This window comes from Streptomyces sp. NPDC046261 (assembly GCF_040646235.1).
GTDB lineage: Bacteria > Actinomycetota > Actinomycetes > Streptomycetales > Streptomycetaceae > Streptomyces.
In genome coordinates this window covers 112,819-169,688 of sequence record NZ_JBEYZU010000003.1, presented here as the reverse complement: position 1 = coordinate 169,688, position 56,870 = coordinate 112,819, and the positions used below count along the sequence as shown (strand labels likewise).

The window sequence follows — 56,870 nt, the reverse complement described above, 5'->3', positions numbered from 1 at the left end:
TCGTAGTACCAGCCCCGGGTCAGCTCGGCGGGATCGGTGGGGCGGCGGCCGCCGCACAGGGCGGTCGCGCCCCGGCGCACGGCGTCGTCGACGAGCTCCTCCAGGTCGGCGCGGCCCCGTTCCGTGGCGAGGGGGCCGACGTCCGTGGACTCCGCCATGGGGTCGCCGACCGTCAGCCCCGCCATCAGGGCCGTGAAGCGCTCGGCGAAGGTGTCGTAGACGTCGGCGTGCACGATGAAGCGCTTGGCCGCGATGCAGGACTGGCCGTTGTTCTGGACCCGGGCCGTCACGGCGGTGCGCACCGCGCGGGCGACGTCGGCCGAGGGCATCACCACATAGGGGTCGCTGCCGCCCAGCTCCAGGACCGTCTTCTTCACCTCGTCGCCGGCGACGGCCGCGACCGAGCGGCCCGCCGGTTCGCTGCCGGTGAGGGTGGCCGCGGCGACCCGGGGGTCGCGCAGGATGGATTCGACGGCCCCGGAGCCCACGAGCAGGGTCTGGAAACAGCCTTCGGCGAACCCCGCCCTGCGGAAGAGGTCCTCGAGGTACAGCGCGGTCTGCGGCACGTTCGAGGCGTGTTTGAGCAGGCCGACGTTGCCGGCCATGAGGGCGGGCGCCGCGAAGCGGACGACCTGCCACAGGGGGAAGTTCCACGGCATGACGGCGAGGATCACCCCCATCGGGCGGTAGTGCACGCGGGCGTGCGCCGCCCCGGAGTCCTTCACCTCCGCCTCCGGCGGCACCTCGTCGGCCAGCAGCCGCTCGGCGTTTCCGGCGTACCAGCGCATCGCCTTCGCGCACTTCGCCGCCTCCGCGCGGGCCGCGGCCAGGGGCTTGCCCATCTCGGTCGTCATGGTGCGGGCGATGTCGTCCCGGTCGTCGTCCAGGAGGTCGGCGGCGCGGCCGAGCAGCCGCGCCCGTTCGGCGAAGTCCGTGGTGCGGTGGCGCCGGAAGGCCGCCGCGGCCGTGGCCAGGCGTCGCTCGATCTCCTCCGGGCCGAGTGCGTCGAAGGTCTTGAGCGTCTCGCCGTTCGCTGGGTTCACCGTTGCGATGGGCATGCCTCGACTCTGCGGCGCCGGGCCCCGCCGCGCAAGACGTATGGCCGGCCGCGGCCCGGCCCCGGCCTTCGAGGAGACAGTCGGGGTAGCGCCGGGCGCCACGCTGGGTATGCTGGTTCTCACCTTGGGTGATCCAATTCCCTCGCCCACGGGGAGCACCGAATGGCCTAGCCGGCCGAGCCGAACTCCCCGGTGCCCCTGACAGCACCCGTTCGTCCCGTGTCCCCGATGCTTCTGGAGTGGCGGCGATGTCCTCCTCCCCCGCGTCCGGCACCGCGCACGATCCGTACCCCACCCGCTGTGTCACCGAGTCGGTCCCGGTCGAGCGGAGCCACCCGGTCGTCTGGGGGGACGGTACGGACGGTCCGCTGGACGCGGGGCGGCTGGCGGCGTACGAGCGTGACGGCTTTCTGTCCTTCGACGCGGACGTGCTGCTGACCGGGGAGCAGGCCGCGCGGTGCCGCGCGGAAGCCGGGCGGATGGCCGCGGACGACTCTCTGCGCGGCACCGAGCGCTTGGTGAGGGAGCCCGACTCCGACGGCATCCGTTCGCTCTTCGAGGTGCACGAGCTGTCCGAGGTGTTCGCCGCCGTCCTCCGCTCCGAGCCGCTCGTCGGCCTGGCGCGCCAGGTCCTCGGTTCCGAGGTGTACATCCACCAGAGCAGAGTGAACTACAAAGCGGCCTTCGGGGGTTCGGCGTTCGGCTGGCACTCCGACTTCGAGACCTGGCATGCCGAGGACGGCATGCCCGCGCCCCGGGCGCTGAGCCTGTCCATCGCGCTCACCGGGAACATGCCGTTCAACGGCCCCCTGATGATCATCCCGGGGTCGCACCGGACGTTCGTCCCGTCGGTCGGTGAGACGCCCGCCGATTTCCACAAGCTGTCACTGCTGGGGAAGAACCTGCCGGCCGGCCCTGCCGACCGGGCGGGCGTGACGGCCCTCGCCGGGCGGCACGGCATCCGGCAGTTCACCGGGGCGCCCGGGTCGGCCGTCATGTTCGACTGCAACTGCCTGCACGCCTCGAGCGGAAACGTCTCGCCCTTCCCGCGCACCAACCTCTTCGTGGTCTACAACAGCGTGCGCAATCCCCTCGGCGCCCCGTACGCGGCCCCCCAGCCGCGCCCCCGCTACCTGGCCAACCGCGAGGTCATCCCGATCCCCCGGACGGGCCCGGGAGCCGGCGGCCGATGAGGCGGGCCACCTCCCGCGTCGTATAGCCGCGCTCGAAGTGGCGCGGCTCGCCGAGCATGCGCCCCACGAGGCCGAGCAGCAGCCGCGCGTACTCCCGCTGCGAGCCGGGCCACGCCGAGGCGTCCAGCATCCAGGGCTCGGTCCCCTCCGACAGGTCGGCCGTGCCCTGCCGGATGAGCGTCTTGGACAGCTTGGCGCCGGAGTCGGAGAGCACCACCGGCGTGAAGACGCGCGGCGGCGGCAGGGCCCCCTGGTAGGACAGGAACGCCTCGTCCAGGAGGCGGCAGCCCGGTGCCCAGTCCGCCCCTTTGACGATCACGGGCAGCGCGTCGTCGCGGGCGGCCACGCGCTCCTTGAGGAGGTTGCGGTGCAGGGTCGTCAGCCCTATGAAGGCGTCCGTCCCCGGCGCGACGTCCACCAGGTACTTGCCGTGCTCGAGGCAGACCGCCGCGAAGAGCGCCTCCCGGGCGCCGGCCGAGAGCAGCTCGGTCTGTTCGCCGTGCTTCTGCGCCCAGCCGCACCGCGGGCAGGGGAAGTTCACCGGCACCGTGCCGGTGGAGGGGGCGAGCGTCCGGCGCAGGGTGTCCATCAGGCCCAGTGACGTCAGGAACTCTTCCCGGAAGGCGCGCCCCGCCTGCTGTTCGGTGTACGTCAGGACCTCGTAGGGGACGCCGGTGGCGGCGGACAGCTCGTCGAAGAGCCCGCCGTAGTGGCGGCCGACCAGTTCCCCGACGCGGGCCTCGCCGAGGACGTACCCGAAGGAGCGCTCGTAGAGGCTGCCGGTCTCCGGGCAGGTGCGTACCTCGTACGGGGAGTTGTCCAGGGCCCCGAACCGCAGGAGGACCCGTACCCCGAACCGTTCCCGCGCGGCCTGGGCGAGCAGGAAGGCGGCGGTCTGCGTGACGTTGGTGCCCAGGTGGGGTGTGCCGTTGATCTGGACGCCCGCGTACAGCACGACGCGGTCGCGGCCGGAGGCCAGCAGCCGGGGGAGGATGAAGTCGGCGCTGTGCAGCACGGCGCCGGCTGTGACGCTGACCGGCGAGACGAGCGCCGGGAGCGCCGGTAGCGCCGGGTTCGCTGCGTCACTCACGTCGCCCACATCGTCCACATCGCTCACGTCGCTCACGTCGCTCACTTCCTTCTCGTCTCCCCTCGCTCACCAGTGGTGGCGGACGGCGGCCGCCGGCAGGTCCAGGACGCGCAGCGGTCCCGTCCAGCCGTCCGGGCGCGGTCCGTCCAGGGCCTCCAGGCGGGAGGTGCGCGAGCGGGCGGCGATGCGCAGCAGCCCGAGCAGCCCGTCCCCGGAGAGCCGGTCGTGCGCCGTGGCCGTGCCCGGCCCCGTCCAGCGGCAGGCCAGGCCGACGATGAAGTAGGCGGGCACGCCGTTCCCGGCGCGCCACAGGACCGCCTCGCCCGCCTCTTCCAGGGCGAGCACCTGCTCCATGTGGGCCAGGGTGAACTCGCCCAGCGGCAGCGGGCAGAGCGTGACGGCGTGCACGCGGTAGCCGGCCGCCTCCAGCAGCTGGACGGCCTTGCGGGGCGTGGAGTAGCTGCCGATCGTCAGTCCCAGGTCGCTGCGGAGCGCCCGGCCGTGCCCGATGATCGCCGGAGCCCACTTCAGTCCGTCGGTGCCCCCGCTGATGGAGCGGCGCCGCGCGTCGGCCGGCGGGGTGAGCGGGACGTAGGGCGGGTTGCTGGTGACCACCAGCGGCCGGGGCAGCGGGGTGGGGGCGGTGGCCAGGAGTTCGCCGGTGGTCATGCGTGCGAAGTCGCCCCGGGCGATGGTGACGCGGCCGTCGCCGTCGCGGGAGGCGTAGTGCTCGCGCGCCCAGGCGACCGTCTCCGCGCCCGAGTCGACTCCGTGGACGCGGGCCGCCCCGGCGCGGGCCATCGCGGCGGCCGCCGCGCCGCTGCCCGACCCCAGGTCGAGCACGGAACAGCCCTCCGTGAACAGGTCCTGGGCCACCCAGACGCCGATCTCGGTGTCGGCCGGTTCGAAGAAGACCTGCGGGCTGGTGGGCGGGACGAAGTCGGCCCCGGTCAGGTGCTCGTAGGCGAGGACGCGGGAGACGTTCGGCATGAGGACCCCTGTCGGTGAGGGCGGTACGGGCTCGGTCGGCGGGCTCGGGGGTGTCAGCCGTGCGGCGCGGCGGCCCACTCCAGCACCGCCATGGCGCTGGAGAGCTTCATGGCCGCCTGGGTCCAGGCCAGCGACCGGGGGCCGTCCAGCACGCGGCCGGCGACCTCGTCGCCCCGGTGGGCGGGCAGGTCGTGCATGAACGACGCCCGGGGCCAGCGCTCCAGCAGCGCCTCGTCCACGTGGAACGGGCGGAACACCTCCCTCCAGCCGGGGTCGTCCTTGACCGTGCCGGTGGTCTGCCAGCGGGTGGTGTAGACGACGTCCACGTCGCCCGGGGCGGGGTCGAGGGCGTGTATCTGCTCGACGACCGCGCCGACGGTGCCCGCCCGGCGCTCGGCCGTCCGCAGTTCGTCCCGGGGCAGGCCGTACCCGGCCGGGGTGGCGAAGGTGACGTGGGCGCCGGGGACGGCGGCGAGGCCGTGGGCGAGGGCGACGGCGGTGTTGTTGCCCTCGCCGACGTAGAGCACCCGGATGCCGGTGAGGTCGCCGAAGGTGAGGGCGAGGGTGGCCAGGTCGCATATGCCCTGGCTGGGGTGTTCCTGCGCCGCCATGGCGTTGATGACCGGCAGTCCGCCCTGGCGGGAGAGCTGCCGCAGTTCGTCGAGGGGGCCGGCGGTGCGGGCGATGAGGAGGTCGAGCATCGAGCCGAGGACGCGCCCGGTGTCGGCGACCGATTCCCCGGAGGTCACCTGCAGGTCGCCGGGGCCGAAGGCGACGGGGGCGGCGCCGAGCCGGATGGCGCCGACGGTGAAGGCGGTACGGGTGCGGGTCGAGGACCTGGTGAACAGCACGCCCGCCGCCTGGCCGTCCAGGGGGCGGTCGTGGGCCCTGGCGTCGTGGAACAGCTCGACCGAGCGCGCGGTGAGGCCGGTGACGATCGGGGGTGGCAGCTCGGCCAGCGAGAACAGGCCGTACTCCTGACCGGGGCCTCGCGGGATCGGGGTGTCGCCCATCGAAACCTCACTTTTCGGTTCGGGTGGAGGGCCCGGCACCTGGCCGCACCCCGTGGCGGGCCGGCGCGGGCCGGCCCGGGTCCGCTTCTCAGCGCAGCAACTCGGCCGTGGCGAAGGCGTCCCGGCCGCCGGGCACGTCCAGCACCCCGGTCTCCTGGAACAGTCGTACGGCGTGCCGGGATGCCCTCCTGATGTCCTCGTCGACCCGCCGCGCCGGATAGGAGTCCGCCACGACCTGGGCCACGGCGGCCGGGCCGAGACCGGCCGTGGCCAGCGAGGCCCGTACCGGGCGCAGGTCGGGCAGCAGGCTGGAGCGGATCAGATCGGGCAGGCAGCGGGCGACGCGGCCGCGCAGGGCGGCGGACTGCTGGGCCCACAGCTCGCGGAAGAGCGCGGCGAAGAAGGTGTGGTGCCAGCCCTCGTCCCGCGCGTGGTCGCGGACGATGTCGCGGACGACCGTCAGGACGCGGGGGTCCTTGGGCACGTCGTTGAGGATCGCCGTGATCAGCGTCTCGAAGACCACGACCTGAAGGAGCTGGGCGAGTGGACCCTCGTCCGGCAGGGCCCGCTCCCCCACCGCGTCCAGCCGGGTCAGGAAGGGCCCGAAGTCATACGGCACGGGGGCGATGCGCGATGCCCGGGAGACCTGGTCGATGACGTCGATGCTGTACAGGGAGTGGTAGCCCTCGTCGACGTAGATGCGGTAGGCGTCGAGGCGGGTCGCGGTGGGGGCCCGCAGTCCGCTGCGGCCGCCGGCGATGCGTTCGGTGGCCCGGTTGACCACGCGGGTCTCGAACTGCGCGGTGAATCCCAGGTAGTGGTAGAGGTGCCGGGCGAGCAGGGCCCGCTGCCGCTCGGCGGGCAGGGCGCGCACCAGCGGATGCTCGAGGTAGGGGACGAGCGCGGGCGGGAAGAACAGCTGTCCGCGCTCCAGTTCGTCACCGAGCACACGGCGCGGACAGGCGCGCACGCCGGCTCGTTCGTCCCACTCGCGACGGGGTTCGGACGCGGTCATCACGACCGTCCCTTCAGGGGGTCGCCCGGTGCGGGCGCCCGGCGGGCGGCGGACCGGGCCGCGCCCGGGGCGGACAGGTGGTGGGGCGGACGGCGCACGGCGATGATCTCGACGCCCCGGCCCACGTCCACGGGGTCCAAACCCTGGCGGTCGCGCCAGGAGGCCGAGTACACGCTGTCGAGGTAGCGGTCGGCGCCGTCGGGGCACAGGCAGGCCACGCTGGTGCGCCGGGAGGGTGCCCGGAAGAGCCGCAGAGCCGTCGCGATCAGCGCGCCCGAACTGCCGCCGACCCCTATGCCGGTGGACTTCGCGAGCCACAGGCAGGCGCTGACCGCCTCCTGCGGGGTGACCCGGACGGTGGGGCGGTGGCCCTCGGGCAGGAACGCCGAGCGGCGGCTCGCGCCGATGCCGGACAGGACGCGTCTGCCGGGTGCGGCGCCGAGGGCCGCCGAGCCGACGACGTCGACGCCGACCAGCTCCCAGTCGGGCCGGGCCGCCCGCGCGTAGTCGCGGAAGCCCGCCAGGGTGCCGCCCGTGGAGACCGCCACCAGGACGCTGGTGGGCCGCCGCGGGATCTGCGCGCGTAGCTCGGGAGCGGTCTCGCGGGTGTGCACGGCGGGGCTGGCCGGGTTGGCGTACTGATCGGGCCAGACCAGCCGGGGCTGGGCGGCCAGCCGGTGCCGGATGTGGGCGAGCCTGCTCAGCTGGTAGCCGCCCGCTCCGTCGGGCTCGTCGACGGTGACCACGCGTGCGTCGAGCGCGCGTACGGCGTCCACGAGCGAGGCGCTGCTCCGGGGGTCCACGACAGCGGTGAACGGCACCCCGTTGGCCGCCGCGACGGCGGCGAGGGCGAGGCCGAGATTGCCCGAGGTCGATTCGATGATGCCGAATTCCGGGTCCACCCGGGCGGCGACGTCCTGCCAGAGGGCGAGCGCCGTACGGCCTTTCACGGAACCGTGCGGATTGTGTGACTCCAATTTGAGCCACAAGGTGGCCGGACATCCGTCGACGGACAGCTGTAAGGCGATGACCGGGGTGAGCGGCACCGGAGATCCGCCTTCCCCCGGCGGATTCGCGGGCCCGTCCGCACGACCCACCAAGACGCCTCCCGAGACTGCCCGGCACCGGCCCCTTCGCCGACCCGGGAAAACTTGTCCCCGGATCTTCGAATTTATGGGCGAAGCCGCGCCTACTGCAAGGTAGTGAACGCGCCACGTTCACCGGGGAGGAGGCCATGACAGCCGCATAATTGCCTGCCCTGGAAGGGAAGTCAGCGCCTTTCGCCGACGGCCCGGGAGTCCGGCGACCACGCGCCGCGTGGTCCTTTCCGTGGCCGGATCTCCCGGGAGGGCGCCGGCGGCCGGGGCCGCCGTGCGCGGTGCGGGCCGCCGCGGGCGCCGCCGTCAGCGGGGCGGCTGGTCCGAGGCGTCGTCGGCGGCTCTGGCCGGGCCGGGCAGCCGGGCCGGGTCCTGGGGCCTGAGGCCCTCGCTCGCGTTCGCCGCCGACTCCAGGGCGGGCGTGGGGCGCTGGGGGGCCTTCGCCGTCGAGGGGGTCCCCGGTGTCGCGGGAGCCATCGGGACGACGGGGGCCGCCGCCCGCTTGACGACCGCGGTGCCCATCGCGGTAACCGTCGTCGCCGTGCCCACCACCGGGCCCTCGGCCACCGGCGCACCGGACGGCACGGGCACGCCGGGCAGCATCCGGGTGCGGTAGAGCATGGCCACGGCGCCGGCCGATGCCAGCCCGAAGGACAGGCAGCACACCCAGGGCAGCCAGTAGAGGCCGGCCTGTTTGCCGATGTCCATGGCCCGGCCGACCACGGCGTTGCCGCCGGTGGCGGCGATCCCGGAGAAGACGTAGAACAGCCCGAAGTACGTACCGGTCAGGCTGTCGCGGCCGAACTGCGGGACCATCTCCATCACCGTCGGGTGGGCGACCATGATGCCGAAGAAGAGCAGGACGGAGCCGGTCACCATGACGAGCGTGCGTGCCATCGTCTCGCTCGTGCTGCCCGGCGGCTCACTGCCGCAGACGAGCAGCGGGGGCAGGAAACTCAAGCCCATGACCACGAGCCCCGAGCTCACCCACCGGGTGCCGCCGCCGTTGCGTTCCAGGGCTCTGGTGATGCGCAGCTGGAACATCATGTTGGCGATGGCGCCCGCGGCCAGCAGCACGCCTGCCGCGCCCTTCCAGCCGGAGGCGTCCAGCGCCCCTTCGGGCAGGAGCAGGTAGAGCTGGTTCTCCATGGTGAACATGCCGGTGGTGGCGAGGGAGAACAGCAGGAACCGGCGGTTGCAGCACGCCTCCCGCCAGTCCGCCAGGACCGTGGCGGAGGGGCCGCGCGGCGCCACCTCGCGCTTGGTCAGGACCATCGCCTGGGCGACCGTCAGCACCCCGAAGACCGCGGCGGCCACCACGGCGCACAGCCGGAAGTCGGCGAGGAACAGCACGCTGCCCAGGAGGAGCCCCATGAGGGATCCGCTGGTGGCGTAGACGTTGAGGAGTGCGAAGGCCTCGGCCTTGCGTTCACCCGACTCCAGCGCGACGTAGGTGCGTACGGCCGGGTAGAACAGCGCCGCGGCCAGGCCGGTGAGCACGGAGGCGCACAGCAGCAACCACAGCGAGCTCCCGAAGGCGAAGAGGGCGAAGCCCACGGTCCGCAGCGCGCACCCGGTGATGATCACCACGCGCGGCCCCAGCCGGTCGGCCGCGGAGCCACCGAGGATGAACAGGCCCTGCTGGCTGAGATTCCGCGCCCCGAGCACCAGACCGACGAGCGCGGCCGACATACCCAGGCCCTGCTCCAGATATGCCGCCAGAAACGGCATCAGGAGATAGAACCCAATGTCGATCCCAAACTGGTTGAACAATAGCAATCGCAATGCGAGCGGGAACTCGCGGGTCGCCCGAATGTTTCTCATGCGCGTTCCTGAATCCAGCCCGGGCAGGCGAGAACACCCTGGAACCAAGGGCGCGCCATACGGCCGGGGGGTTTGACGGTGCGCCAAGCGGCAGGGACGGCGACCGGTGCGACCTCAGGCTTCTTCCTGATCAGAAGCCTGATCAAGGGTCAGAGCGCCCCGGCGTCCAGCTCGTCGGCTCGCTTGTCCGTTCGCAGGAACGGCCGCACACGCTGACTTTTGAGTGGGCGGTCGATCATATGCTTTTGCGGTGCATCCTCACTGACCCCCGATTGCTCTCGGAAGATGAGCAGAGGACACTTTAGCAAAGCAACCTCTTTCCCAACAGTGCGGGTAGACGTGCGGTATCACCATGGGGATCGAAGCGGTGGCACCGAATTACTTCCGGTTGTTTCTTCGAGCGCTGGAACGACCGTGCTGACGAACGGACCTCCGAGCACCCCTTGACGAACCGGGCGGCTCCGAGACGTGCACATGGCACAAGACCGCCTCTGTCGACTTGTCATCAAATGGCGGATGTATGCGCTCTGTCCATTCGCCCGCTTATATGTCCGGGAAGATGATGAAAGGGCGCCCCCACAGCAGGCGACAAGTCGATTCATCATCAACTGACAGGAGAGTGCCTTGTCCCGGAGAAAGCGCCCCAGACACTCGGCGCCGAAACCCAGGAGGGTGCCGGCCGGCCGCACCCTCCTGGTGTGCGCCGTCACGCTCGCGACCTTCACGGCCACGACTCCCCCGGCCCGGGCCGACGCACCGCCCATGCCGGCGGTCCGGGCCTACGACCACGGCAAGCCGTTGCCCTCCTACGAACCGGTGCTGCGGCACTGCGCGAGGGCCGGATGCGCCTTTCGGATCAACCCGGACGACAACCGGGAGTACACCAGCGCGGTGACGTCCATCGGCAACGCGATCGTCAACTGCACGGACTCCGACATCGTCACCAAGCGGACGGTCACCCTGGAGACCAGCAGCACGGACAACATCGGCGGTGAGATCTCGGGGTCCGCGACCGTCGAGGGGACGATCACCACCACGGCGCAGGTCAACACCGACGCGACCAAGGACGTCGTGCTCGACTCCACCAAGGACCAGACGCAGGACCAGAGCCACTCCCAGTGGGGCGCCCAGAAGGACAAGGGCCCCACCACCGAGGACGTCACCAAGACCGGTACGAAGGACAGCAACCACGTCGGCACCAAGGATTCCGGCCACATCGGCACCATGAACAATGTGGTGCTGGGCGCCAAGGCGGCCTTCCAGACGGCCTTCAAGTCCACCTTCAGCCACCAGTGGGTGGTCAGGAACGTCGAGACCACGGACTACACCATCACGGTCAAGCCCCACGACATCGTGGTCTTCAGCGCCGCGAACGCGATGGCCAGGGTCAAGGGCAGGCTCAGCGACGACCGCAAGACCATGTACGCCGACGACATCACCGTCGACAGCCCCTCCACGGTGAACTCCAGCGTCATCTCGGCACAGTCCTTCACCATGCCCAACAAGTGCCTGACCTTGCGGCCGAAGGGCCGGGCGGCCGCTCCGGGCGTCATCGCGGCCGACCCCGACGGTCTGCTGCAGATCGCGCCGCCCCCGCCGGGAACGAAGCCGTCGGCTTCGGTGGTCCTGGTCCCGGAGCACCGCAGGGTGGTCGTCGTCCGCTGACGGGAGCCCGGGTGGGAAGTCGCCCCGGCCGCACGCCGAAGGACGTGCGGCCGGGGCGGCGTTGTCAGTGCCTCACGGCACGATTGTCGGGGGTGATGGCGGTGGGCCGGGTCCGCGAGCACTTGGCGAGCTCGTCCGGCGTGAGCGGGCCGCTGCGCTGGTAGAGCCGGTCGGAACGGCCCTTGGAGGGGGTGTCGAAGGTGACGAACATGCGGTACCTGCTGGTTTCGTAGTTGCTGTCCACCTTCTCATTGACGATCTGCGTGAACTTGCCCTCGGCCCGTTCCCGCGCGACCTGCACCTCGACCCAGCTGACCTCGCCCGGCTGGATGTTCCAGGCGATCTGCCGCGTCCGGTCGGTCGACCACACCCAGGGGTACTTGCTGTAGTTCTCGAACTCCTCGGCCACCAGGTCCCTGAAGGGCTGGTAGTCCGTCAGGGCGAAGTCCCTCGCCGTGACGGGCAGGCTGTTGTACCCACCGGGCTTGAACTGCACGTCGCGCTTGTCGGTGATGGCGTTGCGGCTGCAGTTGATGTACGCCTCGTCGATGACCTGGGCCCGGTCGTAGTACGGGCGCGTCGCCCACGGGTAGATCTCGAAGGCGCACGCGGTCCTGCCCGTCTTGCACGTGGACAGGGCGTCATTGACGCTCGTTCTGTTGTTGCCCTGGTAGGCCCGTGCCGGGGGCAGCGCGGTCTTCTCGGGCTGGGTGTCGTAGCGTGCGGGGTCCTGCGTGGCCCGCACCTTGGCGAGCATGGGACCGCAGTTGTCGCTCGTCTGGCTGTCGGGGGGCGTCGTGGAGACGAAGGTGATGCGCGGCTCGTCCTCGGTCGCCTTGAAGGTGACGGACCGGCCGGCCCACTGCGACTGGCGCAGGCCGGGCAGCTTCTCCGTCTGGAAGTCCTCCTTCTTCCGTCCGTCACCGCTGCCGGTGAGCAAGGAGTAGCTCTGTGCCTTGCCGACCTGCCCGGCCGGGCACAGCCCGTTGGTGCTGGGGCTGTCCTCCCAGGTGAGTTCGACCTCGGCACCCGCCCGTACGTCCCACAGCCGGGTCGAGAGGGATCGGTTGGTGTTCCGGTGCAGGTTGGCGGCCTGCTGCTTGTCCCCGCGCCGGGCCAGGGACGCCGGCACCGTCCCTCCCCCGTCCGGCTTGCCCTCCCCTCCGTCCCAGCCCCAGGGCGTCGCCCAGTCCCAGCCCGGCGAATCGGATGTGGGCCTGGCGAAGTCGCCGTTGACCACCGCCACCCCCACTTCGCGGGGTTCCCGGGCGGCGTGCGCCGTGCCGAGGGGAAGCAGGAAGGCCAGCGCACACCCCAGAGCGGCTGCGACGCGGGTCCTGCCATGTCGTGCGGACACTGTCTCTCCTTTCGCACGCTCCGGTGCGCGCCGGGAATTCCGGCGCGCACCGGGCACGGATGGATGTTCTGCGCGGCAGCCTGAATTCAGCTGGGGCGGGGGTTGTTGACGCAGCCGTCCGGGGCGAAGACGTAGTGCTCCTTCTTGAACACCGGCATGCCGGCGACGGGCAGCTTGCAGGTGTCGGTTTTCGCCGGTCCGGTTTCGTTCTCCCGCTGTCTCTTGGAGAAGGTGTCGATCCGCGTGTCTTCCTCTTTGATCTGATTCCGCTCGGGGGCGCCATCGGTGGCCACTCCGTTCAGGCAGGCGTTGTCCTTGCTGTTCTGCGCCTTGCAGCGCTCCATCTCGGACTCGACCTTCTTGGCCCCGCCGCACGCCGGGAGGAGCTTGCCGCTGTCGGCCGCGCAGGGGTCCTTCTCCTTGCCCGGCCCGCAGGCCGTGCCGGGGTGGTCGCCCTTGCAGGGATCGGAGTCGGGCGGGTCGAGGGTGACCGTGCTGCCCTTCTCCACGTCCGGGAGGGGCACCCGGGTCAGGAGGGGCTGGTCCGCCCGGGCCGGCTGCTCCGTGAAGGCCAGTGCCAGGGCCAGCACTGCCACGAGCGCGGCCACGGTCCTGGCCGGCGCCTTTCGTCTTCGCACGTTGACTCCTTCGGATGGACGACCGGTGAAACTGATCACGTCCATCGTCAACTCGCCTTTTCGGTAGGGCGAGTTGAGAGCGGGGCGAATGCGCCGTCCGGGGAGGAGTTCATCCGTGTGCTACGGGTACCTGAAGTACACGCTCCTGAACTCGTATTCACTTCCCTTCTCGTTGAACTTGCCCATGGGCGGGACGGCCTCCACCGGGTCGCCCTGGCAGCTGTCCTTGCTCCACAACTGGGCTTCGGCGTCGGTGTTGTTCTCCACCGGGACCCGGGAGCGGAACACCGTGACGCACGTCCCCTCCTTCGGGTCGGAGATTCTCTTCTGTACGTCCTTCGTGCCGTCGAACCGGTTGTAGGTGAACACTCCCGAGGCCGCTCTGGAGACGAGCGGAAGGGAACAGGTCAGGACGCTCACCGCGGCGAGCGTGCCGAGGGTGCGGGCGATACGGCGCATGGCGGGTGTGCTCCGCGCTCACAGGGCCAGGGGGTCGGCCGGGGAGCCGCCGCCCGCCGTCACCTTGTCGAACTTCATCCGCTGCCCCTTCAGGTCCTCCTCGGAGCGGCACGTCTGCTGGCGCACCTCGGTGCCGTCATCGGCGCTTCCCTCGAGGACCTCCAGGCACTGGCCGGGCGCCGAGGTCTTCACCACGAACACGTTGTTCCAGACCCGCAGAAGCCTGAACCGCTGGCTCTTGGAGTTGTCGTCGCAGGGGAACTGGACGACGGACGCGCCCGTCCTCTCACTGCCGTTGGCGATGTCCAGGCACTTCCCCGCGAACGTCCTGATCATCACTTCCGGCTCGGTCTTCTTGATGACGTGGAACCGCTGGCTGCTCGCCGGCCCACCGGTCACGCACGCCGCCTGCTCCACCGTTCCGCCGTCGTCGAGGCTCATCAGCGCCATGCGCAGGCACTTGCCCGCGACGGTGCCGTAGGGCTGGATGGTCATATCGCCGCTCGGGAACTCGTTGGCCACGTAACCGACGGCGGCGGACGACCGGGCCGCCACATTCGGAGCCACGCCGACCAGGCACGACAGGGCGGCCGCCAGCGCGGCGACCGACGACACGGCCCGCCGGAGAATCCAGGGTGTTCGCATAGCCCTCACTCCTTTCCGTCGCGAACCAGGGCGGAACGCGACGGAAGAGAGCGTGACACCGCGTTCCGGGCGATTCCCAGACCATTGGGGCAAGCTTCACCCGGGCGTATCAATACGATTTACCGATTGGCCTACGTAGAGCTTTGTCGACACATGGATGAAGAGTCACGGCCGCCTCGCACTCCCGCCCGGAGCCCGCGTGCGAAGCGTCCGGACATCCGCGTACGCCCCTCGGTCACACTTGCGCGTCGTGATCCGTCAGTGCGGTGACAGACCGAGAACCGCGCCGCCGCGAGGGCGACGGCGCCTGGCGCACGCCCGAGGAGAACCGCCATGAAGGCACGCATGCAGAACCCGGCCGTGATCATTCCCGAGGCCATGAAGGCCGCCGGGGAGCTGGTCAAGGCCATCCAACGGGGAGGGGTCGCCCCCTCGACGCTCGAACTCGTCCACCTGCGCGCCAGCCAGATCAACGGCTGCAGTGTCTGCGTGGAAGGGAGCACGCGCGGCGCCCGGAAGGCCGGTGTGAGCGAGGAGCAGCTCCTCACCACGGCGGCCTGGCGGGACGCCCCCTTCTTCTCCGACGCCGAGCGCGCCGCGCTGGCGCTCTCCGAGGCCGCCACCCGGATCAGCGACACGGCGGACCCGGTGCCGGACGAGATCTGGGACGAGGCCGCCCGGCACTTCGACGAGCGGGAGCTGTCGGCCATCGTCCTCATGGTCGGGCTGACCAACCTCTTCAACCGCATCAACGTCACCACCCGGCAGGTGGCGGGGCGTCAGCCCTGGGAGAGGGACTAGCCGGGCCAGGGGGGCGCGTGGCGTCCGTCACACCGGCGAAGGTTGTAGCGGAATACGTCTCGATTGGACGGCTCTGGGATTGCGTGGGCGTCACGATCGCGGCGGAGGGGCCATTCCGTTGAGCAAAGGGCGGGTAAAGGCCGTACTTTCGGTGCTCACAACGAAATCCGCGTGTCACGGCTGAGTGAACTTCGCGCTGAAGACGTTGTTCACCGACCAGAAGAAAGCCGTTTCATGCGCCGCTCCATCGTTCGCCGTACCGCCGTCGCCACCTCCGCGTTCTCGATGGCTCTGCTCGTCAGCGCCTGCGGGTCCGACAAGCCCGCCGCCTCCGAGGGCAAGGACAAGGGCAAGGAGAGCGCCGCCGCCGCTCCCGCCGCCAAGGTCCTCTCGGAGGCCGAGCTGGACAAGCTCATCCTGACCGAGAGCGATGTGAAGGACCTCAAGGTCTCCAAGGCCACCGAGGCGGACCTCGCCCTGGCGAAGTCGGTGACCGCCGACAAGGCCGAGTGCAAGCCGCTCGTCGACGTCATGGCGCTGCGCCCCGTCGGCACGCCCGGAGCGACCGCGCTGCGCAAGGTCATGGCCATGCCGCCGAAGGCGGCCGAGAACGCCTCGCCCGAGGAGAAGATGAAGGCCGGCATGGCCGTCCTCAGCGGGACGGTCACGGCCGACATGCTCGGCTCGTACGAGGGCAAGGGCGCCGCGGAGTCGCTCGCCAAGCTGCGCACGGCGGGCGAGACCTGCGGCGGCGGCTTCGTGATGAACGCCGGCTCGGACAAGACGAAGATCACGAAGGTGGCCCCGGCCACCTTCAGCGGTGGCGACGAGGCGGTGGCCTTCACCCTGACGCTCGACGTCGAGGGCACGACCGGTACGACCCACGTGGTGGCCGTGCGCAAGGGCAACTCCCTCGCGACCTTCCACGCCCAGAGCCTGGCGGGCAAGGCGGAGCTGCCGAAGGCCGTCATCGACGCGCAGCTGGCCAAGCTCAAGTAAGGCTCTTCGCCCGCAGCACACCCCCGCCCCGGCCCTTGGCCGGGGCGGGGGTTTCTTCGTCCCCTCATGCCGGGGTCACCGATGCCTGCCCCGACGCCCCACGCGTGAGGGCCGTGCCGCGGCCGGCCCGGGGTGCCGCCGTGCGGGGCTCAGCACACCCGCGGCGGCCACCACCCCGCACACCAGCACGGTGACCAGCCCGAACGAGACCGTCAGCGACGTCGCCTGCGCGATCGAGCCCACCGCCGACGGGGCGATCAGCCCCGCCGTGTAGACGATGGTCGCGACGCCCGCGATCGACTGGCTGGGCCTGGGCCCGCTCCGCCCGGCCGCCGCGAAGGCCAGCGGCACGACCAGGGCGACCCCCAGCCCCAGCAGCCCGAACCCGCCCACCACGGCGGCAGGGTGCACGGCCGCCACCACCACCGCCCCGCCGAGCACCGCGAGCACGCCGCCCGCGCGTACGGCCCGTACCGGTCCGAGGCGTTCCACCAGCTTGTCGCCCACCAGCCGGGCCACGGCCATGGTGCAGGCGAAGGCGGTGGTGGAGACCGCGGCGACACCCGCCGAGGTCCCCGCCACGTCCCGCAGATAGACCGCCGACCAGTCCAGGCTCGCTCCCTCGGCGAAGATCGCACAGAACCCGACCGCGCCGATGGCCAGCGCCGAGCGCGGCGGCAGGGCGAAGCGCGGCGGCGGCTGCTCGTCCGGAGCGCTCGGCAGGTCCAGCACGCCCCGGCAGACGAGGACGCCGAGCACGGTGAGGACGGCCGAGACGACGGGCAGATGCAGCCGGGCGTCGAGCTCGGCGTGCGCGGCGGCCGTGCCCACCGCGGACCCGGCCAGGACTCCCACGCTCCACATGCCGTGCAGACCGGACATGATCGAACGGCCGAGGCGCTGCTCGGTCTCGACGCCGAGCGCGTTCATCGCGACGTCCGCCATCCCGGAGGTGGCGCCGTACACGAACAGGGCGAGGCACAGCGTGTACAGGCCGGGGCAGAAGGCGGGCAGGGCGAGCGAGAGGCACCACAGCGCGAGCAGACAGCGCAACGCCGCCAGTGCGCCGAAGCGGTGGGTGATCCGCCCCGCCAGCGGCATGGCCACCGAGGCGCCGATCGCCGGACCCGCCAGAGCGATCCCGAGCTCCCCGGCGCTGACGCCCGCATGGTCCTGGATCCAGGGGACGCGGGTGGCGAAGGTCCCGGTGACCGCGCCGTGGACGGCGAACACCAGCGCGATGGCCCACCGCGCCCGTCGTAGTCGCCGCGGTGGGCAGTCCTGTCCTCCCGCGTCGGGGGCCGTGCTCATGGCCGCCCCTCCCTCACTGACGCAACGCGTCGGTCAGTGACGTGTGCAGCCGGTCCGTCGCCGCCGCGACGACCGTCCGGGACCGGGGTGTCATCGCGCTCCCCTCGACGGTGGTCGCCACTCCCCCCGCCTCACGCACGATGAGGGCCCCGGCCGCGTAGTCCCAGGGGCCGCCGTCCACTTCGACCATCGCGTCCACCGTGCCCGCGGCCAGCGCGCACAGCGCGCCGGCCCCGCAGCCGGTCATCCGCAGGGACCGGGTGGAAGGCGGCCACAGCGCCAGGGCGATGCGCTGGGCCTCCTCCCGCCAGGGTTCGTGGGAGGCGGAGCACACGACGACGGCGGCGGCCAGGCGGTCCTCCCCGCTGACGCGCAGCGGACGGCCGTTCAGATACGCGCCCTCGCCGAGCCGCGCGTGGTAGAGCGCGTCCGCCCCGGGGTCGTAGAACATCCCCAGCCGGACCTCGCCGCGGTGGGCGTAGGCGATGCTCACGCCCCACGGGCCGGAGCCCCGGGCGAAGTTGAGCGTCCCGTCGAGAGGGTCGATCAGCCACAGGTGATCGTCCTGGGCCCCCTGGGCTCCGCTCTCCTCGGCCAGGATGCCGTGGCCGGGATAGCGCGCCTGGACGGCCTCGACGATGAGCCGCTCGGACCGGAGGTCCGCCTCTGTGACCAGGTCCCAGCCGGACTTGCTCTCCTGCCGGTAGGTGCCGCTGTGGAAGAGGTCGGCCACGAGCGCGCCGGCGCGGCGCGCGAGGTCCGCCATGAAGTCGTGCATCGCGGTCCCCTATCCGGTGCCGTGCACGTACTGCGCGAAGAGCTCTTCGTGCTGTGCGTGGAACTCCCGCAGGATGGCGTTGTCCTCGTACGCCAGCTCATGGCGGTCCGCCTCGGTAGGGGTGAACCACCTGATGTCCTGTCCCTCGGTGAGCACGATGTCTTCGAGGTCGAAGGCCGCCTTCGCCCAGAAGGTGTGCTCGGTTCCGTAGGACCGGACGGCGGAGCAGTACGGATGGACGCCGGCCGGATCGAGGGCGACGCCCAGCTCCTCCTCGATCTCCCTGCGGATGCACTCGTCGGGGCTCTCCCCCGCTTCCAGGTGGCCTCCGGGCAGGCACCACTGGTTCGGGAAGGGGATGGAGGGCTTGTCGTCGCGTAGATACAGCAGGATCCCGCCGCGGTCGTTCACCAGAATGATGTTGGTGCCGTTGGTCATCTCGGGCATGTCGTCGCCGGCCTCTCAGCGCTGTACGGCGAGAGCCGTCTTGCGGACGGCCGCGATGACGCTCTCCACGTCGGCGGGTGTCATCTTCGGGAAGAGCGGCAGGGAGACGATGCGCTCCGACATGTCCCTGGCCACCGGCAGGTCGTCGGGGCGCATGCCCAACGCGTCGCGGTAGTAGGGCTGCAGGTGCATCGAGACGAAGTGGACTCCGGTGCCGATGCCCTCGGCCTTCAGCGCGGCCATGAACTCGTCACGGCTGATCGTCAGCAGGTCGGTGCGCAGCTCGAGGACGTACAGGTGGTGGACATGGCGGGAGTCCTCCCGCCTGGCGAGCGGGCGCAGGCAGGCCAGGTCGGCGAACGCCTCGTCGTACCGGCGGACGTAGCGCTCCCGTACGGCGATGAACTCCTCCAGCTTGGGGAGCTGGTGGATGCCGACCGACGCCTGCACGTCCGTCATGTTGTACTTGTAGCCGGGCTGGACGAGCTGCCAGTGCGGGGAGCCGTCGCTCGCCAGGCGCTTCCAGGCGTCCTTGGTGATGCCGTGCAGGCTGAGCACCCTGGCCTGCTCCGCGAGGTCGTCGTCGTCCGTGACGAGCAGGCCGCCCTCGATCGTGGTCATGTTCTTGGTGGGGTAGAAGCTGAACGCGGCGGCCGTGCTGAGCTTGCCGACCTTCACGCCGCGGTACTCGGCTCCCAGGGCGTGCGCCGCGTCCTCGATGACGGTCAGGCCGTGCCGCTTCGCGATCTCGTCGATCGCCGCCATGTCGCACGGCTGGCCCGTCATGTGCACGGGCAGGATGACCTTGGTGCGCGGGGTGATGGCGGCCTCGACGAGGGAGACGTCGATGTTCAGGGTGTCGGCTTCGACGTCGACGAAGACCGGCTTCGCGCCGAGGTGGACGACGACGTTGGCGGTGGCGGGCCAGGAGACGGGGGTGGTGATCACCTCGTCGCCGGGGCCCACGCCGGCTGCCGCGAGGGCCACGTGCAGGGCGCCCGTGCAGGAGTTGAGGGCGACCGCGTGCTTGACCCCGAGGTAGGACGCGCACAGCTCCTCGAAGCGCTTGGTCTTGGGTCCCGTGGTCAGCCAGCCGGACCGCAGCGTGTCGAGGACCTCGTCCTCCTCCGCCTTGCCCAGGTCAGGCAGCGCCAGGGGGAGGAAGGAGCGGCGTACGGGCTCCCCGCCGCGGTACGCGGGCTTCGCCAGGATCTCCCGCAGGGCCGTGACGGTGTGGTAGCGGGAGTCGCCGGCGTCCGGGAACACCCCGTCGGCGAGCGCCTTCTGGATCTCCAGGACGCCGTCGCGCGTGGTGTAGATCGGGCTGAACCCGGTGGCCTGCTCGAACCGCTGCGCGGAGACCTGATAGCTGCGCCGGTCGACCTGGTCGGGTATGAGGCGCAGTTCCACGTCGTCGAACGCCTCCACCACCTGCTGGGCGATGTCGCTCACCCGGTAGTTGGAGCCGGCCACGTTGAACACGCGGCCGCCGACGACGCGCTCCTCGGGCAGGCCGAGGCACAGCAGATAGGCCCGCGCGGCGTCCGCGACGTGGAGCAGGGGGCGCCACTGCTCGCCGTTGCCGTGGACCTGCACACGGCCGTCGGTCGCGGCGGACATCGTCATGATGTTGACCACCAGGTCGAAGCGCATGCGGGGCGACAGGCCGAAGAGGGTGGCCTTGCGCAGCGACACCGGGTGGAACGTTTCCGTCGCCAGGGCGAGCAGAGCCTTCTCCGCCTCCAGCTTGGTGCGCGCGTAGACGGTCAGCGGGCTGACGGCGTCGTCCTCGGTCCGCTGCTCGTCGCCGGCGGGGCCGTAGACGCTGCACGAGGAGGCGAAGAGGAACCGGCCGACCCCGCGTTCCCGGGCGGCCTCGGCCAGTGCGATCACGGCGTCGCGGTTGACCGCTTCCGTCCAGCCGGGGTGGAGGTCGCCGGCGGGGTCGTTGCTGAGAGCCGCCAGGGCGATGACGGCGTCCACGCCGTCCAGGAGCGTGGGGTCGAGATCGCGTACGTCGGCGTGGACCAGGTTCAGGGCGGGGTGGTCGAGCACCGGCTTCAGCACCTCGGTGCCGAAGTAGTACGTGTCGACCGCGGTGACCCGGTATCCCGATTCCAGCAGCAACGGGACGAGTACCGCGCCCAGATATCCGCCAGCGCCGGTGACCAGCACGCTGTCCGAGTGTTCCGGGGAATGCGTCGTCGATAAGCCAGCCATATCCGCATACTCCTCAAAGATGTCGGTCAAACTGCTCGCCGCCCTTCGGGCAGCCGTGTGGTTGTTTATCGCTCAGCGGCCGAGCGCCGCGAGGGCGCGTTTCACGCTGCGCACCGGGTCGTCGCCGACCGGGTGGAACATCACGGTGGTCGCACCGGCGTCCCAGAACGCCTCGACGGTTTCCGCGACCGATTCGGGTGTGCCGGCCGCCACATTGACGTCCGCTTTTTCCACCCCGAGGAATTCCGCGAATTCGTCGATGTACGGCCGCATCACGTCCTGGGTGCGCACGGGGTCGTCGTCGACGTAGAGGTGGGTGATCGCGACGAGTTCGTGCGGCCGCTGGGCGCCGGCGGCCGCCCGGCCGCGCTCGATGTGGGCCCACGCCTCCCGCACGTCCTGCGGTCTGCGGCCCTCGATGATGATGGTCCCGTCCGCCGCGCGCCCCGACAGTTCGAGGGACTTCGGCTTGACGACCCCGGCCACGATTGGGGGCACGACGGCCGGGGGGTGCACGAGGCTGACCCCGTCGATGTGCACGGCGCGGCCGTCCAGCCGTACCGTTTCGCCTGCGAGAAGGCCGCGCACGGCCACGATGGTCTCCTCGAGGAGCGCCAGCGGCGACGCCGCCTTGACGCCGACCTGCGCCATCCACTCCTGCACGCCGTGGCCGATGCCGACCAGCAGCCTGCCGGGGTGGAGCCTGGCCAGCGTGGCCAGTTCCATGGCCAGCAGGGCGGGGTTGCGCAGCGGTGCGGGCACGATGCCGATGCAGACCCGGACCCGCTCGGTCGCGCTCAGCACGGTCGCCGCGGCGGCGATGGATCCCGACCAGCCCAGGTCCTCGACCACCCATATGTCGTCGGCGCCTGACGCGTCGATTTCGCGCGCGAACGGAACCAGTTCCTCAGGGGGGAGGTCCCGGTGGAACATCACGCCTATGCGCCGGGCACTACGGCTTCTTTCCAAAGACATGGACCGAATGAGCCTTTCAAAAGGAATGAGGCAAGGTCGGGTGAAGCATCGTAGGCAGCAACTCGGGCCCATGGGAACGACTGTCAGAGGAATATGACGGCGTGACATAGGACACGTGGCACCGTCGGCCTTTCATGGCGCGGCACGGTGCGACGGCATGCCGATTCAGCCGTCCGCCGCCCCGGAAAGAATTCCAGGGTGATGGAAAGCCGGCGCCGTCCACGAATCGAGCGGCTACGGACCCGCTCTTGTTTTGAGGGCCTACTCCACCAACTCGTCAGGGCAGGGGGTGCCGCGCGGCAGCTTGTAGCGCGCCCCTATCCGGTACTCGCCGGCGCGCGGCGCGTGCAGCACCGTCCACTCGTCGTGCGACTGGCCTTCGTTCGCCTCCTGAGGGGCCTTGGTCAGACAGCCCTGGGCATTGACCGCGGGGAGGCCCTTGTCGCTCTTCTGCGGCCGCTTGACGTTGTTGCCCCGGCTGTCGATCAGGCCGAGCCACGGCGAGTACGGGATGCGGATGAGCACCCGGCCCGGCCTGTGCACCTGGAGGATCACCTCCTCGGCCCGCACCCGCGTCACCGTGGCCTCCGGTGCGGCCAACGGGGTGGGGTCCTGGACCTTGTAGAGCTTCCAGTTGGCGTCGGACCACAGCCGGTCCAGGTAGGGCTGCCCGCGCGCGACCAGTCGCGCCTCCGCCTCGCCGGCACCGTCCGGGTCGCCCGTGGGCAGCACGACGAACCGCACCGCCCAGTGGCGCAGCCACTGGTGATAGCCGGCCGGTGACAGCTGCTTGTCGCGGTCGTAGAACAGCGGGTTGCGTTCCATGTCCGCCTGGCGGTTCCAGCCGCGTGCCAGATTGACGTACGGGGCGAGCGCCGACGCCTCGCGGTGGCTGCGCACCGGGACCACCTCGACCCGGCCGCGGTCCGCCTCGACCCGGTCCAACTGGTCCAGCAGCGGCGCCAGCTCGCGCGCCCACGACGCGGTGGGCGTGGTCTTGACGACGTCGGTGGCGGCCTGCGCACCCTGCCACACGGTCACCACCACGACGGCCAGGGCCAGCACGGTCCGTCCGCGACCGGTGGCGCGCGGCCCGGCGGGGATGGGAGCCTTGACCGCCGGCAGCGCGGCGACCAGCACCACCCCGCCGAAGATCAGGCCGAAGCGGGTCATGTTGAGGCCGATCTGCGAGGGGATCAGCCAGACCAGTACCACTCCGACCGCGTAGAGGAGGGAGGTGAACCGCACCGTACGCCACTGCTTCGGTACGAAGACCCACGCCGCCGCGGAGCTCAGGACCGGCAGGATCACCATCGTGAGCTCCATCGGCATGGTGCCCGAGAAGGGGAACAGCCAGGCCGAGAGCCCGACCACGAGGACCGGCGAGCACCCGAGGGCGTAGGCGGCGGGGCGCCGCCCGGTCAGCCACAGTGCCGCGGCCACGATCCCCACGTACAGTCCCGCCACCGGGCTCGAGGCGGTGGCCAGCGCCGAGAGCAGGGCGGCGAGCCCGGCCCTGGGGAGCCGGTGCGACCACGCGCGCGAGCGTCGCTCCGCCGGCCACGAGAAGATCACGGCCACGGCTGCCAGGCCGAACATGAGGCCGATCCCGAACGTCACCCGGCCCGAGACCGCGTTGCAGAACAGCGCGAACGCGCCGTAGAGGGCAGGCCACAGCGGTCGGCGCACGGCGCGGCTGCGCATCAGGAGCACGGCCAGCAGCCCGGCGGAGATCGTGCCCACGATCACCATCGTCGTGCGGACCCCGACCGCCGCCATCAGGAACGGGGAGATGACACTGTACGAAACCGGGTGCATCCCGCCGTACCACGCGAGGTTGTACGCCGAGTCCGGGTGCTGGAGCGCGAACTCCGCCCACGCGTCCTGCGCGGCGAGATCACCACCGCTGTTGGCGATCAGCAGCACCCACACCAGGTGCAGGACCGCCGCCAGGGCCAGCGAGGCGACCACGGGGTGCCGCACCATGGCCCGTCCGCGTCGGCCGCCGGTCCGCTCCTCGCGGCCCGCCGTCGCCGACCGGCGCCGTAAGGATAAGTCGCTCTCCTCGGCGGCACCCTCGTCAAGAGTGGTCACTGCGGCTCCCCCCTGCCTTCCCCGACGCCATGTCCGCCCCTCCTGGCCCCCTGGCCCACTGGGCCCGGCACAGCGGGCCGTGCCGTGGGCGGTCCTCGACGCTAACACGCAATGTGTAAAGGGCAATTAACGGGTCGGCTCTGCGGCGCGGACGCCCGGTGCGGCGTCAGCCGCGCCTCATCCCTCGCCCATCCCCTCGAACCAGGTGGGTCCGCCGGCCGCCGCCTGCTTGATGCGGGTCACCGCGAACGGCTCCAGCTCGGGGAGCGCGTCCACGTCGAACCAGCCCACCTCCAGCGACTCGTCGTCGTTGACGCGCGCCTCGCCGCCCACCGCACGGCACAAGAAGCAGATGTCCATGAACTGGCAGACGTCGCCGTTGGGGTAGGTGACCTGCTTCAGGGCCTCGACCAGGAGGACCTTCCGCGGGGTGCAGCGGACCGCCGTCTCCTCGAAGACCTCGCGCACGATCGCCGCGGCGGGCTGCTCGCCGGGCTCGGGGATGCCACCGATGATCGACCAGCCGCCGGTGTCGGCGCGGCGGCCGAGCAGGACCCGCCCTTCGTCGTCGAGGACGATGGCGCTGACGCCGGGCATCCAGAGCAGTCGGCTGCCCGCGACGGCGCGCAGATCGCGGATGAAGTCGGGAATCGGCATGTCGCGAGCCTAGTCGCAGCCGCGCCGGACCATGACGAGCCCGGGGTGGGTGCGGGGCGTCGGCGGGCGGGCCGGGTCAGGCGGAGGCGGTGCGGCCGCCGCCGCCGAGCATGCGCAGGCGCGCACGGATCACGCGGACGGCCGCTTCGGCGTCGTCCACGGTGACGGTGAACGTCCGGCCGTCGCCGAGCCGGACCACCAGACCCTCGCCCCGCCGTACGACGACGGCCGTGCCCTTCTCCGGACGCCAGCGGTAGCCCCAGCCACCCCACTGGCGCGGAGTGACGCGCGGGTCGAAGTCGGCGCCGACGACGTGGCTGAGCGGAATGCGGGTACGGGGTACGCCGATGTGGCCGCAGCGGACCTCGAGGGTGTCCTTGTCGACCCGGACGGCGACGTGCACGAAGGCGAGGGTGCCGTAGAGGATCAGCAGCCCGGCGGCGACGCAGCCGACGACCGCCATCACCAAGGGGGCGAGGCCGGAGGACCACGCGCTGTCGACGGCGAGCTCGATGCCGAGCGCCAGGCAGGCGGCGCCGGCACCCGCCAGCAGCCACTGGACCCGGTTGGTGGCCCGGCCGGTCCACACGGCGGGCAACGTCGCGCCCTGCTGGTCGTTCCCGTCGTTCCCGGAGTTCTGCGAGCCCTCGTGAGCCTGCGGGCCCTCGGAGTGGTCCCTCATACAGGGCAGCCTACTCACGTTCCGCCACCGTGGCAGGGGTGCGCGCGGAAGGACCAGGACGGCCGGGACAGGGGGTGTGTCAGGGGCGGGCGGCGCTGACCGCGGGGAGCGAACGGCCCTCGGCGTAGGTCAGCGAGGCCGCCTCGAGCTCTGCCTCGCGACCGCCGAACAGCACGGTCAGGCTGCCCGTCGGCGCGGCGTCGGGGGCGGGCTCGGCGCCGATGCGGCGCAGCGCCTGCGCGGCGACGGCCGTGGCGGAGTGGTAGAGCTCCAGCGGCGGCTGCGAGGGGTCCTGGACGGCCGCGCGAATGCGCTCCGCGACGAGCTCGTAATGGGTGCAGCCCAGGACGACGCCCCTTACATGGCGCGGTGTGGCGGCGGCCGCCGCCTTCACCGCGATCTCGATGGCGTCGGTGTCGGCCCGCTGCACGGCGTCGGCGAGGCCCGGGCAGGGCACTTCGGTCACCTCGACGTGGGAGGCGAAGTCACGGATCAGGCCCCGCTGGTAGTGGCTGCCGGTGGTGGCCGGGGTGGCCCAGATGGCGATCGGGCCGCCGGCCGCCGCGGCGGGCTTGATCGCGGGCACGGTGCCGATGACCGGGAGCTCCGGTTCCAGCTCCGCGCGTATCGCGGCCAGCGCGTGGACGGAGGCGGTGTTGCAGGCGATGATCAGCGCGTCCGGGCGGTGCGCCGCGGCGGCCCGGGCGCAGGCCAGGGCGTGCTCCGTGACGTCCTCGGGAGTCCGCGGGCCCCAGGGCATGCTGGCGGGGTCGGAGGAGAGGACGAGATCGGCGTCGGGTCGCAGCCGGTGCACGGCGGCGGCCGCCGCCAGTAGGCCATTGCCGGAGTCCATGAGCGCGATCTTCACCCGCTCACTTTAATCGATCCGGCAACCGGAGCGGTCTGGCGGGCCGCCCGGCCCGGTGCCCCCGGCCATGGCACCGGCCCGGCGCCGGCCGGCTTCGCGCGGGCACCGCCGGCCCGGTGACCCGCCGGGGCGCGGTGGCCGCTTTCCGCCCGCGGCCGGTGTCCGTGCGGCAGACTGCGGCGGGTGAGCGCGCTGACGTGGATCACTGCCGGTTCCCTTGCCGCGTGGGGGTGGCTGCTCCTGGGGCAGGGCTTCTTCTGGCGTACGGACGTCGGACTTCCGCGGCGTACCCCGCCCGCGGACTGGCCGGCGGTCGCGATCGTGGTGCCCGCCCGGGACGAGGCCCAGGTGCTGCCGTCGAGCCTGCCGTCGCTGCTGGCCCAGGACTATCCGGGACGGGCGGAGGTTTATCTCGTCGACGACGGCAGTACGGACGGAACGGGCGAGCTGGCCCATGCGCTCGCCAAGGAGCACGGGGGTCTGCCGCTGACCGTGGACTCGCCCGGAGAGCCCGGCCCGGGCTGGACGGGCAAGCTGTGGGCGGTCCGGCACGGCATGGCGCTCGCGCGCGACCGCATGGACGCCGAGTACCTGCTGCTGACGGACGCGGACATCGCCCACGCCCCCGACAGCCTGCGGGAATTGGTCGCGGCGGCCCGCTCGGAAGGGCTGGACCTGGTGTCGCAGATGGCCCGGCTGAGGGTGGTCACCTTCTGGGAGCGGCTGATCGTCCCGGCCTTCGTGTACTTCTTCGCGCAGCTGTACCCCTTCCGCTGGGTCAACCGGCCCGGCGCGCGGACCGCGGCGGCCGCCGGCGGATGCGTCCTCCTGCGCCGGGACGCCGCGCAGCGGGCGGGCGTCCCGGACACCATCCGGCAGGCGGTCATCGACGACGTGTCGCTGGCCCGGGCCGTCCAGCGCTCCGGCGGCCGGATCTGGCTGGGGCTGGCCGGGGGCGTGACCAGCGTGCGGCCGTACCGGGGGCTCGGCCCGCTGTGGCGGATGGTCTCGCGCAGCGCCTACGCGCAGTTGCTGCACCATCCGCTGCTGCTCGCCGGGACGGTCGCGGGAATGGCCGTGATCTACCTCGCGCCGCCGGTGGCCGTGGTGGCGGGTGCGGCCTCCGGCGCCGTCGTGCCAACGGCGCTGGGCGCGGGCGCGTGGGCGGTGATGACCGGGACGTACCTGCCGATGCTGCGCTATTACCGCCGGCCGCTGTGGCTCGCGCCGCTGCTGCCGGTCACGGCCCTGCTGTACCTGCTGATGACGGTGGACTCGGCGGTGCAGCACTACCGGGGCCGGGGCGCGGCCTGGAAGGGGCGTACGTACGCCCGTCCCGAGGCCATGCCCTAGGGCCGCCGCGGGGGACGGCTCACTTGCGGCCGGGCGTCCACCGCAGTCCCCAGCCGTAGGCCTGGTCCAGGGCGCGCTGCGGGCTGACGCCGCGGTCGGGCACCAGGTAGCGGGCTTCGCGCTGGACGACGAGGTCACCGCCGTTGTTGGTGATGAGGGCGAGCGCACAGACGTTGGACTGCACGGTGCACTCGTCGAGCGCGAAGTCGATCGCCGCGCCGCGCTGTGGCTGGAGGGTGACGGTGGCGTTGAGACCGGCGAAGCTGCGGGCGCCCTCGTAGATGGTGACGAAGACGAGGATGCGTCGGAAGGCGTTGATGTGGTCGAGGTTGATCGTGAGATTCTCGCCGGACTCCACCGCACCGGTGCGGTCGTCGCCGTCGAGGTGGATGTAGGGCGGCTGGCGCAGCGAGCCGAAGGAGTTGCCGAGGGCCTGCACCACGCCCTTGCTGCCGTCGCTGAGCTCGAAGAGGGCCCCGAGGTCGAGGTCCAGGCTCGTGGACGCGGCCATGGCCTGGCTCAGCCGCCGGCCCCAGCCGGTGGCGACGGGCCTGAGCATCTGCCAGTTGAGGTTGACGCGCATGGCGCCCGAGGTGCCGCCCTGTTTGGCCAGGGAGACGGTCGGGGCGTCCTTGGTGAGCGTGACCTTGGCCGGCGGGGCGGGGCGGGAAGCGGCGGCCGGCGTGGCGGGTGCCGGTACGCCGCGCGACGGGACGGTGGGCGACGACGCGGCGGCCCGGGGCGCCGCGGGGGCCGGAGCCGGTGCGGAGGGCGCGGCGGCACGGGGCGGCGGTACGGGCGCCTGCCGCGGTTCGTCGACGGTGATGCCGTAGTCGGTCGCCAGGCCCGCGAGGCCGCTGTCGTAGCCCTGCCCCACGGCGCGGAACTTCCACTCGCCCTGTCGCCGGTAGAGCTCGCCGAGGACGAAGGCGGTCTCGACGGTGGCGTCCCGGCTGTCGAAGCGGGCCAGCTCCGCGCCGCCGCCGGCGTCCAGGACCCGGATGTGGAGTCCGGGTACCCGCCCGAAGCTGCCGCCGTCGGCCGACGCCGCGAGCACGATGCTCCCGACGGCGCCCTCGACGGCGCGGAGATCGACGGTGAGGGTGTCGGTCACGCCATCGCCCGCGGGGCGTTTGCCTTCGTGCCGCACCGCGCCGGAGGCGTGCGATGGCTGGTTATAGAAGACGAAATCCGCGTCCGAGCGGACTTTGCCGGCCGCCAGCAAAAGAGCCGAGGCGTCGACGTCGGGCACACCGGGGCCCGTGCGCCAGCCCACTTCGATCCGTACCACCTGTGCAGGAATCCGGATATTGGCGCCTTTCAGCATGCCCATGTCCCACCCCTCCGTGCGGCTCCGAAATGAGCCGGTCTTTACACGATTCCAACGTACCTTGGCGACCGATTTTCCCGGGTTCGCTCGCATTGGTCTTCGACAGCCCTCGCGACCACCGGAATCAACCCCCATACCGGGCTCCCCAACCGGCACACCATGGGCTTAACTTATGGGCTATGACCTCCCCCCGCAGCACCTACGGCGGCGGCTACTACGCCTCGTCGTCTTTTCCGGACACCCCCATCTACGACAGCCTCGTCGCCGAGCGGGGGACCCCCCAGATCGCGCCGATCCGGGTCGCGTCGCCGTACGACTTCGGCAACAGCAACTTCGGCAACAGCAGCCTCCCCGCCCTGCCGGCCCTGCCCTCCGGCCCGTCCTCCCCTCCGGGCCCGCAGGTCCCGCAGGGCGGCTACGCCGGCCAGGCCCCGCAGTACGGCCAGCAGGGCGGCGGGCTGCAGCAGGCGCCCGCCCCGTACATCCCGCAGCAGGCCTCGGCCCCGCGCGGCTACCCGGGACCGCAGCAGTACCAGCAGCGCCCGGCGCCGGGGGGATATGAGGGGATGCGTCCGGTGGCGCCCCGTCCGGCCTCGTACGAGGAGCAGTACGGCAACCGCCCCTACCCGGAGCAGGGAGGCTACTGACCGCGGCCCGGGCGGGGTCCGCCGTCCCGGCGGGTCCGGCCCGTCCTGCCAACTGTCATATCCGGCTGGCAAGATGGGCACATGTCCAAGCCTGTACTGAACGCGATCCATTTCTATCCGGTCAAGTCGATGGCGGGGTGCGTGCCGGACGAGGCGGTCGTGGAGCCGTGGGGGCTCGCCGGGGACCGGAGGTGGATGGCGGCGACGCCGGAGGGCCGGTGCATCACCCAACGACAACAGCCGACGCTCGCCTTGGCGTCGGCCGAGCCGCTGCCGGGCGGCGGGGTCCGGCTCACCGCCCCGGGGGTCGCGCCGCTCGACGTCGCCGCGCCGGCGGCCGGGGGCGGCACGACCACCGTGGAGCTGTTCGACGACAAGGTGGAGGCGATACGGGCGGGGGCCGCGGCCGACGCCTGGCTGAGCGCCCTCCTGGGCACCGGCGCCCAGCTGCTGTACATGGACGATCCCGCGCGGCGCCGCCCGATCGACCAGCGGTACGCGGCCCCCGGTGAGACGGTCAGCTTCGCCGACGGCTATCCGCTGCTGCTCACCACGACCGCCTCGCTGCGGGCGCTCAACTCCCTGATCGCCGGGGGCGACCACCCCGGCGAGGGCCCGCTGCCCATGGACCGCTTCCGGCCCAACGTCGTCGTCGACGGCACCGAGCCCTGGGCCGAGGACCACTGGCGCCGGGTGCGCGTCGGCGAGGTCGTCTTCCGCGTCGTCAAGCCGTGCGGCCGCTGCGTCATCACCACCACCGACCAGCACACGGCCGAGCGCGGCAAGGAGCCGCTGCGGACGCTCGCCCGGCACCACCGCATCGGCAAGTCGCTGGTGTTCGGCCAGAACCTGATCCCGGAGCACACCGGCGTCGTGCGCGTCGGGGACCCCGTGGAGATCCTCGGCTGACATCCCCCCGGCACGGCCACCCCCGGCCCGCCCGCCGCGCATCGCGCTGCCGACACGCCCCCTTTCACGGTCCTTCCACGGCCCTTCACGTCTCTTGACGCCGCACGTCAACGCGCCGCCGCTGCCGACATCCGCGGGGGGTGAATTTGCTCTCTCCGCCGCCTTCCTCCGCATGCGATGCCCTGTGTGAGGTATTTACGGACGCGTAGGGGGTGAGCACCATGCGTGCGACGGCGTTCGTATGGCGGTGGCGACGCAATCCGCTGCGCCGCCGGAGCGATGTCCTCCAGGCCTGGGTGGGGGTGGCCGCCGTGGTGCTGATGCTCGTGCTGGGACCGGCCGTCGGCTGGGTCACCGGCTCCCTCGCCCACGAAGCGCTGCGCAAGACCGTGCGCGAGCAGCAGCTGCACCGGCACCTGGTGAGCGCCACCACCGTGCGCTCGGTATCGGGCGGATCCGACGGCACCGACCACGAGTCCACCGCCGGCCGCGAGGGCTACCGCCGGGTCCTCGCCCGCTGGCAGGACCCGGCGGGCCGGGTCCGCACGGGACTGGTGGCCGTCCGTCAGCCCGCACGCCCCGGCGAGCGGTTCCCGCTGTGGACGGACGACCGGGGCCAGGTCACCGGCCGCCCCATGGACGACGCCACCGCCACCGTGCACACCGTCCTCGCCGGCCTGGGCTCCGCCGCAGCCGCGGCCGGCCTGGTGGAGGGGGCGCGGCGCCTGGTGGTCTGGCGCCTCGCCCAACGCCGGTCCGCGCAATGGGACCGGGCCTGGGAGCGGGCCGCGCACACCTGGGGCCGGGCGGACGCGGGAAGCTGACCGCGCCCGGCGGGGCGGATCGATTCCCGTTGCGCCACACGGGTGACAGGCCGGATCAATCCGGACGGCCTGGGCATGCAACAGACCCCAGACGTCGGGGCCGTCTCGCGTGGCCCCCCTTACCCGAAGGACGGACGGACCACATGAAGCGAATCGCCGCACGGGCACGCCGGGCTCTGCTGCGGACGGGCGCGAGCGTGACGGGCGCCCTGGCGCTCCTCACCGTCTTCACGCCCCCCTCTTCCGCGGGAGGCAGCAGGTGTTCGGGATACACCTGCCTCACGGTCGAAGGAAGCGGGCGTTACGTCGCCAAGGCACATGTCACCCCCTCACCGGGCAGTTCGTTCTTCGGTCACTTCCACCTCACCGGCGGCGGCTTGAACGGCGACAGCGCGCTGCAGCACTGGCACGAGGGCTCGCGGTACACGATGGGCCTGGGGCGCATGGTCGCCCCTCGCACGCGGATCTGCGCCGAGGCGTTCGAGCACATCAACGAGAAGGTCCAGCCCCGGGGACGGACCTGCGTGGAGATCCAGGGCTGACGCCGCCCGCGCGGACGGGGCGCTCGGGCCCGTGGCGGGCGCCGGTGTTCCGCTTCCCCGCCTTTCGTCCTTCGTATCCCGGCTCGTCGGCCCGGTGTCGGCCCCTATCCTCTTGAGCACGGAAGGTCAGGGCGGTCTCTCCCTCCCTCACGATCTTGCTGTTCCGAAGGAGGAGGTCCACCGGTGGGCGAACGTCCCGCGTCTTTCAACCCTCTGAGCGTCGGGAGCGGCGGGAGCGGCCCGCAGCCGGGAAGAGCCAAGGGGGTGGGAACCGTCCTGGTGACACACACCGGCACCTCCCGCTGGCGGCGCCGCACCGGGGAGTACGACTCCCTCACGTCCGCCCTCGAGGCGGCGGCCGACGGCGACGTGCTGTCGGTGGCGCCCGGCACCTACCGGGAGAACCTCGTCGTGGCCCGGGCCGTCACCCTGCGGGGCAGCGAGGGCGCGCGCGGCTCGGTGCGGATCGCCCCCTCCGAGGGCGTGGCCGTGACCGTACGGGCCTCGGCAACGCTGCGGGACCTGTGGATCGAGGGCCATGACGCCACCGAGCCGGCGCTCCTGGTCGAGGACGGTGCCGAGCCGGACCTGGCCGACCTGCGCGTGGTGACGCGCTCGGCCGCCGGCATCGAGGTGCGCGGCGGAGCACGGCCGACGGTGCGCCGCTGCACCGTCGAGAACCCCGGCGGCGTCGGCATCAGCGTGCTCGACCGGGCGGGCGGCGTCTTCGAGGAGTGCGAGGTGGTGGCGGCCGGGCAGTCGGGCGTCAGCGTGCGCGGCGGCGCCGAACCGCGCCTGGAGCGCTGCCGGGTGCACCACGCGCGGGGTGCGGGGCTGTCGCTGACCGGCGAGGGCAGTGCCCTGGAGGCGGTCGGCTGCGAGGTGTACGAGATCACGGGCACCGGGGTGCAGGTGGCGTCGCGGGCCACCGGGCACCTGACGGACTGCCGGGTGCACCGCACGTCCGCCGACGGCGTGACGCTGGACACCGACGCCGTGCTGACCCTGGCCGACTGCGACATCCACGACGTCCCGGAGAACGCGGTCGACCTGCGCTCGCGCTCGGTGCTGACGATGACGCGCTCGGCCGTGCGGCGGTTCGGGCGCAACGGCCTGTCGGTGTGGGATCCGGGCACGCGCGTGGAGGCGGCCGGGTGCGAGATCCACGACAGCACGGGCGACTATCCGGCGGTGTGGGTCAGCGACGGGGCGAGCGCCGACCTCGCCTCCTGCCGGGTGCACGACGTGCCGGACGCGCTGTTCGTCCTGGACCGGGGCTCGCGCGCGGACGTCTCGGACAGCGACGTGTCCCGGGTGCGCGGCACCGCCGTGTCGGTGAGCGGCGGCGCGGCCGCGCACCTGGAGGACTGCCGGATCCGGGAGGCCACCACCGGGGTGTGGTTCCGCGGCCACGGCAGCGGCGGCAGGCTCGCGGGCTGCACCGTCGACGCGACCTCGACCGGGGTCATCGTCACCAAGGGCGCGGACCCCGTCGTCGAGCGCTGCACGGTGACCTCGCCGTCGGAGGCGGGCTTCTACGTGTCGGCGGAGGGCCGGGGGACGTTCGACGGCTGCCGGGTGACGGGCAGCGCCGGCTACGGCTTCCACGTCATCGACGGGTGCCGCACCACCCTGACGGGGTGCCGCACGGAGCGGTGCGTGCGCGGCGGCTACGAATTCGCCGAGGAGGGGCCGGTCAGCCACGGCTGTACGAGCGACGAGGGCGCCGTGCAGGGGCCCTCGTCGGCCACGGGCGCACCGGTGGCCGCCGTGCAGACGGCGGTCCGCAGCGCGGCGGTCGCGGTGCCGGCGCAGCGGCAGCCCGGTCCCGCAGCGGCCGCCGCCGAGCCCGTGCGGGCCTCGGCGGCCGTGCTCGGTGAACTGGACGCGCTGGTGGGCCTGGAGAGCGTCAAACGCGAGGTGCGGGCCCTGACGGACATGATCGAGGTCGGCCGGCGCCGTATGCAGGCGGGGCTCAAGGCCGCCTCCGTGCGCCGGCATCTGGTCTTCACCGGCTCCCCGGGCACCGGCAAGACCACCGTCGCCCGCCTCTACGGCGAGATCCTCGCCTCCCTGGGCGTGCTGGAGCGCGGTCATCTGGTCGAGGTGTCGCGGGTGGACCTGGTGGGGGAGCACATCGGCTCGACCGCGCTGCGGACCCAGGAGGCGTTCGACCGGGCGCGCGGCGGGGTGCTCTTCATCGACGAGGCGTACGCGTTGTGCCCGGAGGACTCGGGGCGGGATTTCGGCCGTGAGGCCATCGACACGCTGGTGAAGCTGATGGAGGACCACCGGGACGAGGTCGTGGTCATCGTCGCCGGCTACACCGCCGAGATGCGGCGCTTCCTGACCGTCAATCCGGGCGTCGCCTCCCGGTTTTCGCGCACCATCACCTTCGGCGACTACGCGCCGGAGGAGCTGCTGCGCATCGTGCGGCAGCAGGCGGACGAGCACGAGTACCGCATCGGCGAGGGCGCGGCCGAGGCGTTGCTGCGCTATTTCACGGCCATCCCCAAGGGGCCGGCGTTCGGCAACGGCCGCACCGCCCGGCAGACGTTCGAGGCGATGGTGGAGCGGCACGCGGGCCGGGTGGCGCAGCTGCCGGCGCCGAGCACCGACGATCTGACCCTGTTGTACCCGCAGGATCTGCCGGAACTGCCGCCCGCTTGAGGGAAGGACCGCTGTCATATGTGCGTGGGAGGATGTGCGCACATGGTGAACGGTGGCCGACCGGAAGGGACGGGCCGGGTGAGCGACAACCAGAACCTCCTGGCGGAGCAGCGACGCGCCCTGATCCTCGACGAGGTCAGACGGCGCGGCGGGGTGCGGGTCAACGAACTGACGCGGCGTCTGAAGGTCTCGGACATGACGGTCCGCCGGGATCTGGACGCGCTGGCGCGTCAGGGGGTCGTGGAGAAGGTGCACGGCGGGGCGGTGCCGGTGGCCGACGCGACCACGCACGAGCCCGGCTTCGAGGCGAAGTCGGCGCTGGAGCTCAGCGCCAAGGAGGACATCGCGCGGGCGGCGGCGAGGATGGTCGCGCGGGGCAGCGCGATAGCGCTGGCGGGCGGGACGACGGCCTTCGCTCTGGCACATCAGCTGGTGGACATCCCCGATCTGACGGTCGTCACGAATTCGGTGCGGGTCGCGGAGGTGTTCCACAGCGCCCAGCGGTCGGTCGCGGCGTCCGGCCCGGCGGCCCGGCCTGGTGCGGCGACGGTCGTGCTGACGGGTGGGGTGCGCACGCCGTCCGACACCCTGGTGGGGCCGGTGGCGGACGCGGCGATCCGGTCGCTGCACTTCGATGTGCTGTTCCTCGGGGTGCACGGCATATCCGTGACGGCGGGCCTGTCGACGCCGAATCTCGCGGAGGCGGAGACGAACCGGCACTTCGTGCGCTCGGCACGGCGGGTCGTGGTGCTGGCGGACCACACCAAGTGGGGGACGGTGGGCTTGAGTTCGTTCGCCGCGCTGGAGGACGTCGACGCGCTGGTGACGGATGCCGGGCTGCCGGTCGCCGTCCGCGCGGAGATCGCCGAGCGGCTGCCGGAGCTGGTGGTGGCACACCCCTCGCCGGACGGGGCGGACGTGCGCCGCCCCATGGATTGAGAGGCCTGAGGGGCCTGAGGGGCCTGAGGGGCGCGGGGGTCAGCCGTGCCAGCGGCCGGTCGCGAGGAAGGTGCTGATGGTCATGGCGTAGGGCTGGATGTCCAGGCCCTGTTCGAAGAGCCAGGCGTCGGAGAAGTACTTGTCGAGGTAGCGCTCGCCCGGGTCGCAGATGAGGGTGACCACGCTGCCCGTACGCCCCTCGCCGACCATCTCCGCGACGATCTTCAGCGAGCTCCACAGCCCGGTGCCGGTGGAGCCGCCGGCCTTGCGGCCGATGGCGTGCTCGAGGGCGCGTACGGCCGCGACGCTGGCGGCGTCGGGGACCTTCATCATCCGGTCGATCGCGCCCGGCACGAAGCTGGGTTCCATGCGCGGCCGGCCGATGCCCTCGATGCGCGAGCCGCGGTCGCTGCGGGCGGCGGGGTCGTGGTCGCGCCAGCCGTCGAAGAAGCAGGAGTTCTCCGGGTCGGCGACGCAGACACGCGTGTCGTACTGCATGTAGCGGATGTAGCGGGCGATGGTCGCCGAGGTGCCGCCGGTGCCCGCGGTGGCCACGATCCAGGCCGGCTCGGGATAGCGCTCGAGCCGGAGCTGGCTGTAGATGGACTCGGCGATGTTGTTGTTGCCGCGCCAGTCGGTGGCCCGCTCCGCGTAGGTGAACTGGTCGATGTAGTGGCCGCCGGAGCGCCGGGCGAGCAAGGCCGCCTCCTCGTACATCGCCCGGGGGTCGTCCACGAAATGGCACCGGCCGCCGTGGAACTCGATCAGCCGGCACTTCTCCCGGCTCGTGGTGCGCGGCATGACGGCGATGAAGGGCACGCCGATCAGCTGGGCGAAGTAGGCCTCGGAGACGGCGGTGGAGCCGCTGGACGCCTCGATGACGGACGCCTCGGGCCGGATCCAGCCGTTGCACAGGCCGTAGAGGAACAGCGAGCGGGCCAGGCGGTGCTTGAGGCTGCCGGTGGGGTGGGTGGACTCGTCCTTGAAGTAGAGGTCGATTCCCCACTCCTGGGGGAGGGGGAAACGCAGCAGATGGGTGTCGGCGGAGCGGTTCGCGTCGGCCTGGACCTTGCGGACCGCCTCCTTGAGCCAGGCCCGGTACGCCGGGTCGCTGCGGTCCACGTCGAGGGTCGGGGCGGCGGGGCCGGACGCCCCGGGGTGCGCTGAGCCGTTCACGCGGCGCTCCTCACGATGCCGATGGCCGCCGGACCCACTCCGTACGGGCTCCCATGGATCACTCGGGCGTTTCGATCATAAAGGTGCACTGGTGTCCGAGCCTGCTCACGGGCAGACTGCGCAGGAGGGCAGCCCATTCGGCCGGAGAGGCGGTGCGCCGTGGCGGAACCGGAGTTCAATGCGACAGGGGTGCGGATCGAGCGTTCCCGCCGCTCCCTGACCCGGGCCGGACAGGTGAAGATCCAGGACGGCCGGCTGGAGCTGCTGACCAGCTACGGCCGCGAGATCGACAGCGCTCCGGTGGACTCGGTCCAGGCGAGCAAGCCGTGGTTCTCCGCCCGCGACCGGGCGCGGGCGACGGTGAACGGCAACCGCTACGTGCTCACCCTGGGCAGCCCCGGCGCCGTCTCCGAGAGCGGTGGAGCGGCCGCGGTCAACCGCTTCCTTGAGGTCGTGCGGTCGGCGCACGGAAGCACGGCGAAGCACTGAGGGGTGCAGGAGTTGCGAAGGTCGCCGCGAGAGTCGACGCTTTATTCGTACCGGCATCACTGAGGGTGGTCGGCGGTCACGCTCTGGGCCAGTGGTGACATCTGGGCCGGTTCCCGCCGACAGGACGGGCGGCCGGTCGCCGCCGGTGGAGGAAAAAGGCGCGTATCGCCACGCGTTCCGCGCGTATCGCCACGCGTATCTGAATCAGGCTAGCCCTACTTCTTCAGGGAGTCGCAGCCGTGATCAGCCGAGTGAACAAGCACTGCACCGTGGAGCTCCAGGCTCTGCCGCCGCGGATCGGCCAGGTCCGCAGAATCGTATCTGCGCAGCTGCGCTACTGGCATCTCGATCCGCTCATCGACCGTGCCGCGCTCGGCGTCACCGAGCTTCTGACCAATGTTCACCAGCACGCGGAGCCGGACAAACGGTGCACGGTCGAGATCGACCTCATGCTGGACCGGCTCACGGTCTCGGTGCGCGACCACGACCCCCGGCTGCCGACGCTCGGTGACGCCGGATGCGACAGCACCCACGGCCGCGGGCTCGCCCTGGTCGCCGCGCTCAGCTCGAGCTGGGGCGTCAAGGAGAGCCACGACGGCGGAAAGGTCGTCTGGTTCACGCTTCCTGTCCCGCAGACCACTCCCGCCACCGCCCCCAAGGTCGCGCGGAACACCGAGGGCGCCGTCGCCTTCGACCGGTCGGCGCTCGTCCTGGCGACCCTCGACGAACCTGCCTTCGCGGGCGCCCCCGTCAGGCTGCGGCCGACGGCGCTGCGCGCACACTCCCCCGCCCGGTCCGCCGTCCACGGCTGACCCGGCGGCGGGCAGGGACGACGGCCGGGCCCGGCAGGGCCCGGCCGCCCAGGTGTCCGGCCACGGCGCTCCCGGCCGGACGGGTCCGGAGCGCTGACGCGTACCGGCTCAGCCGAGGGCCCCCAGCGGATCGTCCAGGACCGGCTGCCAGGCGGCCTCCGCGGCACCGATGAGGCTGTTGAAGTCGAGGGTGCCGGACAGGATGGGCACGCTGCCGCTGCGCCCCCACAGACTGCGGTCGGCGACGACCGCGCGCAGCCGCTCGGGGTCGGCCTCGAGCAGCTCGCGGTGCAGCCCTCCCAGGACGATGCGGTCCGGGTTGAGGATGTTGACCAGCCCCGCGAGGCCCAGGCCCAGCCGGTCGACGACGGTCTCGGCGGCGCTCCGGACGGCTGGATCCGTGTACTCCAAACGGAGCAGGTCCCGGGATTGCTGGAGCAGCGACACGGCCGGCCCCGGTTCGCGGCCGGCGGCGGTGAGGAAGGCCAGCGGGTCGGTCTCGACGTCGAGGCAGCCGCGGCTGCCGCAGTGACAGGGCAGGCCCGCCGGGTTGACGGTGAGGTGGCCGACCTCCAGGGCGAGGCCGGAACTGCCGGTGTGCAGGCGGCCGTCGACGACGAGCGCGCCGCCGACGCCGCGGTGGCCGGTGGCCACGCACAGCAGGTGCCGGGCGCCACGGCCGGCGCCGTGCCGGTGCTCGGCGAGGGCGGCGAGGTTGACGTCGTTGCCGGCGACGCCCGGCACCGGGGTGCCGCCGGGGCCGTGCACCCCAAACGTGGCGAGGGCCTCGGTGAACAGCTCGCGCACGGGAGCGCCCGCGGGCCAGGACAGGTGCAGCGGATTGAGCGCCGTACCGTCCGGTTCGGCGACGGCCGAGGGCACCGCGAGCCCCGCGCCCAGGCAGCGCCGCCCGGTCTCCCGCAGCAGCCCGGCACCGGCCTCGACCACGGCGTCGATGATGTGCGCGGGGTCCGCGGGCACCGTCATACAGCCGGGCGCGGTCGCGACCATCCGGCCGCCGAGGCCGACGAGGGCGGCGCGGAAGCCGTCGGCGTGGATCTGCGCGGCGAGGACGACGGGGCCGTTCGGTGCGATGGAGAGCCGGTGCGAGGGGCGTCCCTGGGAGCCGGCGGCGGCCGCGGGGCGGGGGTCGACCTGGATCAGTCCCAGCGCCTCCAGCTCGGCGGCCACGGCACCGGCGGTCGCGCGGGTCACCCCGAGCTCGGCGGTGAGCACGGCGCGCGTGGGGGCGCGGCCGGTGTGTACGAGCGCCAGTGCGGGGCCGAGGGCGCCGCGGCCCCGCTCCAAACGTGTTGTCCGAGTCTGGGTCACGCCCCTATTCTGACTTTGTGCCGACGCTAAACAAAATACGGACGGCCATTCTGCGGGGACAACGTCCGGTTTCGGACACCACCGCCCTGCGCCGCCTCCGTACCGCCCTGACCCTCTTCTTCGCCCTCGACGGCTTCCTCTTCGCCGGGTGGGTGGTCCGCATCCCCGCGATCAAGGAGCAGACCGGAGCCTCCGCGGGCGACCTCGGTATGGCCCTGCTCGGCGTGTCGGCCGGCGCGGTCGCCACCATGATGGTGACAGGCCGCCTGTGCCAACGCTTCGGCAGCCATCCCGTCACGGTCGCCGCCGCCCTGGTGATGTCCCTGGGCATCGCGCTGCCCCCGCTGACCCACTCCGCGCTCACGCTCGGACTCGTCCTGCTCGTCTTCGGCGCCGCCTACGGCGGCATCAACGTCGCCATGAACAGCGCCGCCGTCGACCTCGTCGCGGCGCTGCGCAGGCCGGTGATGCCCGGCTTCCACGCCGCGTTCAGCGTCGGCGGGATGCTCGGCGCCGGCCTCGGCGGCCTGGTCGCCGGTCACCTCTCGGCCACGCGCCACCTGCTGCTCCTGACCGCGATCGGCCTCGTCGTCGCCGCGGTGGCGGGCCGCGCCCTCCTCGCCCACCCCGCACCCCGGCCGCCGCGCGCCGGGGCCGCGCCGGACCCGGTCGGCCGGCGCCGCGCCACCGGCCGGGAGCGCCGGCTGATCACCGTCTTCGGCGTGATCGCCCTGTGCACGGCCTACGGCGAGGGGGCCCTCGCCGACTGGGGCGCGCTCCACCTCGAACAGGACCTCTCCGCCCGCCCGGGCCTGGCGGCCGTCGGCTACTCCGCCTTCGCGCTCGCGATGACCGTCGGCCGGCTGTCCGGCACCGCGCTCCTCGAACGCCTGGGCCAGACGAGAGTGCTGGTCGCGGGCGGGGCGACGGCTGCCCTGGGCATGCTGATCGGTTCGCTGGCGCCGACGGTGTGGGTGGCGTTCGCCGGCTTCGCCGTCACCGGACTGGGGCTGGCCAACATCTTCCCGGTCGCCATCGGCCGGGCCGGCGAACTGGCGGGCCCCGCCGGGGTCGCCGCCGCGTCCACGTTCGGCTACGGCGGCATGCTCCTGGGCCCGCCGGCCATCGGCTTCCTCGCGGACTGGTTCTCCCTGCCCGTGGCGCTGACCACGGTGGCCGCCCTGTCGGCCATGGCGGCACTGATCGCGTACGCGACGCGGCGGGCGGGGGTGCGGGCCGGGTAGGGCTCCGGCGTTGTCAGTGGTCGCTGCCACCATGGACACATCGGCTACGGCGGACCTTCAGGCGGAAGGGGTGGGGCGGGCATGGGTGCGGAGAGCGGGCTGTGGCAGTGCGCCGGGCTGAGGTGGAGCGCCCAGGGGCCTGCGCTGGTATGGCGGCATCCGGTACAGGAAGAACGACTGTCGGCGTTGCCACCGGGGCGGACGCTGGCGTTCACCACGGGTGAGCGGCGGCGCTGCGTCGGGGTCCGCAGAAGCGGCCGGCACACCCCCTGCCCGGTGGGGGCGGAGGTGCCGGGCGGCGCCGTGTCGGCGCAGTGCGGGCAGTGCGCCCGGCTGGACCGGTCGCACTCGGTGGCGGCCGACACCATCGCCGACGACCCGCGCCCGTACGACGTGTACCTCGCGTGGTTCGCCCCCGGCCTGGCCAAGGTCGGCATCACGGCCGCCGAGCGGGAGGGCGTACGGCTGCTGGAACAGGCCGCGCTGTCCTACGCCCTGCTCGGGCGCGGTCCCCTGATGGCGGCGCGCCGGGCGGAGGCGGTGCTGGGCGCGGCGCTCGCGGTGCCGGACCGCTTCCCGTACGCGGCCAAGCGAGCCGCCCGCGTCCCCCTGCCCCCGCGGGAGCGCAGGGCGGCGGAGCTGGCCGCACTGCACGAGCGGGCGCGGGGGCTCACGGGCCTGCCGGAGTCACTGACGATCCGGACCTACCTGCCGGTGCACCACGACGAGGCGTTCCATCTGGAGGGGATACGGCCGGGACACGCCCTGGTGGAACTGGCCGCCGGGCGCACGGTGGCGGGCCGGGTGACGGCCGTGGCCGGACCGGATGTCTATCTGGACGCGGCGGACGGACGACCGTTGCTGGTGGACGCACGCCAACTGGCGGGATGGCCGCTCGCGGCCGCCGCCCCGGACGCGCCGACGACGGCACGGACGACCGCGATACGGATACCCGACCAGGCTCCCGCCACAGAGCCCCTCTTCTGACAACCGCCCCGCCCCGTCACCGACGGCGCGGACGCACCACCTCAGGCCCGGTCCATCGCCGAAAGGGTGCGGCGCGCCAGCGGATGCGTACGGACGATCTCGGCGAGCGTCGTCGAGCCGCGCGTGATCCGGGCGAAGGCCCGCCAGGCCGGCCGGAAGCCGGTGACCGCGGCGTGTATCAGGCCGGGGCGGCGCTCGAAGAGGGTGAGCATGCGGCGCCCGACGCCCATCTCCACGCCGAGGCCGGCCTTGATGGCGAACGCGTAGTTGAGGGCCTGGCGGCGCGCGTCGACCGCGTCCTGCGCCTCGGCGATGCGCACGGCCCACTCCCCCGCCAGGCGCCCCGAGCGCAGGGCGAAGGAGATGCCCTCGCGGGTCCAGGGCTCCAGCAGCCCCGCCGCGTCGCCGCACACGATGACGCGGCCGCGGGAGAGCGGGGAGTCGTCGGAGCGGCAACGGGTCAGGTGACCGGAGGAGATGCTCGGCTCGAAGCCCGCCAGCCCCAGGCGGGCGATGAAGTCCTCCAGATAGCGCTTCGTGGCGGAGCCCTCGCCGCGCGCCGAGATCACCCCGACGGTCAGGGTGTCGCCCTTGGGGAAGACCCAGCCGTAACTGCCGGGAATGGGCCCCCAGTCGAGGTGGACCCGCCCGGCCCAGTCCTCGGCGACGGTGGGGGGCACCGGGATCTCGGCCTCCAGGCCGAGGTCGACCTGCTCGAGCTTCACTCCGACGTGTGCCCCGATGCGCCCGGCGCTGCCGTCCGCGCCGACGACGGCGCGGGCGTGGACCGTGCTGCCGTCGCCCAGGACGACGGCCACGGTGCGCCGGTCGGGCACGGACGGGCCGTGCTGCTCGACGCGGGAGACGGTCACCCCCGTGCGCACCTCGGCGCCGGCGGCCCTGGCGACCTCGACGAGGCCGGCGTCGAACTCGGGCCGGTTGATGAGCCCGAAGAGCATCCGCTTGGAGCGGCGGGTGCGCGTGAGCTTCCCGTTGAGGGAGAAGGTCACGGCGTGCACCCGGTCACGCAGGGGCAGTTCGAAGCCGGGCGGCAGCGCGTCGCGCGAGGGGCCGATGATGCCGCCTCCGCAGGTCTTGTAGCGCGGCAGTTCGGCCTTCTCCAGGAGCAGCACCCGGCGGCCCGAGGAGGCCGCCGCGTGGGCGGCCGAGGCGCCGGCCGGCCCCGCGCCCACCACCACGACGTCCCAGACCCGCTCGCTCTCCCCGGCTGCGTCCCGGCCCGCTTCCCGGGCTGCGTTGTCGCTGCTCACCTGTGCTTCCACTCCCCGCTCGATCACCGGCTACCGCTACCGCCCGCATCCTAAGGCCCGCCGTCCGTGGCGATGCCCGTGGGAACCGCGTACGGACCACCGGGTGGGGCCGGGGGCGGGACATGGCAGGATCGGTGACGCAATCGCCCGTACGTACGGACATAACGCCGCGCCCACAAGGAGCGTTCCATGGACACGTCCTCGATCCGCCAGCCGGACCCGGCCGCGCTCGCGACGACCGTCGCCTCGCTGCAGTCCCGCGCCAGGACCGAACTGGCCGAGCTGGTCGCCTTCGCGTCGGTCGCGGACGAGGCGCAGTTCCCCAGGAGCGAGTGCGAGGCCGCCGCGAACTGGGTGGCGGACGCGCTGCGCGCGGAGGGCTTCGAGGACGTCGCCCTCCTCGACACCCCCGACGGCACGCAGTCGGTCTACGGCTACCTGCCGGGCCCGGCCGGGGCCCCGACAGTGCTGCTGTACGCGCACTACGACGTGCAGCCGCCGCTGGACGAGTCCGCCTGGATCTCCCCGCCGTTCGAGCTGACCGAGCGCGACGGCCGCTGGTACGGGCGGGGTGCCGCCGACTGCAAGGGCGGGCTGATCATGCACCTGACCGCCCTGCGGGCGCTCAAGGAGCACGGCGGCGTGCCGGTCAACGTCAAGGTCATCGTCGAGGGCTCCGAGGAGCAGGGCACGGGCGGCCTGGAGCGCTACGCCGAGGCGCACCCGGAGCTGCTGACGGCCGACGCGATCGTCATCGGTGACGCCGGCAACTTCCGTCTGGGGCTGCCGACGGTGACGGCGACGCTGCGCGGCATGACCCTGGTCCGGGTGCGGGTGGACACGCTGGAGGGCAATCTGCACTCGGGCATGTTCGGCGGTGCCGCGCCGGACGCGCTGGCCGCGCTGATCCGCGCGCTCGACTCGCTGCGCGCCGAGGACGGCTCGACCACCGTGGACGGCCTGGAGGCGGACGGCGTCTGGGAGGGACTGCAGTACCCCGAGGAGGACTTCCGCAAGGACGCGAAGGTCCTCGACGGCGTCGGCCTCGTCGGTTCCGGCACGGTGGCCGACCGCCTGTGGGCCCGTCCGGCCGTCACCGTGCTCGGCATCGACTGCCCGCCGGTGATCGGCGCCACGCCGTCCGTGCACGCGAGCGCGCGGGCGCTGATCAGCCTGCGGGTCCCGCCGGGCATGGACGCCGCCGAGGCGACGAAGCTGCTGAACGCGCACCTGGAGAAGGGCACCCCGTGGAACGCCCGCGTCGCGGTCGAGCAGGTCGGCCAGGGCCAGCCGTTCCGCGCGGACACCAGCAGCCCGGCGTACGCGTCGATGGCGGCGGCGATGCGGATCGCCTACCCGGGTGAGGAGATGCAGACGGCCGGCATGGGCGGCTCGATTCCGCTGTGCAACACCCTGGCCGCGCTCTACCCGGACACCGAGATCCTGCTGATCGGCCTGAGCGAGCCGGAGGCCCAGATCCACGCGGTGAACGAGAGCGTCTCGCCCGAGGAGCTGGAGCGGCTGTCCCTGGCCGAGGCCCTCTTCCTCACCCGCTACGCGGAGAGCAAGCGCTAGTTGCGCGGGGCAGGGGGTTCGCGTGGGTCACCCACGGGAACCCCCGCCTCGAGGTTGAGCGGCCGCCCCAGTTCGCGGGCGCGCAGCGCCCACCGCAGCCTGCTCAGCCGCACCGGCGGCAGCATCGTGGCCGCCTCGTCCTCGGTCACGAACCGCCAGCCGCGCAGCTCCGAGCCGGGCAGCAGCAGCCGGTGGGCGTCGGCCGAGGTCAGCCGCCCGCCGTCGAAGAGGAAGCGCAGCCCGCCGAAACCGGGGGGTTTGGGCGGCTCCCAGTCGACGACCAGCAGCCGTGGCACGGCGGTGAGTTCGATGCCGATCTCCTCGGCGACCTCGCGCATCCCCGCGCGGGCGGGGGCCTCGCCGGGCTCGACGACGCCACCGGGGAACTCCCAGCCGGGCTTGTAGGTGGGGTCGACGAGGAGCACCCGGTCGTGCTCGTCGAAGAGCAGGACGCCCGAGGCGAGCGTCTGGGCCGTCGGCTCGGGGGTCTGGACGATCGGGCAGAACCCGGCGGTGCCGTTGCGTACGGCCTCGGCGACGCGCTCGGCCGTCTCACGTGGCGTCAGGTGGCTGTTGTCGACGGCGAGGGCGTCGTCGCGCAGCCAGGACAGCGCCTCCAGATAGGGCGCGAGGTGGTCGCGGGCCCACTGCCGGATGGACTCGCTGCGCGCGGGGTCGTCCGCGTAGTCCACCCGGCCTTCGATGCGCCTCCGCAGGATCGTTTCGTCGGGGGTGAGCACGACGTGCCGCACCGGGATCCGGCGGGCCGCCAGCGCGCCGAAGATCTCGTCCCGGTACTCCTGGCGCAGCAGGGTCATCGGCACGATGAGCACCCCGCCCAGCTCCGCGAGCAGCGCCGCCGCCGTGTCCACGACCATCCGCCGCCAGATGGGCAGGTCCTGGTAGTCGCCGACCTCGTTCATTCTCTTCGCCGGCAGCAGGTACCGCAGTCCCCCGCCGGTCACCTCGGGGTCGTAGAGGTGGCTGCCCGGGATGAGTTCGGCCAGTTCCTTCGCCGTACTGGTCTTGCCTCCACTGAACGCACCGTTCAGCCAGACGATCACGGTTCCCCCTTCTCCGTAGCCCCGGTGACGTGCCCCGGACACAGTGCCCGCAACACCTTGCCACGGAAACGTGTGCGAGCGGGATGGGGCCCGGGCCGCAGGAGGGGGAAAGCTCAGCCGGGGAGCCGCCCCCACAGCCCCCGTTCCTGCGCCGCGGCGGCGGCCGCCCCGACCAGGCCCGCGTCGGGGCCGAGCAGGGCGGGCACGACCCGTACGCCCGAGGCGAAGGACAACGTGGCGTAATCGCGCAGGCGTTCCCGCAGCGGGGCGAAGAGGACCTCGCCGGCGCCCGCGACCCCGCCGCCTATGACGGCCACCTCGATCTCGACGAGCGTCGCGGTCGCCGCGATGCCCGCCGCCAGGGCCTGTGCCGCGCGCGCGAAGGAGGCGAGCGCCGGCGCGTCACCCGCGCGCGCGGCCGCGGCGACGGCCGCCGCGCTCGTGTCGCCGTCCGGGCCCGGGCGCCAGCCCGCTTCCCGCGCCCGGCGGGCGATGTTGGGACCGCTGGCGATGCGCTCCACACAGCCGCGGGAACCGCATGGGCACGGGTCGCCGTCCAGATCGACGCTGATGTGCCCGATGTGGCCGGCGTTGCCGGTGGGTCCGGTGTGCAGGCGGCCGTCGAGGACGAGCCCGCCGCCGACGCCGGTGGAGACCACCATGCACAGGGCGTTGGACCGGCCCCGGGCCGCGCCCTGCCAGTGCTCGGCGGCGGTCATCGCCACTCCGTCGCCGACCAGCACCACCGGCAGCCCGCCCGTCCGCGCCGTCACCTCGGCGACCAGCGGAAAACCGCGCCAGCCGGGGACGTTGACGGGGCTGACCGTTCCGGCGGCGGCGTCGACGGGCCCCGCGCTGCCGATGCCCACGGCCCGCACCCGGGGCCAGTCGGCGGACGCGGCCAGTTCGCCGAGGACGGCCGCCACGGCGGCCATGACCGTGGTGGCGTCCTCCCGCGCCGGGGTGGAGCGCCGTGCGCGGACGAGCAGCCGGCCCCCGCCGTCGACGAGCGCCCCGGCGATCTTGGTGCCGCCGATGTCGAGAGCGGCGACGAGGTCGCCGGGGACGGTGTGCACAGTGACGGTCTCTCCTGGTCCGGGTGGGGCCGAAGGGGATAACAAAATGCCTGACGAGGGGGGTGTCAGGGCGTCAGTCTCCCCGGGTCTGACAACGTTGTCCAGGCTCTATGCTCGACCTCACCTCCGTGCATCAGAGGCCCCTCCGCGCAAAGGACGAGCGCCCGTGACCGACACCCGCCGCACCGCCGTCGCCGCCCCCGGCCCCCGGCCCCGCTACGGCGGCCGCCCGACCATGAAGGACGTCGCGGCCCGTGCCGGAGTGGGCCTGAAGACCGTCTCGCGCGTGGTGAACGGCGAATCCGGCGTCACCGAGGACACCGAGCGGCGCGTACGAGAGGCGATCACGGCCCTCGGCTTCCGCCGCAACGACAGCGCCCGCATCCTGCGCAAGGGCCGCACCGCCTCGATCGGACTGGTCCTCGAAGACCTCGCCGACCCGTTCTACGCCCCGCTCAACCGGGCCGTCGAAGAGGTCGCCCGCGCCCACGGGGCGCTCCTGATCAACGGCTCCAGCGCCGAGGACCCCGAGCGGGAGCGGGAGCTGGCGCTGGCCTTCTGCGCCCGCCGCGTCGACGGACTCCTCGTCATCCCGGCGGGCCACGACCACCGTTATCTGGAGCCCGAGATAGCCGCGGGCATCGCCACCGTGTTCGTCGACCGCCCGGCCGGCCTGCTGGAGGCCGACGCGGTGCTCTCGGACAGCTTCGGCGGTGCCCGCGAAGGCGTGGCCCACCTGATCGCGCACGGCCACCGCCGCATCGGCTTCATCGGCGACAGGCCCCGCATCCACACCGCCGCCGAACGGTTGCGCGGCTACCACGCCGCGATGTCCGCCGCGGGCCTGCCCGTGGACGACGCGTGGATGTCGCTGGGCCCCACCGACCCCGGGCGCGTACGGGCCGAGGCGGAGCGCATGCTGACGGGGCCGCACCCGGTGACCGCCCTGTTCGCGGGCAACAACCGCGTGACCGCCACCGCCGTCCGCGTCATAGCCGGCCTGCCCCGCGCGGTCGCCCTCGTCGGCTTCGACGACCTCGAGCTCGCCGATCTCCTCTCCCCCGGCATCACCGTGATCGCCCAGGACGCGGCACGGCTCGGCCGCACGGCGGCGGAACTGCTCTTCCAGCGGCTGAACGGGGCGCAGGACGCCCCCCGCCGCGTGGAACTGACGACGCGCCTCATCGCCCGGGGCTCGGGCGAACTCCCGCCCGTGGAGCCGTAGCGGCCTCTCCCCCGGCATCAGACCACGGTCGTGGTGGAGCGTCCCAAGCGCTGCGCTCAGCACAGTGGGCGCAGCGCCTGATGGGTGACCGGGTCAGCCGACGATCTGGGGGGTGTAGTAGGTGTTGAGGAAGCTGCTTTCGCTGATGCTCAAACCGTCGATGACGATCTTCGCTGGGACGGGCCATTCCTGGGCGCGCATGGCCTCGGTGTTCATGAAGGCCGTGACCAGGGAGAGGGGGCCGATGGCTCCCGAGACAGCAAGACCAAGGGTGGGGAAGTTATTGACGCTGGCCCTGTACCCGTAGTACAGCAGGCTCATGACGCCCATGCCCGTGAGGACCCAGGGCAGGAGCCATGTCCCCGCGGCCATTGCCGCCGCGGTCCCGATGGTGTCGAGGACCGCTGCGATCAGCGCGCCGATGAGGGTCCCGGTCGCGATGACGGTGAAGATCAGCACAGTCACATTGATCGGTGTGGCGTATTTCAGCCAGCCGGCGTGAGCCAGACCGAACGCGACCACAGCGTTCACGAGGCCGATGTAGCCGACGTACTTGGGCGTGTCCGGGCCCATGACGTCCGACCACATGGCCATGACCCAGGAGATGAGCCCGCCGAGACTGGCGGAGACCCACATACAGACCTCGACCGCCTTGGCCCTGGCGGCGCGGTCGGAGTTGGTGACGTCGGGGATGCCGCCGCTGGGGAAGGGCTCCTCGCCCGCATGGGCGATCTTGTAGACGATGGTGGTGGGGACGGCCCCCAGGAGGGCGATGAGGGCGGCGAAGGTCAGCGGTTCCTCGCTCGGCTTTCCCCCGCCCGCCTTGACGGCCCACTCCCAGAGGCTCTTGAGAACCTGAGGGACGTTCAGCGGCTTGGTCAGGACGCCGTAGATCCAGGCGAGGGCGGCGGCCACCAGATCGGCGATGCCGTCGATGAGGGTCTTGCCGACGTCGATGGAGACGTCGATCGCGGCCTTGACCAATTCGAGGACGTCACCGATGGACGTGATGCCGGAGGGGTTCTTGAACAGGTTCTCGCCAACGTTGAGGAGCTTGTCGACGAGCCCTTGCCCGTCCTTCTTCAGCTGGGCCAGGTTCTTCTGCAAGTCCTCCCAGGCCTTGTTGAGTTCGGCGGAGACGGTGATGTCCGGCGGCTTGTCCGGTGGTCCAGCGGCCTTCACTTTGTCGGTCAGCCAGCCGGTCTGAGGGTCCGAGGACTGTTGCTTGAGCTGCTTGACCTGGTCGTTGCCGGTCTCGTTCCCGATGGAGGTGGAGCCGTAGGCCTTGATCGCCTGGTCGAGCTTCGCCTTGATGGCATCGCGCTCCTGGGTCAGCCACGTGTCGATTTTCTTCTTCTGCGTGGCCACTTCGCCGACCGCCTTGGGGAAGAACAGGCGCAGCACTTCTTCGAACGCCTGCTTGGTGCGCCAGATGGCTCCGAAGTCCAGCACGGACTTCACCCAGTTCACGACGTCCTGGACGTCCTTGACGAGTTTCTTCGCCATGCCGGCGATGGCGTGCCCGGCGTCGTACAGCCCCTTGATGACGAGTTGGCCACCCTTGAGAGCCTCCTTGCCGAGCCACTTCAGGCCCTCGGCGAGGATCTGGCCGCCCTTGCGGACCCAGTTGTCGACCGTGGCCACGCCCTGCTTGATGCCGTTCCAGACGTCACCGGCCAGGTCCGACCACCAGCCGCCCAGTTCCATCGCCCCGTCGTCGGGCTCCTTGGTCCCTCCGGACGGGTTCCCGAACTGCTTGATGTCCTTGCCCAGGCCGACGCCCGCGGCGTTCCGCATGTTCGCGTACGCGTCCTTACGGTCCTGCTCGCTCGCTTGGGAGGAGAGGTTCTGCAGGGCGTCGGCACTGAATGTGGGCAACGCCCCCCGGCCATCGGCCTCTCGGATGCTGCCGTTGCCCAGCAGGTAGTCCAGCACCTTTCTGCCAGGCCGCACCGTCTGGCTGACGCCGTCCGCACAGGCGGTGAGTTCGGAGCCGGTCACGCTGTCCGCACGGATGCTCAGCACCACGCGACCGCAGGCATCGGTCTCCAGTTCCAGGCCACCGCCGGTGATCGTGACCAGCGTCGGCAGCGCCTTCTTGCCGTCCTGCCAGAACGCGTCGCAGTCCGGCGACTCGGACTTCGCCGTGAACGTCACTTTCTTTCCCGCCACAGGGCCGCCATCGGCGTTGCGCGCCAGCACCTCGACGCGATGCACCGTCGACTCGTACAACTGTGCCGTGTCCTTCGGTGGCAGCACATCGAGCTTGCGCCACAACCGGGTGCGCCCGTCCTTCATCTGCAGCCGCAGGTGCCCACCGCCGCTGTCCCAGGTGAACATCGCCGTCTCGTCCGAGCGGTCGCTGGTGACCGCCACGCCCTCGACTCCTCCGTCGATGGGAACGGGAGACTTCCAGTTCGGGTCGCCGCCGTCCCTCCACGGGACCTTCCGGTCCTGCCGTATCACCCACACCTGCCCCCGCTCACTCGTGGCGTAGATGTCGAGGAAGTACTGATCCCGCTCGACCCCGAGGCGGGTGACCACCGACTTGAACTTGTCCTGCCTCCTTTCTTCCTTTGTCTTTCCGAGCACCGGGTAGACGAGGCCACCGCCCAGGTGATGCACGCGACTGTCGCCGAGATTCCTGGCATCTACGCAAACGTTCGAGAACGTGCCGTCCGTATGGAGAACCAGGAAGTACGCCTGGTTCCCCTCCACGTTCCCGACCCCCTCGACGACCTGAAGGACATTCCTCACCGTGTCCACCCGGTTCATCGGAAACTCATTGTTACCGCTCCTGCTGACCACCACCCCTGTCGCTTCCTCACCGTCGGCATGGGACCCGACGTAGGCCCAGTACCTCTTCTCGGAATTCTCGTACACCTCTACATACGCCAGGCGGGCGGACAAGTCGTGGTGTACCGGAGTGGTGAACAGCTCGTCGAGGAACGAGCTGTACCAATTAGGGCTGTCCTCCATGACCTTGGCATGGACGAAGGGCCTCCCGCTTCCCTTCATGTACGAGACGCGAAGTCCCTCGACGCCGAAGTCGTCACCCGTCTTGCTGGGCGGTCCCCAGCGCCCCTCGTGGTCCATGGTCGAGACGAAGAGGTTCCCAGAGTAGAGATCTCTGCCTTCGAGCATGTAGCAGCGGGATTTGCTCGTACCGGGGTCGTAAGCGGCCAGCACTTCCTGCGGATGCCGGTCCGGGAACGGCTCACTGACGTCCCAGCCGTGCGCGGCCTTGTCGTCGCGCGCGATGCGGAGAAGTTTCGATTGCGATCCTCCGACCGCGTTGACCACGAACGCTTCCAGGTTCTTTCCGTTCTCCCACTTCTTCGCGAGGTGATCCCACCTGCGTCCCTTGGAAGGGTGACGATAGGGAGCGACCGGGCTCCTGCTCGACGCATCCACAGGAATTCCCGCGGCGGACATCACCTCGTGCATCAATACGTCCGACACGGCGAGCGACCCGACCTTTTGGGGGTCGGCGGTGGTGTTACGCGTTCCGACATGGTTTTCCACGAAGACGGTCATGCGTACACTTCCTCAGCAGAATCCCCCGGTGAAAGGAACAGTGCGGGTCGGCTCACGACCGCGAAGTCCGCAACACGGAACGCGCCCCACCCACCCGACGCACCCCCACAATCCACCGTCACCCCCCGTCGAAACGGGTTCATTTCGGGCTACTCCAAACGGGTGGTGACTGGTCGGCTCCGCCCCGCGAGGCCCTCCAGAGCGGCCCGGTCCAGCCCCGTGAGCCGGTCCACCTCCTCCGCGTCCACGGCGCCGCAGTCCAGCCCGCGCAGCAGGTGGCCGCTGAGCGCACGGGCCGTGGCGGGCTCGTCCAGCACCGCGCCGCCGTGCTTGCCGACGTACGCCGTGAGGCGGGCGGCGGCCGCTTCCAGGCCCTCGCGGTAGAAGGCGTAGACGGCGGCGTAGCGGGTGGGCAGGTGGGCCGGGTGCATGTCCCAGCCCTGGTAGTAGGCGCGGGCCAGGGAGCGGCGTACGAGCCGGTGGTGCAGGCGCCATGCCGCGTGGACCTGCTCCGTCGTGCCGACGGGGAGCACGTTGGTCGAGCCGTCGGAGAGCCGTACGCCGGTGCCGGCGGCGGCGGTCTGCATGACGGCCTTGGCGTGGTCGGCCGCCGGGTGGTCGGGCGCCTGGTGGGCGGCGGCGACCGAGCACGCGGCGCTGTAGTCGAAGGTGCCGTAGTGCAGGGAGGTGACGCGGCCCTGTCCGGCGTCGATCAGCCGGGCGACCGTGGCCCGTCCGTCGGGGCCGAGGATCGCCTGGGTGGTCTCGATCTGCACCTCGAACCCGATGCGGCCGGCCGCCAGGCCCCGTGCCTTCTCGAACTCCTCGGCCAGCCGCACCATGGCGGTCACCTGCTCGGGGTAGGTGACCTTGGGCAGCGTCAGCACGAGGGCGGCGGGCAGCCCGCCCGCCTCCATGAGGCCGGTGAGGAAGATGTCGAGGGTGCGTATCCCCCGGTCGCGGACGGCCGCTTCCATGCACTTCATGCGGATGCCCATGTACGGGGCCGCCGTGCCCTGCTCGCAGGCGCGGGCCACCAGGGCGGCGGCGCGGGCCGCCGCCGCGTCCTCCTCGGCGTCCGGGCGCGGTCCGTAGCCGTCCTCGAAGTCGATGCGCAGGTCCTCCACCGGTTCGCGCTCCAGCTTGGCCCGCACCCGCTCGTACACCGGTTCCGCGAGCTCGCCGGGAAGGCCGAGGACGGCGGCGAACGCGGCCGCGTCGGGGGCGTGTTCGGCGAGGGCGGCCAGGGCCTGGTCGCCCCAGGAGCGGAGGGTGCCGGCGTCGAAGGCGTCGGCGGGGACGTAGACGGTGTGCACGGGCTGGCGGGTGCCGGGGTCGCCGGGGTAGCGGCGGGCGAGCTCGGCGTCGACGTCCGTGAGCAGGGCGCCGACGCCCTCGCGCACGGCGGGTGTGAAGGTCGTCGCGACGCGCTGCTGCCCCATGCCACTCCTCCGCGTTTCCGCTGAACGGAATAGACCATCCGCAGCGCGAAGTTAGCGAGGGGACGACGGAGGGGTCAACACCCCGGCCGCGTCAGAAGAAGTCCTTGGCGACGCCCTCGGCCGCGCGGTGCTCGGCGGTGGCCGGGTCGAGCTCGCTCAGCGCCAGCAGATCGGTGTCGTCGCGCAGGTGCTTCTCCCACTCCGCGGCCAGCTTCTCCTGCTGGTCGCGGGACAGCTGCCGGACGTCCTCCCGGCTGGCGGGGCTCAGGGCGTGGAGAAACCGCGCCACGGTGTCGGGCTGGTCACTGGGCATGGGGGCTTCCTCGTCGTCCGTGCGGCGCCGTGCGCAGATTCCGGTGGTCCACCGGTATCTCTTCCAGCGACCGGCTCGGCCGGACACCCCCGCACCGGCCAAGGTCACCCGGACGGACGCGGCAGACGTGCGGCGCGGCGGGAGCCCCATGACACCAGACCGCCCCCGGCCGGTGGCCGGGGGCGGTAGGGACGACGGGCGTACCGGTGGGGATCAGCCCTTGCGGGCGGTGATCTCCTCGGTCAGCTGCGGGACGACCTGGAAGAGGTCGCCGACGACGCCGTAGTCGACGAGGTCGAAGATCGGGGCCTCGGCGTCCTTGTTGATGGCGACGATGGTCTTCGAGGTCTGCATGCCGGCGCGGTGCTGGATGGCGCCGGAGATGCCGGCCGCGATGTAGAGCTGCGGCGAGACGGACTTGCCGGTCTGACCGACCTGGTTGGTGTGCGGGTACCAGCCGGCGTCGACGGCGGCGCGGGAGGCGCCGACGGCCGCGCCGAGGGAGTCGGCCAGGGCCTCGATGACGGGGAAGTTCTCGGCGCCGTTGACGCCGCGGCCGCCGGAGACCACGATCGCGGCCTCGGTCAGCTCGGGGCGGCCGGTGGACTCGCGCGGGGTGCGGGAGACGACCTTGGTGCCGGTGGACTTCTCGCCGAAGGAGACGGCCAGCTGCTCGACCGTGCCGGCGGCCGGGGCGGCCTCCGGGGCGGCGGAGTTGGGCTTGACGGTGATGACCGGGGTGCCCTTGGTGACGCGGGACTTGGTGGAGTACGAGGCCGCGAAGACGGACTGCGTGGCCACCGGGCCCTCGTCGCCGGCCTCGAGGTCGACGGCGTCGGTGATGATGCCGGAGCCGATGCGGACCGCGAGGCGGGCCGCGATCTCCTTGCCCTCCGTGGAGGAGGGGACCAGCACGGCGGCCGGGGAGACGGCGTTGTACGCGGCCTCGAGCGCGTCCACCTTCGGTACGACGAGGTAGTCGGCGAACTCGGCGGCGTCGGCGGTGAGGACCTTGACCGCACCGTACTCGGCGAGCGTCGCGGCGGCGGTGTCCGCGCCGGCGCCCAGGTGCACGGCGACGGGCTCGCCGATGCGGCGGGCGAGGGTCAGCAGCTCGAGGGTGGGCTTGCGGACGGCACCGTCCACGTGGTCGACATAGACGAGGACTTCAGCCATGGATCTGCACTCCTGCGGGAATTGCGAGGGCGGTTGAGGGATCGGGTGTCAGGAGCTCAGATGAACTTCTGGCCCGCGAGGAACTCGGCGAGCTGCTTGCCGCCCTCGCCCTCGTCCTTGACGATCGTGCCGGCCGTGCGGGCCGGGCGCTCCGTGGCCTCGTCGACCGTGGTCCAGGCGCCCTCGAGGCCGACCTCGTCGGCCTCGATGCCGAGGTCGGAGAGGTCCAGGGACTCCACCGGCTTCTTCTTGGCGGCCATGATGCCCTTGAAGGACGGGTAGCGGGCCTCGCCGGACTGGTCGGTGACGGACACGACGGCCGGGAGGGCGGCCTGCAGCTGCTCGCTGGCGGCGTCGCCGTCGCGGCGGCCGGTCACGGTGCCGTCCTCGACCTTGACCTCGGAGAGCAGGGTCACCTGCGGGACGCCCAGGCGCTCGGCGAGCATCGCCGGGACGACGCCCATGCCGCCGTCGGTGGAGGCCATGCCGGAGATGACGAGGTCGTAGCCGACGTGCTCGAGGGCCTTGGCCAGCACCAGCGAGGTGCCCAGCGCGTCGGTGCCGTGCAGGTCGTCGTCCTCGACGTGGACGGCCTTGTCGGCACCCATGGACAGCGCCTTGCGCAGGGCGTCCTTGGCGTCCTCGGGGCCGACGGTCAGGACGGTGATCTCCGCCTCGTCGTCGTTCGCCTCCTTGATCTGCAGCGCCTGCTCGACCGCGTACTCGTCGAGCTCCGAGAGCAGACCGTCCACGTCGTCACGGTCGACGGTCAGGTCCTCGGCGAAGTGCCGGTCGCCGGTGGCGTCGGGCACGTACTTCACAGTGACAACGATCCTCAAGCTCACGCCGGCTCTCCTACTGCATCGTCTCTATCAAAGCTGCCTTGTCAGGCAGCATAGGCGCCTTGGGGGCGGACCCCGGTCGGGGTGCGGGCCCCGCTCCGACCGGAATGTTACTCGTCAGTACATCGAGGGTGTGCGCCGAACGCAAGGCCGCTCGACTGTGATCTGCCCAACGCGGCGGAGGGGGATGTATCAGTCCCGCAATCCGTTGAAGCGGCCCTGGTGATAGAGGAGCGGGCGGCCGTCGCCGGACGGGTCGCCGGCCACCGCCTCGGCCAGCACCAGGCGGTGGTCGCCGGCGGGCACCCGGGCCACCACGCGGCAGACCATCCAGGCCAGGACGCCCTCGAGCACCGGCACCCCGTGGGGGCCGGTGTACCAGCGGGTGGGGGCGGCGAAGCGGTCGGCGCCGCTGCGCGCGAAGGTGGCGGCCAGCTCCCGCTGGTGCTCGCCGAGTATGTGCACGCCGACATGGCCGGCCGAGGCCAGGACGGGCCAGCTGGAGGAGCCGGTGCCGACGCCGAAGGAGACGAGCGGCGGCTCGGCCGCCACCGAGGTCAGGGACGTGGCGGTGAACCCGGCCGGGCGGTCGCCCTGCGCCGTGATCACGGCGACGCCGGCCGCGTGCCTGCGGAAGACCGAGCGCAGCAGCTCGGGGGTGGCGGAGCGGTGCGTGCCGAGGTCGGGCGAGGCCGTCATCAAGGGGTCCTTCTGCCGGGAGGTCGGGGCTGCCGGGGGATCAGGCCGGGAGCGGTACGGTGCGGGTGCTCACGCACGCGGACAGCGCGCGCTCGCGGTCCGCGGGAGATCCACGTACGCGCGTCCATGGAGAAGGAGCCCGGGCCACATAGCGTCACACTGACGATTCAGGGGGCGCGACGTCAAGGGACGCCTGCGATCTGGGAGGTGGATCACGGCCCGTCAGACCGCCGCGCCCAGCGCCGCGATGACGTCCGCCTTGCGCGGCTGGCCGGCGGCGCGGCGCACGACGCGGCCCGTGGCGTCGAGGACGAGCGTGGTGGGGGTGGCGCCGATGCCCAGGGCGCGGACGAGCCCGAGGTGCGCCTCCGCGTCGATCTCGACGTGGGCGACGCCCTCGACCATCGCGGCGACGTCCGCGAGGACCCGCCGGGTCGCCGCGCAGGGCCGGCAGAAGGCGCTGGAGAACTGGACGAGGGTGGCCCGCCGCCCGAGCTCCGCACCGATCTCGGCGGCGCCCAGCCGCGGGGCGGCCCGGCCGGCGCCCTCCCCCTCGTCGTACCGCACGGGCACGCGCGTCCTCCTTCTTCCGTGTGTGGCTCTCTTCCTCGAGCACCGCCCGAACCGGGAAAATTTCGCGACGTGACGAGGATCTCCCGGCCCGTGGGGCCCTTGCGCTGGCCCGCGGGCCGGGCATTCAGGCACGATCTGCCGGAAGCCGACACCCTACGGCCGCGTAGCTTGAGAACCGAACCCTTCACCATTTCCGTGGGAGCACCCTCCCCAGGCCCGGAAGGAACCCCCCGATATGGCAGAGCTCGTCTACCCCCCGGTGATCGGAGCCGCCCGCACCATGTTCAAGGCGCTCGATCTGCGCTTCGACATCCAGGGCACCGAGCACATTCCGCAGCGCGGCGGGGCGGTGCTGGTGAGCAACCACATCGGGTACCTCGACTTCGTCTTCTGCGGTCTGGCGGCCCGGCCCGCCAAGCGGCTGGTGCGCTTCATGGCGAAGGAGTCGGTGTTCCGGCACAAGGTGTCCGGGCCGCTCATGCGGGCGATGAAGCACATTCCCGTCGACCGCGCGGCGGGCATGGAGGCCTACCGGCACGCGCTGACCGCCCTGCGCTCGGGTGAGATCATCGGCGTCTTCCCGGAGGCGACGATCTCCACGTCCTTCACGCTCAAGAACTTCAAGTCCGGCGCGGCGCGGCTGGCGCAGGAGGCCGGGGTGCCGCTGGTGCCGATGGCGCTGTGGGGCACCCAGCGGCTGTGGACCAAGGGCCACAAGCGCAATCTGAGGCGCGAGCACATCCCGGTGGCCATACGGGTCGGCGAGCCGGTGTCCGCCGAGACGGGCGAGTCCGCCGACACCGTCACCGAGCGCGTGCGCTCCCGCGTCCAGGGCCTGCTGGAGTCCGCCCAGCGGGCCTATCCGGTACGTGCCGAGGGCCCGGGCGACAGCTGGTGGATCCCCGCCCACCTCGGCGGCACGGCCCCGACCCCGGCCCAGGCCGCGG

The 56,870-nt window shown here is 72.1% G+C and carries 51 protein-coding genes (2 of these 51 only partly in view); 18 read left to right on the top strand and 33 right to left on the bottom strand.

Annotated features, from left to right (window positions below; all coding sequences use genetic code 11):
* Positions 1–1,058, bottom strand: the 5' portion of a protein-coding gene (locus tag ABZ956_RS07600; RefSeq protein WP_361888422.1) for an NADP-dependent succinic semialdehyde dehydrogenase. 358 nt of this gene lie to the left of the window's left edge; the window shows 1,058 of its 1,416 coding nt (coding positions 1–1,058); it begins with the start codon at positions 1,056–1,058; the stop codon falls past the left edge of the window.
* Between the two features lie 248 nt (positions 1,059–1,306).
* Between ABZ956_RS07600 and thpD the strand changes: the two genes are divergently transcribed.
* Positions 1,307–2,251: an ectoine hydroxylase gene (thpD, locus tag ABZ956_RS07595; protein ID WP_361888420.1), complete on the top strand. Its 945-nt coding sequence runs from the start codon at positions 1,307–1,309 to the stop codon at positions 2,249–2,251.
* Here the strand turns inward: thpD and ABZ956_RS07590 are convergent.
* From ABZ956_RS07590 to ABZ956_RS07565, 6 genes are all read right to left on the bottom strand, one after another.
* Positions 2,208–3,377, bottom strand: a complete 1,170-nt coding sequence (locus tag ABZ956_RS07590) for a hypothetical protein (protein WP_361888417.1) — start codon at positions 3,375–3,377, stop codon at positions 2,208–2,210. The genes thpD and ABZ956_RS07590 overlap by 44 nt on opposite strands.
* 30 nt (positions 3,378–3,407) lie before the next feature.
* On the bottom strand, positions 3,408–4,331 hold the full coding sequence (locus tag ABZ956_RS07585) for a methyltransferase domain-containing protein (protein ID WP_361888414.1): 924 nt from the start codon (positions 4,329–4,331) through the stop codon (positions 3,408–3,410).
* 53 nt (positions 4,332–4,384) lie between these two features.
* Complete coding sequence (locus ABZ956_RS07580) at positions 4,385–5,344, bottom strand: ornithine carbamoyltransferase (protein WP_361888412.1); 960 nt, start codon at positions 5,342–5,344, stop codon at positions 4,385–4,387.
* A gap of 88 nt (positions 5,345–5,432) precedes the next feature.
* Positions 5,433–6,359 (bottom strand): diiron oxygenase, encoded by a 927-nt coding sequence (locus tag ABZ956_RS07575; RefSeq protein ID WP_361888410.1) that lies wholly within the window; start codon positions 6,357–6,359, stop codon positions 5,433–5,435.
* Positions 6,359–7,405 (bottom strand): pyridoxal-phosphate dependent enzyme, encoded by a 1,047-nt coding sequence (locus tag ABZ956_RS07570; protein ID WP_361888407.1) that lies wholly within the window; start codon positions 7,403–7,405, stop codon positions 6,359–6,361. Before ABZ956_RS07570 ends, ABZ956_RS07575 begins: the two co-directional genes overlap by 1 nt.
* Positions 7,406–7,762: 357 nt before the next feature.
* A complete protein-coding gene (locus ABZ956_RS07565; protein WP_361888405.1) occupies positions 7,763–9,280 on the bottom strand; it encodes an MFS transporter in 1,518 nt (505 codons plus the stop codon).
* Between the two features lie 672 nt (positions 9,281–9,952).
* On the opposite strand from ABZ956_RS07565, the gene ABZ956_RS07560 reads away from it, so the two are divergent.
* Positions 9,953–10,945, top strand: a complete 993-nt coding sequence (locus tag ABZ956_RS07560; protein WP_361888402.1) for a hypothetical protein — start codon at positions 9,953–9,955, stop codon at positions 10,943–10,945.
* A 64-nt stretch (positions 10,946–11,009) separates the two neighbouring features.
* On the opposite strand, the gene ABZ956_RS07555 is transcribed toward ABZ956_RS07560, so the two are convergent.
* The 4 genes from ABZ956_RS07555 to ABZ956_RS07540 form a co-directional block, all read right to left on the bottom strand.
* The gene (locus tag ABZ956_RS07555) at positions 11,010–12,302 is read right to left on the bottom strand and encodes a hypothetical protein (RefSeq protein WP_361888399.1); all 1,293 of its coding nucleotides are present in this window, start codon (positions 12,300–12,302) and stop codon (positions 11,010–11,012) included.
* 86 nt (positions 12,303–12,388) lie between these two features.
* A complete protein-coding gene (locus ABZ956_RS07550; protein ID WP_361888397.1) occupies positions 12,389–12,940 on the bottom strand; it encodes a hypothetical protein in 552 nt (183 codons plus the stop codon).
* A gap of 120 nt (positions 12,941–13,060) precedes the next feature.
* Complete coding sequence (locus ABZ956_RS07545; RefSeq protein ID WP_361888394.1) at positions 13,061–13,399, bottom strand: hypothetical protein; 339 nt, start codon at positions 13,397–13,399, stop codon at positions 13,061–13,063.
* A gap of 18 nt (positions 13,400–13,417) precedes the next feature.
* The gene (locus tag ABZ956_RS07540) at positions 13,418–14,044 is read right to left on the bottom strand and encodes an RICIN domain-containing protein (RefSeq protein WP_361888392.1); all 627 of its coding nucleotides are present in this window, start codon (positions 14,042–14,044) and stop codon (positions 13,418–13,420) included.
* Between the two features lie 333 nt (positions 14,045–14,377).
* Between ABZ956_RS07540 and ABZ956_RS07535 the strand changes: the two genes are divergently transcribed.
* Positions 14,378–14,845 (top strand): carboxymuconolactone decarboxylase family protein, encoded by a 468-nt coding sequence (locus ABZ956_RS07535; protein ID WP_361888389.1) that lies wholly within the window; start codon positions 14,378–14,380, stop codon positions 14,843–14,845.
* 234 nt (positions 14,846–15,079) lie between these two features.
* Complete coding sequence (locus ABZ956_RS07530; RefSeq protein WP_361888387.1) at positions 15,080–15,844, top strand: hypothetical protein; 765 nt, start codon at positions 15,080–15,082, stop codon at positions 15,842–15,844.
* 75 nt (positions 15,845–15,919) lie between these two features.
* Here the strand turns inward: ABZ956_RS07530 and ABZ956_RS07525 are convergent, their stop codons facing one another.
* From ABZ956_RS07525 to ABZ956_RS07485, 9 genes are all read right to left on the bottom strand, one after another.
* The gene (locus tag ABZ956_RS07525; protein WP_361888385.1) at positions 15,920–17,155 is read right to left on the bottom strand and encodes an MFS transporter; all 1,236 of its coding nucleotides are present in this window, start codon (positions 17,153–17,155) and stop codon (positions 15,920–15,922) included.
* A gap of 13 nt (positions 17,156–17,168) precedes the next feature.
* The gene (locus ABZ956_RS07520) at positions 17,169–17,933 is read right to left on the bottom strand and encodes an inositol monophosphatase family protein (RefSeq protein WP_361888382.1); all 765 of its coding nucleotides are present in this window, start codon (positions 17,931–17,933) and stop codon (positions 17,169–17,171) included.
* Positions 17,934–17,942: 9 nt separating this feature from the next.
* Entirely contained in the window at positions 17,943–18,380 is a 438-nt protein-coding gene (locus ABZ956_RS07515) for an NUDIX domain-containing protein (RefSeq protein WP_361888380.1), read from the bottom strand.
* A gap of 15 nt (positions 18,381–18,395) precedes the next feature.
* Positions 18,396–20,600: an aminotransferase class I/II-fold pyridoxal phosphate-dependent enzyme gene (locus tag ABZ956_RS07510; protein WP_361888378.1), complete on the bottom strand. Its 2,205-nt coding sequence runs from the start codon at positions 20,598–20,600 to the stop codon at positions 18,396–18,398.
* A 72-nt stretch (positions 20,601–20,672) separates the two neighbouring features.
* Entirely contained in the window at positions 20,673–21,575 is a 903-nt protein-coding gene (locus tag ABZ956_RS07505; RefSeq protein WP_361888376.1) for an LLM class flavin-dependent oxidoreductase, read from the bottom strand.
* Between the two features lie 261 nt (positions 21,576–21,836).
* Entirely contained in the window at positions 21,837–23,561 is a 1,725-nt protein-coding gene (locus tag ABZ956_RS07500) for an MFS transporter (RefSeq protein ID WP_361889390.1), read from the bottom strand.
* A gap of 285 nt (positions 23,562–23,846) precedes the next feature.
* Positions 23,847–24,326 (bottom strand): NUDIX domain-containing protein, encoded by a 480-nt coding sequence (locus tag ABZ956_RS07495; RefSeq protein ID WP_361888373.1) that lies wholly within the window; start codon positions 24,324–24,326, stop codon positions 23,847–23,849.
* Positions 24,327–24,402: 76 nt separating this feature from the next.
* Positions 24,403–25,008, bottom strand: a complete 606-nt coding sequence (locus ABZ956_RS07490; protein WP_361888370.1) for a hypothetical protein — start codon at positions 25,006–25,008, stop codon at positions 24,403–24,405.
* Positions 25,009–25,087: 79 nt separating this feature from the next.
* Positions 25,088–25,876 carry an aspartate/glutamate racemase family protein gene (locus tag ABZ956_RS07485; protein WP_361888368.1) on the bottom strand — a complete coding sequence of 263 codons (789 nt, stop codon included), beginning with the start codon at positions 25,874–25,876 and terminating at the stop codon, positions 25,088–25,090.
* A 192-nt stretch (positions 25,877–26,068) separates the two neighbouring features.
* Here ABZ956_RS07485 and ABZ956_RS07480 point away from each other — a divergent pair, with 192 nt between their 5' ends.
* Positions 26,069–27,229, top strand: coding sequence for a glycosyltransferase (locus ABZ956_RS07480; RefSeq protein ID WP_361889387.1), 1,161 nt, complete (start codon positions 26,069–26,071; stop codon positions 27,227–27,229).
* A gap of 19 nt (positions 27,230–27,248) precedes the next feature.
* Here ABZ956_RS07480 and ABZ956_RS07475 read toward each other — a convergent pair whose 3' ends face one another.
* Positions 27,249–28,562, bottom strand: coding sequence for a TerD family protein (locus tag ABZ956_RS07475; protein WP_361888365.1), 1,314 nt, complete (start codon positions 28,560–28,562; stop codon positions 27,249–27,251).
* 176 nt (positions 28,563–28,738) lie between these two features.
* On the opposite strand from ABZ956_RS07475, the gene ABZ956_RS07470 reads away from it, so the two are divergent.
* From ABZ956_RS07470 to ABZ956_RS07445, 6 genes are all read left to right on the top strand, one after another.
* Positions 28,739–29,206 (top strand): DUF6643 family protein, encoded by a 468-nt coding sequence (locus ABZ956_RS07470; RefSeq protein ID WP_361888362.1) that lies wholly within the window; start codon positions 28,739–28,741, stop codon positions 29,204–29,206.
* 81 nt (positions 29,207–29,287) lie between these two features.
* Positions 29,288–30,115 carry an MOSC N-terminal beta barrel domain-containing protein gene (locus ABZ956_RS07465; protein ID WP_361888359.1) on the top strand — a complete coding sequence of 276 codons (828 nt, stop codon included), beginning with the start codon at positions 29,288–29,290 and terminating at the stop codon, positions 30,113–30,115.
* Positions 30,116–30,336: 221 nt separating this feature from the next.
* Positions 30,337–30,939, top strand: coding sequence for a hypothetical protein (locus ABZ956_RS07460; RefSeq protein WP_361888356.1), 603 nt, complete (start codon positions 30,337–30,339; stop codon positions 30,937–30,939).
* 143 nt (positions 30,940–31,082) lie between these two features.
* Positions 31,083–31,481 carry a hypothetical protein gene (locus ABZ956_RS07455; protein ID WP_361888353.1) on the top strand — a complete coding sequence of 133 codons (399 nt, stop codon included), beginning with the start codon at positions 31,083–31,085 and terminating at the stop codon, positions 31,479–31,481.
* Positions 31,482–31,745: 264 nt separating this feature from the next.
* A complete protein-coding gene (locus tag ABZ956_RS07450) occupies positions 31,746–34,151 on the top strand; it encodes a right-handed parallel beta-helix repeat-containing protein (RefSeq protein ID WP_361888351.1) in 2,406 nt (801 codons plus the stop codon).
* Positions 34,152–34,229: 78 nt separating this feature from the next.
* Positions 34,230–35,090, top strand: coding sequence for a DeoR/GlpR family DNA-binding transcription regulator (locus ABZ956_RS07445; RefSeq protein WP_361888348.1), 861 nt, complete (start codon positions 34,230–34,232; stop codon positions 35,088–35,090).
* 39 nt (positions 35,091–35,129) lie between these two features.
* Here ABZ956_RS07445 and ABZ956_RS07440 read toward each other — a convergent pair whose 3' ends face one another.
* A complete protein-coding gene (locus tag ABZ956_RS07440) occupies positions 35,130–36,266 on the bottom strand; it encodes a PLP-dependent cysteine synthase family protein (protein ID WP_361888345.1) in 1,137 nt (378 codons plus the stop codon).
* Positions 36,267–36,425: 159 nt separating this feature from the next.
* On the opposite strand from ABZ956_RS07440, the gene ABZ956_RS07435 reads away from it, so the two are divergent.
* Positions 36,426–36,755: a hypothetical protein gene (locus tag ABZ956_RS07435; RefSeq protein ID WP_361888342.1), complete on the top strand. Its 330-nt coding sequence runs from the start codon at positions 36,426–36,428 to the stop codon at positions 36,753–36,755.
* 239 nt (positions 36,756–36,994) lie between these two features.
* Entirely contained in the window at positions 36,995–37,567 is a 573-nt protein-coding gene (locus tag ABZ956_RS07430) for an ATP-binding protein (protein ID WP_361888340.1), read from the top strand.
* A gap of 108 nt (positions 37,568–37,675) precedes the next feature.
* Here ABZ956_RS07430 and ABZ956_RS07425 read toward each other — a convergent pair whose 3' ends face one another.
* A complete protein-coding gene (locus ABZ956_RS07425) occupies positions 37,676–38,899 on the bottom strand; it encodes an ROK family protein (RefSeq protein WP_361888337.1) in 1,224 nt (407 codons plus the stop codon).
* Positions 38,900–38,916: 17 nt separating this feature from the next.
* Between ABZ956_RS07425 and ABZ956_RS07420 the strand changes: the two genes are divergently transcribed.
* Both ABZ956_RS07420 and ABZ956_RS07415 read left to right on the top strand, forming a co-directional pair.
* Positions 38,917–40,143 carry an MFS transporter gene (locus ABZ956_RS07420; protein ID WP_361888334.1) on the top strand — a complete coding sequence of 409 codons (1,227 nt, stop codon included), beginning with the start codon at positions 38,917–38,919 and terminating at the stop codon, positions 40,141–40,143.
* A gap of 81 nt (positions 40,144–40,224) precedes the next feature.
* Positions 40,225–41,130, top strand: a complete 906-nt coding sequence (locus tag ABZ956_RS07415) for a DUF2797 domain-containing protein (protein WP_361888331.1) — start codon at positions 40,225–40,227, stop codon at positions 41,128–41,130.
* Positions 41,131–41,171: 41 nt separating this feature from the next.
* Here ABZ956_RS07415 and ABZ956_RS07410 read toward each other — a convergent pair whose 3' ends face one another.
* Complete coding sequence (locus ABZ956_RS07410; RefSeq protein WP_361888328.1) at positions 41,172–42,401, bottom strand: geranylgeranyl reductase family protein; 1,230 nt, start codon at positions 42,399–42,401, stop codon at positions 41,172–41,174.
* Between the two features lie 189 nt (positions 42,402–42,590).
* On the opposite strand from ABZ956_RS07410, the gene ABZ956_RS07405 reads away from it, so the two are divergent.
* Positions 42,591–43,976: a dipeptidase gene (locus tag ABZ956_RS07405; RefSeq protein WP_361888325.1), complete on the top strand. Its 1,386-nt coding sequence runs from the start codon at positions 42,591–42,593 to the stop codon at positions 43,974–43,976.
* Here the strand turns inward: ABZ956_RS07405 and ABZ956_RS07400 are convergent.
* On the bottom strand, positions 43,973–45,040 hold the full coding sequence (locus tag ABZ956_RS07400) for an NUDIX domain-containing protein (protein ID WP_361888322.1): 1,068 nt from the start codon (positions 45,038–45,040) through the stop codon (positions 43,973–43,975). The genes ABZ956_RS07405 and ABZ956_RS07400 overlap by 4 nt on opposite strands.
* A 113-nt stretch (positions 45,041–45,153) precedes the next feature.
* Positions 45,154–46,116: an ROK family protein gene (locus ABZ956_RS07395; protein ID WP_361888320.1), complete on the bottom strand. Its 963-nt coding sequence runs from the start codon at positions 46,114–46,116 to the stop codon at positions 45,154–45,156.
* Positions 46,117–46,351: 235 nt separating this feature from the next.
* Between ABZ956_RS07395 and ABZ956_RS07390 the strand changes: the two genes are divergently transcribed.
* Positions 46,352–47,341: a LacI family DNA-binding transcriptional regulator gene (locus tag ABZ956_RS07390; protein WP_361889385.1), complete on the top strand. Its 990-nt coding sequence runs from the start codon at positions 46,352–46,354 to the stop codon at positions 47,339–47,341.
* 93 nt (positions 47,342–47,434) lie between these two features.
* Here ABZ956_RS07390 and ABZ956_RS07385 read toward each other — a convergent pair whose 3' ends face one another.
* The 7 genes from ABZ956_RS07385 to ABZ956_RS07355 form a co-directional block, all read right to left on the bottom strand.
* On the bottom strand, positions 47,435–50,878 hold the full coding sequence (locus ABZ956_RS07385; RefSeq protein WP_361888317.1) for a hypothetical protein: 3,444 nt from the start codon (positions 50,876–50,878) through the stop codon (positions 47,435–47,437).
* 149 nt (positions 50,879–51,027) lie between these two features.
* Positions 51,028–52,320 (bottom strand): aldolase, encoded by a 1,293-nt coding sequence (locus ABZ956_RS07380; protein ID WP_361888314.1) that lies wholly within the window; start codon positions 52,318–52,320, stop codon positions 51,028–51,030.
* Between the two features lie 91 nt (positions 52,321–52,411).
* Positions 52,412–52,633: a hypothetical protein gene (locus ABZ956_RS07375; RefSeq protein WP_361888311.1), complete on the bottom strand. Its 222-nt coding sequence runs from the start codon at positions 52,631–52,633 to the stop codon at positions 52,412–52,414.
* Positions 52,634–52,846: 213 nt separating this feature from the next.
* Positions 52,847–53,809, bottom strand: coding sequence for an electron transfer flavoprotein subunit alpha/FixB family protein (locus ABZ956_RS07370; RefSeq protein ID WP_361888309.1), 963 nt, complete (start codon positions 53,807–53,809; stop codon positions 52,847–52,849).
* Between the two features lie 56 nt (positions 53,810–53,865).
* Positions 53,866–54,654, bottom strand: coding sequence for an electron transfer flavoprotein subunit beta/FixA family protein (locus ABZ956_RS07365; protein WP_361888306.1), 789 nt, complete (start codon positions 54,652–54,654; stop codon positions 53,866–53,868).
* A 189-nt stretch (positions 54,655–54,843) separates the two neighbouring features.
* Positions 54,844–55,350, bottom strand: a complete 507-nt coding sequence (locus ABZ956_RS07360; protein WP_361888303.1) for a flavin reductase family protein — start codon at positions 55,348–55,350, stop codon at positions 54,844–54,846.
* Between the two features lie 222 nt (positions 55,351–55,572).
* Positions 55,573–55,923, bottom strand: coding sequence for a thioredoxin family protein (locus ABZ956_RS07355; RefSeq protein ID WP_361888300.1), 351 nt, complete (start codon positions 55,921–55,923; stop codon positions 55,573–55,575).
* A 235-nt stretch (positions 55,924–56,158) separates the two neighbouring features.
* Between ABZ956_RS07355 and ABZ956_RS07350 the strand changes: the two genes are divergently transcribed.
* Positions 56,159–56,870, top strand: partial view of a lysophospholipid acyltransferase family protein gene (locus ABZ956_RS07350; protein WP_361888297.1) — the 5' portion only. Its footprint extends 17 nt past the window's final position; only the first 712 of its 729 coding nucleotides appear in the window; the start codon lies at positions 56,159–56,161; its stop codon lies off the right edge, out of view.

What these genes read in the sequence shown, in the direction of transcription:
- thpD (WP_361888420.1), top strand. Translation starts at nt 1,307, where the DNA reads ATGTCCTCCTCCCCCGCGTCCGGCACCGCGCACGATCCGTACCCCACC.
- ABZ956_RS07585 (WP_361888414.1), bottom strand. Translation starts at nt 4,331, where the DNA reads ATGCCGAACGTCTCCCGCGTCCTCGCCTACGAGCACCTGACCGGGGCC.
- ABZ956_RS07580 (WP_361888412.1), bottom strand. Translation starts at nt 5,344, where the DNA reads ATGGGCGACACCCCGATCCCGCGAGGCCCCGGTCAGGAGTACGGCCTG.
- ABZ956_RS07575 (WP_361888410.1), bottom strand. Translation starts at nt 6,359, where the DNA reads ATGACCGCGTCCGAACCCCGTCGCGAGTGGGACGAACGAGCCGGCGTG.
- ABZ956_RS07565 (WP_361888405.1), bottom strand. Translation starts at nt 9,280, where the DNA reads ATGAGAAACATTCGGGCGACCCGCGAGTTCCCGCTCGCATTGCGATTG.
- ABZ956_RS07545 (WP_361888394.1), bottom strand. Translation starts at nt 13,399, where the DNA reads ATGCGCCGTATCGCCCGCACCCTCGGCACGCTCGCCGCGGTGAGCGTC.
- ABZ956_RS07540 (WP_361888392.1), bottom strand. Translation starts at nt 14,044, where the DNA reads ATGCGAACACCCTGGATTCTCCGGCGGGCCGTGTCGTCGGTCGCCGCG.
- ABZ956_RS07535 (WP_361888389.1), top strand. Translation starts at nt 14,378, where the DNA reads ATGAAGGCACGCATGCAGAACCCGGCCGTGATCATTCCCGAGGCCATG.
- ABZ956_RS07530 (WP_361888387.1), top strand. Translation starts at nt 15,080, where the DNA reads ATGCGCCGCTCCATCGTTCGCCGTACCGCCGTCGCCACCTCCGCGTTC.
- ABZ956_RS07525 (WP_361888385.1), bottom strand. Translation starts at nt 17,155, where the DNA reads ATGAGCACGGCCCCCGACGCGGGAGGACAGGACTGCCCACCGCGGCGA.
- ABZ956_RS07520 (WP_361888382.1), bottom strand. Translation starts at nt 17,933, where the DNA reads ATGCACGACTTCATGGCGGACCTCGCGCGCCGCGCCGGCGCGCTCGTG.
- ABZ956_RS07515 (WP_361888380.1), bottom strand. Translation starts at nt 18,380, where the DNA reads ATGCCCGAGATGACCAACGGCACCAACATCATTCTGGTGAACGACCGC.
- ABZ956_RS07510 (WP_361888378.1), bottom strand. Translation starts at nt 20,600, where the DNA reads ATGGCTGGCTTATCGACGACGCATTCCCCGGAACACTCGGACAGCGTG.
- ABZ956_RS07505 (WP_361888376.1), bottom strand. Translation starts at nt 21,575, where the DNA reads ATGTCTTTGGAAAGAAGCCGTAGTGCCCGGCGCATAGGCGTGATGTTC.
- ABZ956_RS07500 (WP_361889390.1), bottom strand. Translation starts at nt 23,561, where the DNA reads ATGGTGCGGCACCCCGTGGTCGCCTCGCTGGCCCTGGCGGCGGTCCTG.
- ABZ956_RS07495 (WP_361888373.1), bottom strand. Translation starts at nt 24,326, where the DNA reads ATGCCGATTCCCGACTTCATCCGCGATCTGCGCGCCGTCGCGGGCAGC.
- ABZ956_RS07490 (WP_361888370.1), bottom strand. Translation starts at nt 25,008, where the DNA reads ATGAGGGACCACTCCGAGGGCCCGCAGGCTCACGAGGGCTCGCAGAAC.
- ABZ956_RS07475 (WP_361888365.1), bottom strand. Translation starts at nt 28,562, where the DNA reads ATGGGCATGCTGAAAGGCGCCAATATCCGGATTCCTGCACAGGTGGTA.
- ABZ956_RS07470 (WP_361888362.1), top strand. Translation starts at nt 28,739, where the DNA reads ATGACCTCCCCCCGCAGCACCTACGGCGGCGGCTACTACGCCTCGTCG.
- ABZ956_RS07465 (WP_361888359.1), top strand. Translation starts at nt 29,288, where the DNA reads ATGTCCAAGCCTGTACTGAACGCGATCCATTTCTATCCGGTCAAGTCG.
- ABZ956_RS07460 (WP_361888356.1), top strand. Translation starts at nt 30,337, where the DNA reads ATGCGTGCGACGGCGTTCGTATGGCGGTGGCGACGCAATCCGCTGCGC.
- ABZ956_RS07455 (WP_361888353.1), top strand. Translation starts at nt 31,083, where the DNA reads ATGAAGCGAATCGCCGCACGGGCACGCCGGGCTCTGCTGCGGACGGGC.
- ABZ956_RS07415 (WP_361888331.1), top strand. Translation starts at nt 40,225, where the DNA reads ATGGGTGCGGAGAGCGGGCTGTGGCAGTGCGCCGGGCTGAGGTGGAGC.
- ABZ956_RS07405 (WP_361888325.1), top strand. Translation starts at nt 42,591, where the DNA reads ATGGACACGTCCTCGATCCGCCAGCCGGACCCGGCCGCGCTCGCGACG.
- ABZ956_RS07390 (WP_361889385.1), top strand. Translation starts at nt 46,352, where the DNA reads ATGAAGGACGTCGCGGCCCGTGCCGGAGTGGGCCTGAAGACCGTCTCG.
- ABZ956_RS07385 (WP_361888317.1), bottom strand. Translation starts at nt 50,878, where the DNA reads ATGACCGTCTTCGTGGAAAACCATGTCGGAACGCGTAACACCACCGCC.
- ABZ956_RS07380 (WP_361888314.1), bottom strand. Translation starts at nt 52,320, where the DNA reads ATGGGGCAGCAGCGCGTCGCGACGACCTTCACACCCGCCGTGCGCGAG.
- ABZ956_RS07375 (WP_361888311.1), bottom strand. Translation starts at nt 52,633, where the DNA reads ATGCCCAGTGACCAGCCCGACACCGTGGCGCGGTTTCTCCACGCCCTG.
- ABZ956_RS07370 (WP_361888309.1), bottom strand. Translation starts at nt 53,809, where the DNA reads ATGGCTGAAGTCCTCGTCTATGTCGACCACGTGGACGGTGCCGTCCGC.
- ABZ956_RS07360 (WP_361888303.1), bottom strand. Translation starts at nt 55,350, where the DNA reads ATGACGGCCTCGCCCGACCTCGGCACGCACCGCTCCGCCACCCCCGAG.